51 protein-coding genes and 2 tRNA genes (1 of these 53 only partly in view) are annotated in these 57401 nt (G+C 63.2%); 19 read left to right on the top strand and 34 right to left on the bottom strand.

Going from position 1 to position 57401, the window contains the following annotated elements; all coding sequences use genetic code 11:
• Positions 1-1491 carry the 3' portion of a polyphosphate kinase 1 gene (gene ppk1, locus ACTJK6_RS00540; protein WP_232040326.1) on the top strand. The gene continues 681 nt to the left of window position 1, outside the view, so 1491 of the gene's 2172 nt are visible here — the last part of the coding sequence; its start codon lies off the left edge, out of view; the stop codon is at positions 1489-1491.
• Positions 1492-1575: 84 nt separating this feature from the next.
• On the opposite strand, the gene phoR is transcribed toward ppk1, so the two are convergent.
• The 11 genes from phoR to ACTJK6_RS00485 all read right to left on the bottom strand — a co-directional run bounded on the left by phoR (position 1576) and on the right by ACTJK6_RS00485 (position 13642).
• On the bottom strand, positions 1576-2904 hold the full coding sequence (gene phoR / locus ACTJK6_RS00535) for a phosphate regulon sensor histidine kinase PhoR (RefSeq protein WP_260802313.1): 1329 nt from the start codon (positions 2902-2904) through the stop codon (positions 1576-1578).
• An 82-nt stretch (positions 2905-2986) separates the two neighbouring features.
• Entirely contained in the window at positions 2987-3700 is a 714-nt protein-coding gene (gene phoB / locus ACTJK6_RS00530; protein ID WP_004634238.1) for a phosphate regulon transcriptional regulator PhoB, read from the bottom strand.
• A gap of 24 nt (positions 3701-3724) precedes the next feature.
• Positions 3725-4432 (bottom strand): phosphate signaling complex protein PhoU, encoded by a 708-nt coding sequence (gene phoU, locus ACTJK6_RS00525; RefSeq protein WP_232040328.1) that lies wholly within the window; start codon positions 4430-4432, stop codon positions 3725-3727.
• Between the two features lie 40 nt (positions 4433-4472).
• On the bottom strand, positions 4473-5264 hold the full coding sequence (gene pstB / locus ACTJK6_RS00520; protein ID WP_004634243.1) for a phosphate ABC transporter ATP-binding protein PstB: 792 nt from the start codon (positions 5262-5264) through the stop codon (positions 4473-4475).
• Positions 5261-6145 (bottom strand): phosphate ABC transporter permease PstA, encoded by an 885-nt coding sequence (gene pstA, locus ACTJK6_RS00515; protein ID WP_232040329.1) that lies wholly within the window; start codon positions 6143-6145, stop codon positions 5261-5263. The genes pstB and pstA overlap by 4 nt, the downstream gene beginning before the upstream one ends.
• Positions 6146-6183: 38 nt before the next feature.
• Positions 6184-7158: a phosphate ABC transporter permease PstC gene (gene pstC / locus ACTJK6_RS00510; protein ID WP_414560750.1), complete on the bottom strand. Its 975-nt coding sequence runs from the start codon at positions 7156-7158 to the stop codon at positions 6184-6186.
• 117 nt (positions 7159-7275) lie between these two features.
• A complete protein-coding gene (gene pstS / locus ACTJK6_RS00505; protein WP_440838111.1) occupies positions 7276-8310 on the bottom strand; it encodes a phosphate ABC transporter substrate-binding protein PstS in 1035 nt (344 codons plus the stop codon).
• A 190-nt stretch (positions 8311-8500) separates the two neighbouring features.
• Positions 8501-9844, bottom strand: a complete 1344-nt coding sequence (gene glmM / locus ACTJK6_RS00500) for a phosphoglucosamine mutase (RefSeq protein ID WP_260802311.1) — start codon at positions 9842-9844, stop codon at positions 8501-8503.
• Between the two features lie 108 nt (positions 9845-9952).
• Positions 9953-10750: a dihydropteroate synthase gene (gene folP / locus ACTJK6_RS00495; protein WP_322016842.1), complete on the bottom strand. Its 798-nt coding sequence runs from the start codon at positions 10748-10750 to the stop codon at positions 9953-9955.
• A gap of 211 nt (positions 10751-10961) precedes the next feature.
• Positions 10962-12848: an ATP-dependent zinc metalloprotease FtsH gene (ftsH, locus tag ACTJK6_RS00490; RefSeq protein ID WP_232040334.1), complete on the bottom strand. Its 1887-nt coding sequence runs from the start codon at positions 12846-12848 to the stop codon at positions 10962-10964.
• A gap of 128 nt (positions 12849-12976) precedes the next feature.
• Positions 12977-13642 carry an RlmE family RNA methyltransferase gene (locus ACTJK6_RS00485; RefSeq protein ID WP_232040335.1) on the bottom strand — a complete coding sequence of 222 codons (666 nt, stop codon included), beginning with the start codon at positions 13640-13642 and terminating at the stop codon, positions 12977-12979.
• A 108-nt stretch (positions 13643-13750) separates the two neighbouring features.
• Between ACTJK6_RS00485 and ACTJK6_RS00480 the strand changes: the two genes are divergently transcribed.
• Positions 13751-14251 (top strand): YhbY family RNA-binding protein, encoded by a 501-nt coding sequence (locus tag ACTJK6_RS00480; protein ID WP_004634261.1) that lies wholly within the window; start codon positions 13751-13753, stop codon positions 14249-14251.
• 66 nt (positions 14252-14317) lie between these two features.
• Here the strand turns inward: ACTJK6_RS00480 and ACTJK6_RS00475 are convergent, their stop codons facing one another.
• From ACTJK6_RS00475 to gloB, 8 genes are all read right to left on the bottom strand, one after another.
• Positions 14318-14776, bottom strand: coding sequence for a DUF4149 domain-containing protein (locus ACTJK6_RS00475; RefSeq protein WP_232040336.1), 459 nt, complete (start codon positions 14774-14776; stop codon positions 14318-14320).
• A gap of 20 nt (positions 14777-14796) precedes the next feature.
• Positions 14797-15273, bottom strand: a complete 477-nt coding sequence (gene greA, locus ACTJK6_RS00470; RefSeq protein WP_027681156.1) for a transcription elongation factor GreA — start codon at positions 15271-15273, stop codon at positions 14797-14799.
• Positions 15274-15468: 195 nt separating this feature from the next.
• Positions 15469-18714: a carbamoyl-phosphate synthase large subunit gene (gene carB / locus ACTJK6_RS00465; RefSeq protein ID WP_232040337.1), complete on the bottom strand. Its 3246-nt coding sequence runs from the start codon at positions 18712-18714 to the stop codon at positions 15469-15471.
• Between the two features lie 16 nt (positions 18715-18730).
• Complete coding sequence (leuE, locus tag ACTJK6_RS00460; RefSeq protein ID WP_232040338.1) at positions 18731-19405, bottom strand: leucine efflux protein LeuE; 675 nt, start codon at positions 19403-19405, stop codon at positions 18731-18733.
• A gap of 21 nt (positions 19406-19426) precedes the next feature.
• Entirely contained in the window at positions 19427-20563 is a 1137-nt protein-coding gene (gene carA / locus ACTJK6_RS00455) for a glutamine-hydrolyzing carbamoyl-phosphate synthase small subunit (protein ID WP_252691290.1), read from the bottom strand.
• A gap of 345 nt (positions 20564-20908) precedes the next feature.
• A complete protein-coding gene (gene prpE, locus ACTJK6_RS00450; RefSeq protein WP_440838110.1) occupies positions 20909-22810 on the bottom strand; it encodes a propionate--CoA ligase in 1902 nt (633 codons plus the stop codon).
• A gap of 145 nt (positions 22811-22955) precedes the next feature.
• On the bottom strand, positions 22956-24506 hold the full coding sequence (locus tag ACTJK6_RS00445; RefSeq protein ID WP_260802307.1) for a transglycosylase SLT domain-containing protein: 1551 nt from the start codon (positions 24504-24506) through the stop codon (positions 22956-22958).
• Between the two features lie 137 nt (positions 24507-24643).
• Positions 24644-25483, bottom strand: coding sequence for a hydroxyacylglutathione hydrolase (gene gloB / locus ACTJK6_RS00440; RefSeq protein ID WP_433864586.1), 840 nt, complete (start codon positions 25481-25483; stop codon positions 24644-24646).
• Here gloB and ACTJK6_RS00435 point away from each other — a divergent pair.
• Together ACTJK6_RS00435 and rnhA are read left to right on the top strand one after the other, a co-directional pair.
• Positions 25482-26387, top strand: coding sequence for a class I SAM-dependent methyltransferase (locus tag ACTJK6_RS00435; protein ID WP_232040343.1), 906 nt, complete (start codon positions 25482-25484; stop codon positions 26385-26387). The two genes, gloB and ACTJK6_RS00435, sit on opposite strands and share 2 nt — an antisense overlap.
• Positions 26388-26427: 40 nt before the next feature.
• Entirely contained in the window at positions 26428-26874 is a 447-nt protein-coding gene (gene rnhA, locus ACTJK6_RS00430) for a ribonuclease HI (protein ID WP_232040344.1), read from the top strand.
• Positions 26875-26891: 17 nt separating this feature from the next.
• On the opposite strand, the gene ACTJK6_RS00425 is transcribed toward rnhA, so the two are convergent.
• The 4 genes from ACTJK6_RS00425 to ACTJK6_RS00410 form a co-directional block, all read right to left on the bottom strand.
• The gene (locus ACTJK6_RS00425; RefSeq protein WP_440838109.1) at positions 26892-27401 is read right to left on the bottom strand and encodes a hypothetical protein; all 510 of its coding nucleotides are present in this window, start codon (positions 27399-27401) and stop codon (positions 26892-26894) included.
• Between the two features lie 34 nt (positions 27402-27435).
• The gene (locus ACTJK6_RS00420) at positions 27436-27888 is read right to left on the bottom strand and encodes a lysozyme (RefSeq protein WP_012762196.1); all 453 of its coding nucleotides are present in this window, start codon (positions 27886-27888) and stop codon (positions 27436-27438) included.
• Positions 27878-28549: a DUF2589 domain-containing protein gene (locus ACTJK6_RS00415; RefSeq protein ID WP_440838108.1), complete on the bottom strand. Its 672-nt coding sequence runs from the start codon at positions 28547-28549 to the stop codon at positions 27878-27880. Before ACTJK6_RS00415 ends, ACTJK6_RS00420 begins: the two co-directional genes overlap by 11 nt.
• Positions 28550-28760: 211 nt before the next feature.
• On the bottom strand, positions 28761-29429 hold the full coding sequence (locus tag ACTJK6_RS00410) for a DUF2589 domain-containing protein (RefSeq protein WP_232040347.1): 669 nt from the start codon (positions 29427-29429) through the stop codon (positions 28761-28763).
• 248 nt (positions 29430-29677) lie between these two features.
• Between ACTJK6_RS00410 and ACTJK6_RS00405 the strand changes: the two genes are divergently transcribed.
• Positions 29678-30337 (top strand): LuxR C-terminal-related transcriptional regulator, encoded by a 660-nt coding sequence (locus tag ACTJK6_RS00405; RefSeq protein ID WP_232040348.1) that lies wholly within the window; start codon positions 29678-29680, stop codon positions 30335-30337.
• A gap of 173 nt (positions 30338-30510) precedes the next feature.
• Positions 30511-30789 carry a DUF1488 domain-containing protein gene (locus ACTJK6_RS00400; protein WP_232040349.1) on the top strand — a complete coding sequence of 93 codons (279 nt, stop codon included), beginning with the start codon at positions 30511-30513 and terminating at the stop codon, positions 30787-30789.
• A gap of 90 nt (positions 30790-30879) precedes the next feature.
• Here the strand turns inward: ACTJK6_RS00400 and ACTJK6_RS00395 are convergent, their stop codons facing one another.
• From ACTJK6_RS00395 to ACTJK6_RS00365, 7 genes are all read right to left on the bottom strand, one after another.
• Entirely contained in the window at positions 30880-32388 is a 1509-nt protein-coding gene (locus ACTJK6_RS00395; RefSeq protein ID WP_232040350.1) for a SpoVR family protein, read from the bottom strand.
• A 118-nt stretch (positions 32389-32506) separates the two neighbouring features.
• Positions 32507-33769, bottom strand: a complete 1263-nt coding sequence (locus ACTJK6_RS00390) for a YeaH/YhbH family protein (protein WP_440838107.1) — start codon at positions 33767-33769, stop codon at positions 32507-32509.
• 54 nt (positions 33770-33823) lie between these two features.
• Entirely contained in the window at positions 33824-35746 is a 1923-nt protein-coding gene (locus tag ACTJK6_RS00385) for a PrkA family serine protein kinase (RefSeq protein WP_440838106.1), read from the bottom strand.
• Between the two features lie 661 nt (positions 35747-36407).
• A tRNA-Val gene (locus tag ACTJK6_RS00380) sits at positions 36408-36482 on the bottom strand.
• Positions 36483-36553: 71 nt separating this feature from the next.
• Positions 36554-37282, bottom strand: a complete 729-nt coding sequence (dnaQ, locus tag ACTJK6_RS00375) for a DNA polymerase III subunit epsilon (RefSeq protein WP_260802300.1) — start codon at positions 37280-37282, stop codon at positions 36554-36556.
• Between the two features lie 25 nt (positions 37283-37307).
• The gene (purU, locus tag ACTJK6_RS00370) at positions 37308-38174 is read right to left on the bottom strand and encodes a formyltetrahydrofolate deformylase (RefSeq protein WP_232040353.1); all 867 of its coding nucleotides are present in this window, start codon (positions 38172-38174) and stop codon (positions 37308-37310) included.
• Positions 38175-38182: 8 nt separating this feature from the next.
• The gene (locus ACTJK6_RS00365) at positions 38183-39037 is read right to left on the bottom strand and encodes a DUF4743 domain-containing protein (RefSeq protein ID WP_440838105.1); all 855 of its coding nucleotides are present in this window, start codon (positions 39035-39037) and stop codon (positions 38183-38185) included.
• Positions 39038-39141: 104 nt separating this feature from the next.
• Here ACTJK6_RS00365 and ACTJK6_RS00360 point away from each other — a divergent pair, with 104 nt between their 5' ends.
• A complete protein-coding gene (locus ACTJK6_RS00360; RefSeq protein WP_024975412.1) occupies positions 39142-39534 on the top strand; it encodes a hypothetical protein in 393 nt (130 codons plus the stop codon).
• 12 nt (positions 39535-39546) lie between these two features.
• On the opposite strand, the gene ACTJK6_RS00355 is transcribed toward ACTJK6_RS00360, so the two are convergent.
• Positions 39547-40107 carry a hypothetical protein gene (locus tag ACTJK6_RS00355; protein WP_440838104.1) on the bottom strand — a complete coding sequence of 187 codons (561 nt, stop codon included), beginning with the start codon at positions 40105-40107 and terminating at the stop codon, positions 39547-39549.
• A gap of 260 nt (positions 40108-40367) precedes the next feature.
• On the opposite strand from ACTJK6_RS00355, the gene lpxO reads away from it, so the two are divergent.
• The 12 genes from lpxO to ACTJK6_RS00295 all read left to right on the top strand — a co-directional run bounded on the left by lpxO (position 40368) and on the right by ACTJK6_RS00295 (position 54215).
• Entirely contained in the window at positions 40368-41270 is a 903-nt protein-coding gene (gene lpxO, locus ACTJK6_RS00350) for a lipid A hydroxylase LpxO (RefSeq protein ID WP_232040357.1), read from the top strand.
• Between the two features lie 314 nt (positions 41271-41584).
• A complete protein-coding gene (locus ACTJK6_RS00345; RefSeq protein WP_316871404.1) occupies positions 41585-42202 on the top strand; it encodes a BPSL1445 family SYLF domain-containing lipoprotein in 618 nt (205 codons plus the stop codon).
• Positions 42203-42414: 212 nt separating this feature from the next.
• Positions 42415-43566, top strand: coding sequence for an ABC transporter substrate-binding protein (locus tag ACTJK6_RS00340; protein ID WP_440838103.1), 1152 nt, complete (start codon positions 42415-42417; stop codon positions 43564-43566).
• A gap of 166 nt (positions 43567-43732) precedes the next feature.
• Positions 43733-44707, top strand: coding sequence for a LysR family transcriptional regulator (locus tag ACTJK6_RS00335; RefSeq protein ID WP_440818009.1), 975 nt, complete (start codon positions 43733-43735; stop codon positions 44705-44707).
• Positions 44704-46203, top strand: coding sequence for an FAD-dependent oxidoreductase (locus ACTJK6_RS00330; RefSeq protein WP_440838102.1), 1500 nt, complete (start codon positions 44704-44706; stop codon positions 46201-46203). Before ACTJK6_RS00335 ends, ACTJK6_RS00330 begins: the two co-directional genes overlap by 4 nt.
• On the top strand, positions 46200-47183 hold the full coding sequence (locus tag ACTJK6_RS00325) for an ABC transporter permease (protein ID WP_232040360.1): 984 nt from the start codon (positions 46200-46202) through the stop codon (positions 47181-47183). The genes ACTJK6_RS00330 and ACTJK6_RS00325 overlap by 4 nt, the downstream gene beginning before the upstream one ends.
• Positions 47180-48109, top strand: coding sequence for an ABC transporter permease (locus ACTJK6_RS00320; protein ID WP_232040361.1), 930 nt, complete (start codon positions 47180-47182; stop codon positions 48107-48109). Before ACTJK6_RS00325 ends, ACTJK6_RS00320 begins: the two co-directional genes overlap by 4 nt.
• Positions 48106-49110, top strand: a complete 1005-nt coding sequence (locus ACTJK6_RS00315) for an ABC transporter ATP-binding protein (RefSeq protein WP_440838101.1) — start codon at positions 48106-48108, stop codon at positions 49108-49110. Before ACTJK6_RS00320 ends, ACTJK6_RS00315 begins: the two co-directional genes overlap by 4 nt.
• Positions 49107-50108 carry an ABC transporter ATP-binding protein gene (locus ACTJK6_RS00310; RefSeq protein WP_440838100.1) on the top strand — a complete coding sequence of 334 codons (1002 nt, stop codon included), beginning with the start codon at positions 49107-49109 and terminating at the stop codon, positions 50106-50108. Before ACTJK6_RS00315 ends, ACTJK6_RS00310 begins: the two co-directional genes overlap by 4 nt.
• Before the next feature lie 53 nt (positions 50109-50161).
• The gene (locus ACTJK6_RS00305; protein ID WP_440838099.1) at positions 50162-51730 is read left to right on the top strand and encodes an ABC transporter substrate-binding protein; all 1569 of its coding nucleotides are present in this window, start codon (positions 50162-50164) and stop codon (positions 51728-51730) included.
• A 5-nt stretch (positions 51731-51735) separates the two neighbouring features.
• Positions 51736-53628 (top strand): CMD domain protein, encoded by a 1893-nt coding sequence (locus ACTJK6_RS00300; RefSeq protein WP_440838098.1) that lies wholly within the window; start codon positions 51736-51738, stop codon positions 53626-53628.
• Positions 53625-54215: a peroxidase-related enzyme gene (locus ACTJK6_RS00295; RefSeq protein ID WP_316880244.1), complete on the top strand. Its 591-nt coding sequence runs from the start codon at positions 53625-53627 to the stop codon at positions 54213-54215. Before ACTJK6_RS00300 ends, ACTJK6_RS00295 begins: the two co-directional genes overlap by 4 nt.
• A gap of 73 nt (positions 54216-54288) precedes the next feature.
• On the opposite strand, the gene ACTJK6_RS00290 is transcribed toward ACTJK6_RS00295, so the two are convergent.
• From ACTJK6_RS00290 to ACTJK6_RS00280, 3 genes are all read right to left on the bottom strand, one after another.
• Positions 54289-56586 (bottom strand): molybdopterin cofactor-binding domain-containing protein, encoded by a 2298-nt coding sequence (locus tag ACTJK6_RS00290; RefSeq protein ID WP_440838097.1) that lies wholly within the window; start codon positions 56584-56586, stop codon positions 54289-54291.
• Complete coding sequence (locus ACTJK6_RS00285; RefSeq protein WP_322016863.1) at positions 56583-57050, bottom strand: (2Fe-2S)-binding protein; 468 nt, start codon at positions 57048-57050, stop codon at positions 56583-56585. Before ACTJK6_RS00285 ends, ACTJK6_RS00290 begins: the two co-directional genes overlap by 4 nt.
• Before the next feature lie 150 nt (positions 57051-57200).
• Positions 57201-57291 (bottom strand) — tRNA-Ser (locus ACTJK6_RS00280).
• Positions 57292-57401 lie beyond the last annotated feature (110 nt).

Genomic DNA, 57401 nt, shown 5'->3' with positions numbered 1-57401 from the left:
CAATTCCGCGTGACGCGCAACTCCGACTTGTTCGTGTCGGAAGATGAAATCACGGACTTGCGCGAAGCGCTTCAGGGCGAACTGTCCACGCGCCATTTTGGCGACGCGGTGCGTCTGGAACTCGCGCACGACACATCGCCGGCACTGGTGGTGCGGCTGCTTCAGGAGTTCGGCCTGACCGATGCGGACTGCTACCGCGTCAAGGGCCCTGTGAATCTGGTGCGCCTGCTGCAGGTGCCTGACATGGTCGACAAACCGGTGCTGAAGTACCCGCCGCACGTGCCGGCCACGGTGCGGCAGATCGCCAACAGCTCGAACGTGTTCGACGCCATCCGCCAGGGTGACATCCTGCTGCACCATCCGTACGAAAGCTTCACGCCCGTGCTGGAATTGCTGCAGCAAGCTGCGCGCGACCCAGACGTAGTCGCCATCAAGCAGACTGTCTACCGTACCGGCAACGAATCCACGGTGATGGAAGCGCTCATCAAAGCGGCGCGCAACGGCAAGGAGGTGACCGTTGTCGTCGAACTGCTCGCGCGCTTTGACGAAGAGACGAACATCAACTGGGCGGACCAGCTTGAATCGGCCGGCGCCCATGTCGTGTATGGCGTGGTGGGCCACAAGTGTCACGCAAAGATGTTGCTGGTGGTGCGTCGTGAGGTGTCCGGCAAGGGCAAGGCGGTCAAGCTGCGCCGCTACGCGCACCTGGGCACGGGAAACTACCACCCCAAGACCGCCCGCCTCTACACCGACTTCGGCCTGATGACGGCAAACGAGCAGATCTGCGAAGACGTGCATCACGTGTTCCAGTTGCTCACGGGCACGGGCGCGCAGATCAAGCTGCATCATCTGTGGCACTCGCCGTTCACGATGCACGACAACCTGATCGAGCACATCCGAGCCGAAGCGCGTGCCGCTCGCGCAGGCAAACGTGCGCGCATCATCGGCAAGATGAACGCGCTGCTGGAGCCGGCCATCATCGACGAGCTGTACAAGGCCTCGCGCGCAGGCGTGAAGGTCGACCTGATCGTGCGCGGAGTATGTGGCCTCAAGCCGGGCGTGCCAGGGCTGTCGGAAAACATCAGCGTGCGCTCCATCGTCGGGCGCTTCCTTGAGCACCACCGCGTCTATTACTTCCATGCTGGCGGCGAGGAAGTCGTCTATCTCTCAAGCGCGGACTGGATGGACCGCAACCTGTTCCGCCGCGTGGAAGTGGCGTTCCCCGTGCTCGACCGCAAGCTCAAGGCGCGCGTCATCAGGGAAAGCCTGCAGGTGCATCTGCGCGACAACGCGTCGGCGTGGGTCATGCAGCAGGATGGCAGCTACGTGCAGCGCCAGACGCGTGGCAAGCACGTGCGCATCAGCCAGCTGGAACTGCTGAACCACTTCTCGCCGCAGGCTGCCGCGGCGGCGGAGACGGCTGCCGCAGTGGCGGCGGCAACGGCTGCGGAACCGACTGTGCGCGCGCCGGTGGAGATCTCCGCGGGCTGATCCGCCAGCCCGTGCCTGCAAACAAAAACGCACGCTCAACAGCGTGCGTTTTTTTAGCGTTCAATGGATGGAAAGAACCAGCGTTCAGGCCACGCGCTCATCGGTAACGCTGGCACTGCGCACCACCGTGCGTTCCGGCGGGAACACGGCGCGGAAGGTGCTGCCCTTGCCGTGCTCGCTGGTCACCTGCAGTTCCCCACCGTGGCGTGACAGCACGTGCTTCACAATGGCCAACCCCAGCCCGGTGCCGCCGGTGTCGCGTGAACGGCTGCGGTCCACGCGATAGAAACGCTCGGTCAAGCGCGGAATATGTTCGGGCGCAATGCCGATCCCCGTGTCGGTGACGGAGTACACCGCGTGCCCATCACGCACGCCCCAATCCAGGCGGATCGTGCCGCCATCCGGCGTATAGCGCACCGCGTTGGATGCCAGATTGCTGAACGCGGAAAGCAATTCAAGCTCGGCGCCGCACACGCTCACGGCTGGGTCGCATGTCATGCTGACGGTGTGCCGGCCCGCAGACAGCGCTTCGATATCGTGCTGGAGCTGCAGCATCATGCGTTGCATCGGCACGGGCGCCAATGACGGCGGCTCGGAATTGCCTTCCAGCGTGGCGAGCGCCAGCAAGTCTTCCACCAGATGCTGCATGCGCATGGCCTGCGTATGCATCATGTCCAGGTAGCGCCTCTTGTCTTCTTCCGGCAGCGGTAGGTCGCGCACCGTCTCCAGAAAACCCGAGAGCACAGTCAGCGGCGTCTTCAGCTCGTGCGAGACGTTGGCCACGAAATCGCGGCGCATCGCTTCGGTGTTCTCCAACTTGGTGATGTCCTGCGACACCAACAACTTGCGGTCTTCGCCATACGGCAAAATCTGGGCAGAAATGATGCTTTGCTTGTGCGGGCCCACGTCATGCATGGTGAGCGGCTCCTCGAACTCGCCGCGCGCCAGGTAGCGCACGAACTCCGGTCGGCGAATCAGGTGGGTAATGCGTTGACGCAAATCACGCTTGGCAGACAGGCCGAAGTGCTCTTCCGCCACCGCGTTGCACCATTCGATCTGGTCTTCGCCGTCAAGCATGAGCACGCCGTTGGGCGAGGCCTGGATGGCCTGGATGAAGCGGCTGTGCTGTTGCTCAACCTGCAGCACCTGGGTGCGCCAGGCCTTCATCAACCGGTGCAGGCGGTAGTAGACCTCGCCCCACAGACCCAGCGCGCTGGGGATCTCGCCATAGGCGGGCGAGTCCAGCACGCGCCACAGGCGTTGGATCTGATAGATGTAATAGAGGAGCATCGCCAGCAGCATGGCACTGAGCACGGCCAGCGCAACCACGTGGTCGACGAAGAGATAGAGGCATGCCGTGACAATGCCCATAAGGGCGGCAAAGACGGCAAAGCGGGTCCAGAAGACGTTCATGAAGGCATTCTAAGCGCTGGACCGCGGCGGACGTGTGAACGCGCGATGGATCCCCCGCTCGCGCGCTCGTCTGACTGCTACGTTATTGCCCCGGATTGCGCGCCAGGCGATAGCCGCTGCCGCGCACGGTTTCGATCATGTTGCTGTAGCCACCCGGAGCGAGCGCCGCGCGCAGACGCTTGATGTGCACATCCACCGTGCGCTCTTCCACAAACACATGGTCGCCCCATACCTGATCAAGCAACTGCGAGCGGCTGTGCACGCGCTCCGGATGCGTCATCAGGAAATGCAGCAATCGGAACTCCGTCGGACCGAGATCCAGCTTGATCGGGTTTTCTGCCTCGACGTTCGTGGCCGTCACACGGTGCGTGGCCGGGTCCAGCTTCAGACCGTTGATGGCCACCACGTCGTCGGTCAGCTGCGGCGCCCGGCGGCGCAGCACCGCCTTGATGCGGGCCAACAATTCCTTGGGCGAGAACGGCTTCGTGACGTAATCGTCGGCGCCACTGTCGAGGCCCATGATCTTGTCCTGCTCTTCGCTGCGGGCCGTCAGCATGATGATCGGGATCTGGCGTGTGCGCTCGTTGGCGCGCAGCTCCTTGGCGAACATCACGCCTGACTTGCCCGGCAGCATCCAATCGAGCAGGACGAGGTCGGGCAGTACATCGCTCATCAGCGACAGCGCCTGCTCGGCGTTGTATGCGCGGATCGGGTAGTGCCCTGCGTGCTGCAGGTTGACGGCGATCAGTTCAGCGATCGCCGGTTCGTCTTCTACGACGAGAATACTGCTCGGCATGCTCACGTCTCCAGTCCTGCCCTTTTACTCACCCAGGATCTCGCGTTCCAGCGCTTCACGCGAAGCATGCCGGACGTCCGTTCCCTTGACGATGTAGATAATAAACTCGGCGATGTTCTTGGCGTGATCGCCAATACGCTCGATAGCCTTGGCAATGAACAGCAGATCCAGCGCCACCGAAATCGTGCGCGGGTTCTCCATCATGTACGTGATGAGTTCGCGCATGAAGCCGCGGAATTCCTCATCGATGGCCTTGTCTTCCTGCAGGATCGACACAGCAGCAGCGGTATCCAGGCGCGCGAAGGCGTCCAGCGCATGACGCAGGATGGTCGCGGCCATCTCACCCGAGCGCTCCACACCGGCGTAGTTCAGTGCATGTGCCGACGGGTCTTGCATGATGCGCTTGGTGCGCTTGGCGATCTTCTCGGCTTCGTCGCCGGCACGCTCGAGGTTGGTGATGGTCTTGGAGATGGCCATCACCAAACGCAGGTCACGTGCGGTCGGTTGGCGGCGCGCGATGATGTTGTTGCAATCGCTGTCGATCTCGATCTCGAGCGCGTTGATTTCCAGCTCCACGGCCATGACTTGATCGCACATGGCGATGTCGAAATTGGCCAGTGCACGCATGGCGCGTGCAATCTGTGCTTCCACCAGACCGCCCATCTGCAGCACCTTGGTGCTGATGGAGGTCAGGTCGGTGTCAAACTGCGATGACAGATGCTTCTCAGACATCGGTTTCTCCTTGTCGCTTCAGCTTCAGCGTTGTTGCAGGTCAGCCGAAGCGGCCGGTAATGTAGTCTTCTGTTTCTTTGCGCTGCGGCTTGATGAAGATCTTTTCGGTATCGCCGAATTCGATCAACTCACCCAGGTACATGTACGCCGTGTAGTCGGAGCAACGCGCCGCCTGTTGCATGTTGTGCGTGACGATGACGACCGTGTAGTCGTCTTTCAGTTCGGCGATCAGCTCTTCGATCTTGCCCGTGGAAATCGGGTCCAGCGCCGAGCACGGCTCGTCCAGCAGCAGCACTTCAGGGCGGATGGCAATGCCGCGCGCGATACACAGACGCTGCTGCTGACCACCCGACAAGCCGTAGCCCGACTGGTTAAGCTTGTCCTTCACTTCATTCCACAACGCGGCCTTGGTGAGCGCCCATTCCACGCGGTCGTCCATTTCGGAACGCGACAGGCGCTCGAACAGCTTCACACCGAACGCGATGTTGTCGTAGATCGACATCGGGAACGGCGTCGGCTTCTGAAACACCATGCCGACCTTGGCACGCAACAGGGCGATGTCCATGCGCGAGGTCAGCAGGTTCTCGCCGTCCATGTTGATCTGGCCTTCGGCACGCTGCTCCGGATACAGCGCGTACATCTTGTTGAACGTACGCAGCAGTGTCGACTTGCCGCAGCCCGACGGACCGATGAACGCCGTCACCTGCTTCTCGGGAATCTGCAGCGAGATGTTCTTCAACGCGTGGAACTTGCCGTAGTAGAAGTTCAGGTCGCGAACATCGATCTTCGGGCTTTGCGTGCGCACTTCGAGGGACGTAGCAGTCATGGTCATTTCTTGGTGAACAAGGCACGCGCAAGGACGTTCAGCCCCAGCACACCCAGCGTAATCAGGAACACCCCGGCCCAGGCCAATTGCTGCCACTCGGGGAACGGGCTCATCGCAAACTTGAAGATCACGGTCGGCAGCGTGGCCACCGGCTGATTCAGATCCAGGCTCCAGAACTGGTTGTTCAACGCGGTAAAGAGCAGCGGCGCGGTTTCACCGGCAATGCGCGCGATGGCCAGCAGCACACCGGTAATCACGCCGGCATACGACGCCTTGAGCGTAATCGACAGGATCATCTTCCACTTGGGCGTGCCAAGCGCCATGGCAGCTTCACGCATCGCGTTGGGCACCAGGTTCAGCATGTTTTCGGTGGTCCGTACCACGATCGGAATCTGCAGCAGCGCGAGTGCAAGCACGCCGGCAATGCCCGAGAAGTGCTGCACGCGCGCCACCACGACGGCATACACGAACAGGCCGATCACGATGGACGGCGCCGACAGCAGAATGTCATTGATGAAGCGGGTGGCGCTCGCAAGCATTGAAGTCTTGCCGTATTCGGCAAGATAAATGCCCGCCAGGATGCCCAGCGGCGTACCGACCAGCGTGGCCATGCCCACCAGCAGGAACGACCCTGCGATGGCGTTGGCAAGGCCGCCTCCCGGGGTGTTGGGCGCTGGCGTCATCTCGGTGAAGAGCGACATCGACAGGCCGCCCACACCCAGCGACAGCGTGGTCCACAGAATCCATGCCAGCCACACCAGGCCGAAAGCCATGGCGGCAAGCGACAGCGCCAGCGCAATCCCGTTGACGTTGCGGCGGCGGGCCTGCAGGCGTGCCTTGACCTTTTCAGAGTCGGCGCGGACGGCAGGAATGGAAGACGTACGCATGGTGTTGGGTCTCATAGCGTCAGGCAGATCGCGTTGGTTCACTTTTGCCCCTCGCTCTTCTGCAGGCGCAGAAGCAGCAACTTGGAGGCCGCCAGCACGATGAACGTGATGACGAACAGGATCAAGCCCAGCTCCATGAGCGCCGCGGTATGCAGGCCCTGCCCCGCTTCCGCAAATTCATTGGCCAGCGCCGACGTAATGCTGTTGCCCGGCGAGAACAACGATGGATCGGACAGCAGGTTGGTGTTGCCGATTACGAACGTCACAGCCATGGTCTCGCCCAGCGCGCGGCCCAGGCCCAACATCACACCGCCGATCACCCCCGCCTTGGTGTACGGCAGCACCACGTTCCACATGACTTCCCACGTCGTGCAGCCCACGCCGTAGGCAGATTCCTTGAGCAGCGTCGGCGTAATTTCGAACACGTCGCGCATCACCGCCGAAATGTACGGGATGATCATGATCGCCAGGATCACCCCAGCGCACAGCAGGCCGATGCCGATCGGCGCTCCTTGGAACAGCACCCCGATGACCGGGATCTTGCCGACGGTCGCGGCCAGCGGTTTTTGAAAGTATTCGCCGAAGATCGGAGCAAACACGAGCAGACCCCACATGCCGTAGACGATGGACGGCACTGCAGCGAGCAGCTCGATGGCGGTACCCAGCGGTCGGCGCAGCCACGCCGGCGACAGCTCGGTCAGAAACAGGGCAATGCCGAAGCTCACGGGCACGGCAATGATGAGCGCGATCAGCGACGTAACCAGCGTGCCGTAGACGGGCACCAACGCGCCATAAATATCGGAGGGCGGATCCCACTCCGAATTCCACAGGAACGACAGGCCGAATTTCTGAATCGTGGGCCAGGAGCTGATGATGAGCGAGATGATGATGCCGCCCAGCAGTAACAGCGTAACGATTGCGGCAAGGCGGGTCAGACCGCCGAACACCAGGTCGCCAAGGCGGCTGGGTGCTCGCATACGGGAAGCGCCAGAGGAATCAGAGAGCGTGGCCATGAGGGAAACCGGTCAGCCGAGAAAGAAGCTTTTGAAATGGTGCGGGCGGCCGATTCGTACCGCCCTCCCGCACCTTGTGCTGCACCTACTTACGAACCCTGATGCAGCAGGCAACCATCATTGGTTGTAGACAACCTTACCCGATGCATCCTTCACGCTCGACTTCCACGTTGCGCGGATCTGGTTCTTCACAGCGTCCGGCAGCGGCACGTAGTCCAGGCCCTTGGCAGCCTCATCGCCACCCTTGTAGGCCCAGTCGAAGAACTTCATGACTTCAGCGCCCTGCGCCGGCTTGGCTTGCGTCTTGTGCAGCAGGATGAACGTCGCACCAGCGATCGGCCATGCGTCCTTGCCCGGTTCGTCCGTCAGGATCTGGTAGTACGACTTGCTCCACTCGGCGCCAGCGGCGGCAGCCTTGAAGGCTTCAGCGGTCGGTTGCACCACGGCGCCCGACTTGTTCTGCAGGTTCACGTACGTCATCTTGTTCTGCTTGGCGTAGGCGTACTCAACGTAGCCCACTGCACCACCCAGACGCTGCACGAACGCGGCCACGCCTTCGTTGCCCTTACCGCCCGTACCGGTGGGCCAGTTCACGGTCGTGCCTTCACCGACCTTGCTCTTCCACTCAGCATTCACCTTCGACAGGTAGTTCGTGAAGATGAACGAGGTGCCCGAACCGTCAGCACGGCGCACCACCAGGATGTCCTGGTCCGGCAGCTTGGCCTTCGGATTCAGCTTGGCGATGGCCGGATCATTCCACTTCTTGATCTTGCCCAGGTAGATGTCACCCAGCAATTGGCCATTCAGCGTCAGCTCGCCCGGCTTCACGCCCGGCAGATTGATCACAGGCACCACGCCGCCGATCACGGTCGGGAACTGGATCAGGCCATCCTTGTTCAACTCCTCGTCCTTCAGCGGCATGTCCGATGCGCCGAAGTCGACGGTCTTGGCGGTGATCTGCTTGATGCCGCCCGACGAGCCGATACCTTGGTAGTTCACCTTGGTTTGGGTCGCCTTGTTGTAGTCGGCCGCCCACTTGTTGTAGACGGGTGCCGGGAACGTTGCGCCTGCGCCAGTAATGTCAACAGCAAATGCGGCACCAGCGAAAGCGAGTGCAGCCACGCCAGCGATTGCGGTTTGGACCAGTTTCATGAGTTCTCCAGAGGAGCGGTTGAGCGATGACAGATTTTTGACATCCGAACTTTAGGCGGCTTGGATGACAGTTCTGTGACAACACGAAAACTTCTCATAACTGACCTGCAGAGCATGAAAGTCGGCCCACGCGCATAAAAAAAGCGGCCCGAAGACCGCTTTCTTGCTCGCTGACTTGACGGGCAGGAACTTACTGCAACGTCGCGGCAAGACGCTCCGCATGTTGGTTGGCCAACTCTGCGTCCTGCGCTTCCACCATCACGCGGACGACCGGCTCCGTACCCGACGGACGAATCAGTACCCGCCCCTTGCCGTCAAGCTCTGCCTCGCTGGTCTTCAGCGCCGCTTGCAGGCCAGCGTGCGATTTCCAGTCGAAACCCTTTTCGACCCGCACATTGATGAGTTTTTGCGGGAACAGGCGCACGCCGTCCAGCATCTGGTCCAGCGTCTGGCCGCTGCGACGCAATGCCGCAAGCACCTGCAGCGCCGAGATGATGCCGTCGCCCGTGCTGTGCTTATCCAGGCAGAGCAAGTGGCCCGACCCTTCGCCGCCCAGGAGCCAACCATTCTTCTTCAGCTCTTCAAGCACGTAGCGGTCGCCCACCTTGGCGCGCACGAATTCAACGCCCTGCGCCTTGAGCGCCAGCTCCACAGCAAGATTGGTCATGAGCGTGCCGACCGCACCCGGCACCGTCTGGCCCGCCGCCCGGCGCGCCTGCACCATGACGTAGAGCAGTTCGTCTCCGTTGTAGAGCCGGCCATTGCGGTCCACCACCTGCAGGCGGTCGGCATCGCCGTCGAAGGCCAGGCCGATGTCGGCCCCATGCTCGCGCGTGGCCTCGACCAACTTGCCTGGCGCCGTCGCGCCATAGCCGTCGTTGATGTTGCGACCATTCGGCTGGTTGCCGATCGACACGACGTCCGCACCCAACTCATGGAAGACGTGCGGTGCGATGTGATAGGCCGCGCCATGCGCGCTGTCCAGCACGACCTTCATGCCGAACAGGTTCAGGTCGCTGGGGAACGTGCTCTTGCAGAACTCAATGTAGCGGCCAGCGGCATCCTCGATACGACGGGCACGGCCCAACGCGTCTGAGGCTGCGTACTCCATCGGCCTTTCCAGCTCGGCCTCAATCTGCAGTTCGGTTTCGTCCGGCAGCTTGTCGCCGGTGGCTGAGAAAAACTTGATGCCGTTGTCGTAATACGGGTTATGTGACGCAGAAATCACCACCCCCGCCGACAGCCGCAGTGCGCGCGTGAGATACGCCACGCCCGGCGTGGGCAGCGGCCCGCTCATCAGGACGTCAACTCCGGCTGCGGTAAAGCCCGCTTCCAACGCGGCTTCCAGCATGTAGCCCGACAGGCGCGTGTCCTTCCCGATCAGCACGGTAGGACGGCCATGGCCGTGCGCCTCTCCGCCATGAGCCAGCACTCGGCCTGCTGCATACCCAAGGCGCAACACGAAATCCGGCGTGATCGGGCTTTCACCGACACGCCCACGGATGCCGTCGGTGCCGAAATACTTCCTGGACATTGGGTGTCTCTCCTGGAGAATGTTTCTTTCTTTGTTTGTAAGGCGCCGGCCATCGCCGGGCAATCCTCTATTTGCTTGACCCCCAGCCGCGTGAGGCCGGGGCGGCTCTCAGGCGACTGGCGGATCGACGCGTTCATGACGCATCGCCCACCACAATTGAATCGCTTCCACCGTTGGCCGCACGTCGTGCACACGCACGATGAACGCGCCTCGCTCTGCGGCCAGCAATGCGGCCGCTACACTGGCCGTCACGCGCTCGGCCGGCGGCTTGCCACCCAGCACAGCGCCGAGCGTCGATTTGCGCGATAAACCAACGAGCAGCGGCAAACCGATCCGATTGAACTCCGCCAAGCGATTGAGCATGGTGAGATTGTGATCCGGCGTTTTGCCAAAACCAAATCCCGGATCGAGCGAAATACGCTCAACCGCCACGCCAGCGGCCATCAGCGCCTCCGTTTGCGCACGCAGGAAGGTCTCAACCTCGCCCATCAGGTCGGCGTAGCTGGGCGATTCCTGCATCGTTTCAGGGTCACGCTGCATGTGCATGACGCACAGGCCCGCGTCGCCCTTGGCCACTGCTTCAATCGCGCCAGGCCGGCGAAAGCCCCAGATATCGTTGATCAGATCGGCGCCTGCATCCAGCGTGGCGCGCATCACCTCGGGCTTGTAAGTATCGATGGACAACGGTTTGCCGCATTCGCGGAGCGCCTCGACGATGGGCATCACGCGATCCAACTCGGCTTGCAGGCTCAACGGTTCGGCACCAGGCCGGCTCGATTCGCCGCCGATGTCGATCATGTCGACGCCTTCTGCGATCAGCTTTTCAGCATGGCGCAAGGCGGCATCGCGCGTGGCGTGCTGCCCTCCATCGGAGAATGAATCGGGCGTGACGTTGAGAATGCCCATAACCAGCGGACGCCGATCACGTGCGTAACGGAAACGTCCGCACTGGAAGTGCGTTGTGGTGGGATTGAAAGCGGACAAGATAGATCGATGGAAATGCTGCGCAGGACCGGAATGCTACGCCAGGCGTACCGGAAAACGCCAACAAAAAAGCCGGTGCGTTTGCACCGGCTCTTCTGTGTCACCGCCGGGGCGACAAACTAACGGGTCATCATCAGGCCGTGGCAGGCACATTGCCCGGGTTCACACCAGCCGGCGTACCACCACCCGGCGGGGTGCTGCCACCGCCGGTCGAGCCGTAGCGCGGCGGGCGCGGCGGCTTGCCGTCCATGATGTCGTTGACCTGATCGGCGTCGATGGTTTCCCACTCGAGCAGCGCCGCAGTCATGGCTTCAACCTTTTCGCGATTCGCTTCCAGCAGCCCCTTGGCCAGGGCGTATTGCTCGTCGACGATGCGGCGGATTTCCGAATCCACCTTCTGCTGCGTGGCCTCAGACACCGTCTTGGATGCCATACGGCCGAAGAAACCGTCCTGCTCCGTATCGACGTAGACCATGGTGCCAAGCGCATCGCTCATGCCATAGCGCGTCACCATGTCGCGGGCCATCTTGGTGGCACGTTCGAAGTCGTTGGAAGCACCGGTGCTCATCGCACCCAGGAACACCTCTTCTGCAGCACGGCCACCGAACAGAATCGCGACCTCTTCGAGCATCGTGTCCTTATAGGCATAGTGCTTGTCGTGCTCCGGCAGTTGCCATGTCAGACCGCCAGCCCAGCCGCGCGGCATGATCGTGACCTTGTGCACTGGATCAGCCTTCGGCAGCAGCTTGGCCACCACCGCATGGCCCGATTCGTGGTACGCCGTGGCGCGGCGTTCCTCTTCGCGGATCACAGCCGACTTGCGCTCCGGACCCATGAAGATCTTGTCCTTTGCATCTTCGAAGTCCTGCATGTCGACCACGCGCTTGTTACGGCGTGCAGCAAACAACGCAGCTTCGTTGACCAAGTTGGCCAGATCGGCACCCGAAAAGCCCGGGGTACCGCGCGCCAGCACCGATGCATCAACGTCGTTGCCGATAGGCACCTTGCGCATGTGCACCTTGAGAATCTGCTCGCGGCCGCGAATGTCAGGCAGCCCAACGTAGACCTGACGGTCGAAGCGGCCCGGACGCAGCAGCGCCTTGTCGAGCACATCTGCACGGTTGGTTGCCGCGATCACGATGACGCCCGAGTTGGCCTCGAAGCCGTCCATCTCGACCAGCATCTGGTTCAGGGTCTGCTCGCGCTCGTCGTTGCCGCCGCCCATGCCCGCGCCACGATGACGGCCAACCGCATCGATTTCATCGATGAACACGATGCAGGGGGCCTGCTTCTTGGCGTTTTCGAACATGTCGCGCACGCGGGCTGCGCCCACGCCAACGAACATTTCAACGAAGTCCGAACCGGAAATGCTGAAGAAAGGTACCTTGGCTTCGCCGGCAATGGCGCGAGCCAGCAGCGTCTTACCGGTACCCGGAGGGCCCACCAGCAATACGCCGCGGGGGATACGCCCGCCCAGCTTCTGGAATTTCTGCGGATCCTTCAGGAAATCAACCAGCTCGACGACTTCCTCCTTGGACTCGTCACAGCCTGCCACGTCAGCAAACGTGACGCTGTTGTTGTTCTCATCGATCAACCGCGCCCGCGATTTGCCGAACGAGAAGGCGCCGCCTTTCCCGCCGCCCTGCATCTGCCGCATCATGTAGAACCAGAACACGATGATCAGCAACGTGGGGCCGAGGTAGTAAAGCGCGGTGAGAAGCACACCTTGCTCTTCTTCTGCCTTGCCGGTCACCTGCACGCCGTACTTCATCAGGTCGCCCACCATCCAGATGTCGCCGGGCGAGATGATGGAATATTTGTTGCCCTCGTTGGGCGTGACCAACAGCGTGCGGCCCTGGACTTCGACACGTTTGACCTTGCCGGCCTTCGCGTCATCCATGAATTGCGAGTACGTCACACCCTCTTGGGTGCGCGGCTTGTCGAACTGCTTGAAGACGGTGAACAGCACCAAGGCAATCACCAGCCAGATGGCCGCCTTCTGAAACCAGTTGTTATTCAAGGCGAGACTCCTTTAGAAATGCCTTGACGGGATGCTTGCATTGTAATGCACGGACACCGCCGCGGGTTGATTGCCCGCAAGACCGAGGCACCACCGTGCTAGCAGGGGCCCTCTGTGAGTATCGTCCGTCAGCCCGGTTGCTTGAGCTGCCGGCCCAACAGGAATGTTTCGGACGATTTGTCGCGGGAGGCTTTAGGCTTGCGCGGCGCAACGATCTTGAAATGGCGCTTGAACATCTCGACGATCTGACTATAGCCACTGCCGTGAAAACATTTGATCAGCAGTGCGCCCTCAGGTTTCAGGTGCGCCATGGCAAATTCCACAGCCAGTTCAGCGATGTGCTCCATACGCGCGGCGTCTGCCGACGCCACACCTGAGAGATTGGGGGCCATATCGGACAAAACAAGGTCCACTTTGCCGCCGCCACTAGCTTCCAGCACGATTTCTTCCAACTGCCGGAAAACGTCGTCCTCGCGAAAGTCACCCTGGATGAAAGTGACGTCGGCAATGGCTTCCATTGGGAGGATGTCGATGGCGACGATTGCCCCATCGATACGGCCATCCTTGGCGCGCGGCGATGCGGCCAGCTTGTTGCGCACGTATTGGCTCCAGCTGCCCGGCGCGGCGCCCAGATCAACGATGACCTGGCCCGGCTTGATCAGCTTGTCCTGCTCGTCGATCTCTTTGAGCTTGTAGGCGGCTCGCGCGCGATAGCCTTCGCGCTGCGCGAGCTTTACGTACGGATCGTTGATATGGTCGTGCAGCCACGACTGGTTGAACTTGTTCTTTGCCATCGAATTGGTTGCAATTTCGCCCGGATGTCGCGCCAAACATGGCAGCCAGGACTGGTTTTGGCGGATAATACGCGCCGTTTGTCTTTTTGCGCGATTCCGCCCTTATTTATGCCCGCCCTTATCCTCACCCCTGCCCAACGATCGGAACTGCGCTCCGAAGCGCACGCGTTGAACCCGGTCGTCATCATCGGTGCGGAGGGCCTGACCAAGGCCGTTCTGGCCGAAATCGACCGCTCGCTGGCGGCCCACGGGCTGATCAAGATCCGCGTCTTCGGCGATGACCGCGAAGCTCGGATCGAACTCTATGACACCATCTGCGCCCGGCTGCAGGCGGCCCCGGTACAGCACATCGGTAAGCTGCTGGTGATCTGGCGCGAAGGCCCGGCGTACCTGAAGGAAAACCAGCCGCGAGACCTCAAGCCGCCGCGCAAGACGACCGTTGGTGCCGGCCCGCGCTCGGTCACCGTGCGCAAGCCGAACCCGAACAGCGCGCGCCGTCCGAAGCCGGTCCGCCTGAGCGTGCTCGGCAACGAGCGCGTCACGGCCGGCGGCAACGTCAAGCGCGCGAAACCGCGTCAAACCAGCCAGAAAAAGAAAGCGCTGTCCTGATTCAATTCGGCACCGTACAGAAAACGACCGGCTTTCCAGCCGGTCTTTTTTTTGGCAGCAGGCGGCTTACCGAATACCGGCCGCCTTCCAGATCAGCGCCAACCCCAGCAGGCTCTGCACCAGATAGAACACACTCGATACGCCGTGCAGCATGCCAAACTGTGCGCGATAAGGCGAATCCCCCACCGCCACGCCGAGCGCATCGGCCTGTTCGCGCAGCGACGCCATGAAGGGCTGCAGGCCGAAATATCCCACCAGCACGCAAAGCAGCATCGCCAGGACAAGCCAGCGCAGCCGCCGGTATCCGGCCTGACCGCGACGCACCAGCGCCGTGGCAGCCAGCAGCAGCAAGCACCCTGTCGCCAAACCGATCCACGCTTGCGCATGAAACAACCGGCCGGCAATCGAGCCGGCCAACTGGCGATCATTCAGCATCGCAAACAGCGTCGGAGCGACGATGTAACCGATGGTCCAGAGCGAACCGCACCACACCGTGGCAAGCAACTGGAAGAAGCGCTGCGGCATGGCGGTTGCCTCGGATCGGGTTAGAGGTACTTGACGGCCAGGACTTCGTACTCGCGTTCGCCGCCGGGGGCAACCACGGTGGCGACATCGCCTTCGAACTTGCCGATCAACGCACGGGCGATCGGCGAGCTGATCGAAATCTTGCCGGTTTCCAGATCGGCCTCGTCATCGCCGACGATCTGGTACGTGACGGGCTTACCCGAATCCAAGTCTTCGAGGTCGATGGTGGCGCCAAACACTACGCGGCCATCGGCATCCAGCGAAGCCGGATCGATGATCTGCGCAGCGGACAGCTTGCCTTCGATTTCCTGGATACGGCCTTCGATGAAGCCCTGGCGCTCCTTGGCGGCATCATAGTCGGCGTTTTCGGACAGATCGCCCTGGGCGCGTGCCTCGGCGATGGCGTTGACAACGGCCGGACGCTCCTTGGTCTTCAGACGTTGAAGCTCTTCTTTCAGCATCTCGGCACCGCGCTTGGTAATCGGAATGGTGCTCATCGTAAGTAATTCGGAATCACAAAAAAATCAGCCGCTGCGAAGCGGGAGGGCGCGTAGCGCACACCCGCCCGACGGCGGCTGTCGTTGTTTTGACACGGACGCTCTAGTTTAGGCGAACCGTCCGGAGGCGGCAACTGCTCCTCTCCGGCCGGCTCGCCGCGACGCTATGCCGCGTCGCGGGCCCTGAGGATGGGCTTACAGGGTGGCGTGCAGACCCTGCAGGTCATACACATCCAGGTGCTGCATGTGCTTCAGACCTTCCACCGCGGCGCGCGCACCGGCGATGGTCGTGTAGTACGTGACACGCTGCGCCAATGCAGCCTGGCGGATGGAACGCGAGTCGGCAATCGCGGCACGCGTCTCGTCGACGGTCGTGAAGACGAGCGCGATCTCGCTGTTCTTGATCATGTCGACAATGTGCGGACGGCCGTCCTTCACCTTGTTGACCACGCGCACCGGAATGCCGGCGGCTTCAATGGCGGAAGCCGTACCGCGCGTCGCCACGATCGGGTAGCCCAGCGTATGCAGCGCGCGGGCCACTTCCACGGCTTGCGGCTTGTCGCTGTCCTTGACCGTCATGAGCACGGTGCCCTTCTCGGGCAGGCGCGAACCGGCGGCGAGCTGGCTCTTGAAGAGCGCCTCGCCAAAGGTCTTGCCCACACCCATCACCTCGCCGGTGGAGCGCATTTCCGGTCCAAGCACCGGGTCGACACCCGGGAACTTGTTGAACGGGAACACCGCTTCCTTCACGCTGTAGTACGCCGGCACGACTTCCTTTTCGATGCCTTGCGAATCGAGCGACTGACCGGCCATACAGCGCGCCGCGACCTTGGCCAACGAGACACCGGTCGCCTTCGAAACGTACGGCACGGTACGTGAAGCACGCGGGTTCACTTCCAGCACGTAGACGATGTCCTCACCGCCCTTCTGCTGGATCGCGAACTGCACGTTCATCAGACCAACCACGTTCAGCGCCTTGGCCATCGCAGCGGTCTGGCGCTTGAGCTCATCAACGGTAGCTTGCGACAGCGAGTACGGCGGCAGCGAGCAAGCCGAGTCGCCCGAGTGCACGCCAGCCTGCTCGATGTGCTCCATCACGCCGCCGATGAAGACGCGCTTGCCGTCAGACAGGCAATCCACGTCGCACTCGATGGCGTCATTCAGGAAGCGGTCGAGCAGCACGGGGCTGTCGTTCGACACCTTCACGGCCTCGCGCATGTAGCGCTCGAGGTCGCGCGGCTCATGCACGATTTCCATCGCGCGGCCACCCAGCACGTACGACGGACGCACCACCAGCGGGTAGCCGATTTCTTCGGCCAGCTTGAGCGCTTCGTCTTCGGCACGCGCGGTGCGGTTGGGCGGCTGGCGCAGGCCCAGCTCGTGCAGCAGCTTCTGGAAGCGCTCACGGTCTTCGGCCGCGTCGATCATGTCCGGCGACGTGCCGATGATAGGCACGCCATTGGCTTCCAGGTCGAGCGCGAGCTTCAGCGGCGTCTGGCCACCGTATTGCACGATCACGCCGACCGGCTTTTCCTTGTCGACGATCTCGAGCACGTCTTCCAGCGTCACCGGCTCGAAGTACAGGCGGTCGGACGTGTCGTAGTCGGTCGAGACGGTTTCCGGGTTGCAGTTGACCATGATGGTCTCGTACCCGTCTTCGCGCAGTGCCAGCGCGGCGTGCACGCAGCAGTAGTCGAACTCGATGCCTTGGCCGATCCGGTTCGGGCCACCGCCCAGCACCATGATCTTCTTGTTGCTGGTCGGCTCGGCTTCGCACTCGCCGTGCTCGGCCTCATAGGTCGAGTACAGATACGCGGTGTTGGTGGCGAATTCGGCCGCGCAGGTGTCCACGCGCTTGTAGACCGGGCGGACCTTTTCGGCGATACGCTTCTCACGCACGGCCTTGGAAGTCGTCTTCATCAGCTTGGCCAAGCGGCGGTCGGAGAAGCCCTTCTGCTTGAGCAGACGCAGCTCGGCAGCCGACAGGCTATCCAGCGTGCGCGCCTTGACCAGCGCTTCGGTCTTGACGATGTCTTCGATCTGCGCGAGGAACCACGGGTCGATGGACGTCTCTGCGTAGACCTCGTCGATCGACAGGCCCAGGCGGAATGCGTCACCCAGGTACCAGATGCGGTCCGGACCGGCTTCGCCGATCTCTTCGATGATTTCGTCGCGATCGGTGGACTTTTCGTCCAGGCCATCCACACCGACTTCCAGGCCGCGCAGCGCCTTCTGGAACGATTCCTGGAAGGTCCGCCCCATGGCCATCACCTCGCCCACGGACTTCATCTGCGTGGTCAGGTGGCTGTCGGCCTGCGGGAATTTTTCGAACGCGAAACGCGGCACCTTGGTGACCACGTAGTCGATCGACGGCTCGAACGACGCCGGGGTCGCACCACCGGTGATCTCGTTCTTCAGCTCGTCCAGCGTGTAACCCACAGCCAGCTTGGCAGCAACCTTGGCGATCGGGAAACCGGTGGCCTTGGAAGCCAGCGCGGAGGAGCGCGACACACGCGGGTTCATCTCGATCACGATCATCCGGCCATCCTTCGGATTGATCGAGAACTGTACGTTCGAGCCGCCGGTATCCACGCCGATCTCGCGCAGCACGGCCAGCGAGGCGTTACGCAGGATCTGGTATTCCTTGTCGGTCAGCGTCTGTGCCGGGGCCACGGTGATGGAGTCACCGGTGTGGATGCCCATCGGGTCCAGGTTTTCGATCGAGCAGACGATGATGCAGTTGTCGGCCTTGTCGCGCACGACTTCCATCTCATATTCCTTCCAGCCCAGCAGCGATTCTTCGATCAGCAGCTCGTTGGTCGGCGAGAGGTCGAGACCGCGCTTGCAGATCTCTTCGAATTCTTCGCGGTTGTATGCAATGCCGCCGCCCGTGCCGCCCAGCGTGAACGACGGACGGATGACGATCGGGTAGCCGCTCGTGCCGGTTTCCTTGGCGATCTGCGACTGCACGGCCACGGCTTCGTCCATCGAATGCGCAATGCCGGACTTGGCCGAACCCAGGCCGATCTTGGTCATCGCGTCCTTGAACTTCTGCCGGTCTTCGGCCTTGTCGATGGCCTCGGGCGATGCGCCGATCAGCTCGACGTTGTACTTCTTCAGCACGCCGTGGCGGTGCAAGTCCAGCGCGCAGTTCAGCGCGGTCTGGCCGCCCATGGTCGGTAGGATCGCGTCGGGGCGTTCCTTGGCGATGATGCGCTCGACGACTTCCCAGGTGATCGGCTCGATGTAGGTCACGTCGGCCGTGTTGGGGTCGGTCATGATCGTGGCCGGGTTGCTGTTGACCAGGACCACCTTGAAGCCTTCTTCACGGAGCGCCTTGCAAGCCTGCGCGCCGGAGTAATCGAATTCACACGCCTGGCCGATGATGATCGGACCCGCGCCGATGATCAGGATGGTTTTGATATCTGTACGTTTTGGCATAACCCGCTCGATTCGATTAATTCAGTGTGGCCGTCGCCAGCTTGGCGGAAAAGCCGATAAACATGGCGCCGACGCCGCTGCTCATACCAGCAGACAAACGTCGTCGCGCGCGGAACGCCGCGGCCAGCCGCGCGCCCACGAAGATGATGGTGGTCAGGTACAGGAAGCTGCAGATCTGGCAGACCAGCCCCAGCACGACGAACGACACCACCGGCAGCGCGTAGTGCGGGTCGACGAACTGGATGAAGAACGAGATGAAGAACAGGATCGCCTTCGGGTTCAGCAGGCTGATGATCAGCGCCTTCTTGAAGGGATGCGATTCATCGGCCGGGACCGCGTTTTGTTCGACGGACCCGCTGGCCTTGCGCGCGCGCCAATTGCGCACCGCGCCACGCAGCATCTGCAGACCGATCCACGCAAGGTACGCCGCACCGATGTACTTCACGACGTAGAACAGCGCCGGACTCGCCTTCAACAGCGAAGCCACGCCCGCTGCCGACAACACCATCAGGATGGCATCGCCCAGAAACACACCGCATGCGCCCTGGTAGCCCGCGCGCACACCGCGTCGGGCCGCCACCGACAGCACGTACATCGAGTTCGGCCCCGGCAGCAGCACGATGAAGATCGTGCCGAGCAGGAAGGTCCAGAACTCGGTGATGCCGAAGTGGGCGAGCATGAAGGCGTTCATGACGATGCGATCTCGTAGGCTTTACTGCTTGGCTGCGTCCATCGCCGCGGTGAAGCGGTCGAACAGATACGCGATGTCGTGCGGACCGGGCGACGCCTCCGGGTGACCCTGGAAACAGAACGCCGGGCGGTCGGTCAGCTCGAAGCCCTGCAGCGTGCCGTCAAACAGCGAAACGTGCGTCACGCGCGCATTGGCCGGCAGCGATTCCGGGTCCACTGCAAAGCCGTGGTTCTGCGAGGTGATGACCACGCGGCCATCCTGCAGATCCTTGACCGGGTGGTTGGCGCCGTGGTGGCCGGTCTTCATCTTGAGCGTCTTGGCGCCCACAGCCAGGCCCATGATCTGATGACCCAGGCAGATACCGAAAGTCGGCAGGCGGCGCTCGAGGAATTCCTTGGCAGCGGCGATCGCGTAGTCGCACGGCTCCGGATCGCCGGGGCCGTTGGACAGGAAGACGCCATCCGGGTTATGCGCCAGGACATCGGCTGCACTGGTTTGCGCCGGCACCACCGTTACGCGGCAGCCACGCTCGGCCAGCATGCGCAGGATGTTGAACTTGACGCCGAAGTCGTACGCGACCACGTGGTACTTCGGGGCTTCCTGCTTGCCGTAGCCGCGACCCAGCTCCCATTCGGTCTGGGTCCACTCGTACGGCTCGGTCACAGATACGACCTTGGCCAGATCCATGCCCGACAGGCCCGGGAACGAACGCGCGAGGTCGATGGCCTTCTGCACGTTGTCTTCGCCGGCGAGAATGCAACCATTCTGGGCGCCCTTCTCACGCAGAATCCGAGTCAGCTTGCGGGTATCGATTCCGGCAATGGCGACCACCTTCTCACCCTTCAGGTAATGCGAGAGCGAGTGTTCCTTGCGGAAATTGGACGCGAGGATCGGCAGATCCTTGATGATGAGGCCGGCGGCATGGACTTTCGTAGCTTCGACGTCCTCACGGTTCACGCCAACGTTACCGATATGCGGATACGTGAGCGTGACGATCTGGCGCGAGTAGCTCGGATCGGTAAGGATTTCCTGATAGCCGGTGATGGCAGTGTTGAACACCACTTCGCCGATCGTATGACCGGCCGCACCGATGGAATAGCCACGAAAGACCGTGCCGTCTGCAAGCGCGAGGATGGCGGGCGGGAAAGACGGCAACACGGGTAGCTCCTGCTGGATTCACCCTGTGCCGACCTGATCACCTTGTCGCCGAAGCGGAATTCCGGCTGCGCGGAATCCGGGCCGTTCGCGCGTCGCGAGTCGGGCTGGGACAGAACTCACCAGAAATCACCGAGAAACGAGGCAGACGGGGCGGTAGGCGGGAGGTAGGAAGCGGTTGGCGCTAGGGTGATGGGTTTCTGAACTCAAACCCAACAAGTATACCCGGACACCGCAAAAAACTCAATAAAAGGAAGGACTTAACGGCGAGCGCCACCCGCATGGCGCCCTCCCGTCATGCCCTGACGCCCAGCTCCAAGCGGGCGAGAACGTCACGTTTGCAGTGCCCTACTCGCCTCGCATGGCAGCCTGCACCTGAGCCAATGCCGTGGGGTCCTCGATGGTGGTCAGATCGCCCGGGTCACGGCCCTCTGCTACGGCCTGCATTGCGCGGCGCAGCAGTTTTCCGGAGCGCGTCTTGGGCAAGGCCCCGACGAAGAATACGCGCGAGGGCCGCGCCACTGCGCCGAGTTGCGCCTCGACCGTGCGCATCAGTTCTCCCTCCAGGGCCAAGCGCCCCGCCGCCTCAGAAATGCGCGAGGCGTCACGCACGATGGCAAACCCCATCGCCACCTGCCCTTTGAGTTGATCTGCTACGCCGACCACCGCCACCTCGGCGATGGCCGGATGTGACGACAGACTCTCTTCGATCTCGCGGGTGCCGAGGCGGTGGCCTGCAACGTTGATCACATCGTCGGTGCGGCCGAGGATGGTCACGTAGCCCTCCTCATCACGCACACCCCAGTCGAAGCTCGAATAGATGTGCCGACCGGGAAACGCCGACCAGTATGTCTGCAGGAAGCGGGCGTCGTCGCCCCAGACGGTGGTCATGCAGCCTGGCGGCAGGGGCGCGGCAACGGCGAGGAGCCCCTTCTCGCCTGGGGCGCACGGCTCCCCGGTGGCCTCATCCAGGATGTCGAGCTTGTAGCCGTAGACCGGGAAGCCCGGCGAGCCGAGCTTTTGCTCGGAAGGCTCGACCCCTTGCGGAATGGCCAACATCGGCCAGCCGGTCTCGGTCTGCCAGTAGTTGTCAACGATGGGCTTGTGCAGAGCCTCGCCAATCCAACTGGCGGTGGGCTCGTCCAGCGGCTCGCCGGCAAGGAACAGGCGCCGCAGACTCGACAGATCATGTCGCTGCAGCAGCGCAGGATCCTGCTTCTTGAGCACGCGAATGGCGGTCGGCGCGGTGAACATCACATTCACGCGGTATTGCTCAACGATGCGCCACCAGACGGCGCCGTCGGGGCGGATCGGCGTGCCTTCGTACATGACCGTCGTCAGGCCAGCGAGCAGCGGCGCATAGACGATGTAGCTGTGGCCGACCACCCAGCCAACATCCGACGCAGTGAACATCGTGTCGCCGGGCTGCGCACCGAAAATGAGCGGCATCGACGCAGCCAGTGCCACCGCATAGCCGCCGGTGTCGCGCTGCACGCCCTTCGGTTTGCCGGTCGTACCCGAGGTGTAGAGGATGTACGAGGGCTCGCTCGACTCCATCCATTCGCACGGCACATCGGCATTCGCATGCTCTGCCGCAAGCGTTGCGTAATCAACATCGCGCGGGTTGTGCTGCATGGGCGCCAGTTTGCGATCGACGAGCAACACGCGTTCAGGCTTGTGCGCCGCCAAGTCAATCGCGGTGCCCAGCAACGGCTTGTATTCGACTACCTTGCCTGCGCGCGAGCCCGCATCCGCACTGACGATCACACGCGGCGTAGCGTCGTCGATGCGCGTGGCGAGGCTGTTGGATGCGAAACCGCCGAACACCACCGAATGGATCGCACCGATGCGCGCACAGGCCAGCATGGCAAACGCGGCTTCAGGAATCATCGGCAGATAAATCAGCACGCGATCGCCGCGTTTGACGCCCAGCGCCTGCAGGCTCGCTGCCATGCGGTTGACCTCGCGATGGAGCTGGCGATAGGTGTACGTGGTCTCCAGGCCGGTCTCAGTGGAGACGTACACCAGCGCTGCTTGCTCGCCGCGCGTGGCGAGATGCCGGTCGATGGCGTTGTGGCAAAGGTTGGTGCGACCGCCCACGAACCACTTGGCGAACGGCAAGCGCGAATCGTCGAGGACTGCCGAATACGGCGTTTGCCACTCAATGCGCTGAGCCTGTTCGCCCCAAAAGCCTGCGGGGTCGTCAATGGAGCGCTGATACAGCGCGCGATACGCGGCGGACATGGGCATGACGTTGTCTCCTGGCCATCGTGTGCGATGGCTCGATCTTGATTGTGCTTGGATACACCTACTTTGCGGTCGCCAACTTACGCAGGTCTTACCGCCGCCCCAAAACAAAACGGCGCCCCGCAGGACGCCGTTTCTCTTGCCAGCCTCAGCGCTTCTTGCGCTTGGCCGAACTCGATGAGCTTGCCACCGGTTTGGCCTTGACCACCGGCTTGCCGGCCACCTTGGCAGTCGGCACGCGCGTAGTCGCGGCAGTGGAGCGCGCCGTCTTGGCCGACACGCGCATCACGCGCACATGCCCGCCACGACTGCCACCGCGCGCTTGCGGCAGCATCAGCACGACGCTATGCCCCTTGGGGATGGCATCGCCGGGGAGTTGGTTCCACGCACGAATCTGGGCGACGGACACGCCGTAGCGTCGCGACAAACCCGCAATCGTGTCGCGCTTGCCAGCACGCACGACCACCTTTCTGAGATCCGGCATGTCGGGTTCGACCGCCATGGTAGCGTTCTCAGCCAATTCGGGGCTGATGTCGGGTGCGTTTTCCTGGGCGCCATCGGCACGCGGCACGACCACGGTGGAGCCAGCCTTCAAACGCATGCCCTTCGGAATGCGGTTGATCTCGCGAATGGTGTCGGGATCAACCTTCAGCCGCGCCGCCAACGCTTCCACACGCTCGCGGTTGCCGACCGTTACGGCCGTCCAGCTCGAAAGACCGCCATGATACGTATTCAGGTTGTACTGGAACGTTTCGGCGTTGTCGTAGGGCAGCAGGATCTGCGGGTTGGACGCGCCCAGGATCACCGGCCGGTTGAACGATGGGTTGAGCGCCTTGAACTCATCCATCGGCAAATTGGCCAGCTTGGCGGCCAGCGTCACATCAATATCGCGTGAAGTCGTGACGGTGACGAAGTACGGATGGTTCGGTATCTCGGGCAGAGTGACGCCGTAGCGCTCCGGGTTGGCGATGATGTTCTTCACCGCCTGGAGCTTGGGCACGTACATGCGCGTCTCGGCGGGCATGTTCAGGTTGACGTAATCGGTCGACAGCCCGGCTGCCTGGTTGCGCGCAATCGCCCGCGCCACCGCACCTTCGCCCCAGTTGTAAGCGGCGAGCGCGAGTTGCCAGTCGCCAAACTGGTCGTGCAGCTTGGATAGATAGTCCAGCGCAGCATCGGTCGAGGCAAGCACATCGCGGCGCTCATCCTGGAAGACGTTCTGCTTGAGGTTGTAGGTCTTGCCGGTGCTCGGAATGAACTGCCACATTCCAGCAGCTTTGGCGCTCGATACAGCCTGCGGGTTGAACGCACTTTCCACGAACGGCAGCAGGGCGAGCTCGGTGGGCATATTGCGCCGCTCCAGCTCTTCGACGATGTGATACAGGTACCGGTTGGAGCGGTCCACCATGCGCCGGAAGGCGTCCGGGCGCTGCGCATACCAGTCGGTACGATCGTCCACGGCCGAGCTTTGCAGGTCGGGCATGGAGAAACCTTGGCGAATGCGGGCCCAGAGATCCTTGGCCGGCCCTTTCAGGGACGCCACGGGCTGCTGATCGACATTGACGACCGGCGCTGGGGTCTGGCCGGTGGCAGTGGAGGCGCTGGTGCTGGCTGTGTCGGCGTTCGGCCCGGGGGCCGTTGCACAGGCCGCAAGGAGCAGACTGAGCACAGTTGCCGCAAGAAGTCGCACGGATCGCATCAAGTTCTGTGGGGTTAGGGCTAAAAATTGCCCCAGATAGTAAGAAACGCATCCGACCGCGTCAACCCGCGTTCACCCGGCGTGGCGCCTGCTGGATGCATCACATTGGCCGCGTCGTCGCCGCGCGCCGAGGTTTCTCAACGGAAATCGTTCTTCCACTGGCGCAACGCAGCGAATACCGCAACCGGATCATTCGCGTCGATACCCGCATGGCGTACCACGGCCTGCGTCACATTGGCGTCATCCGATCGCATGAAGGGATTGGTCGCGCGCTCGTGGCCAACGGTAGTGGGTACAGTCGAGCGGCCCTCGGCCCGCAACGCCGTTACCTCATCCTCCCAGGCCGCCAAGTCGGCGTTGCCAGGTTCGACTGCACGCGCAAAGCGCACATTCGATGCCGTGTATTCATGCGCGCAGTAGACACGCGTATCGGGCGCCAGCGCCGCCAGCTTGGCCAGCGACGCGCGCATCTGCGCAGGCGTACCCTCAAAAAGCCGGCCGCAACCGGTGGCGAAGAGTGTATCGCCACAAAACAGGCTCGCCGATGCGGCATTACCCTGAAGGTGGCCCACATAGGCAACATGACCACTGGTATGGCCGGGCACATCGAGCACCCGGAATATGGCAGCCGGCTGCGCGAGCGTGACGACGTCGCCTTCGCGCACGGCCTGCGTGCGGCATGGAATCGATTCACCCGCGGGGCCGATGACCGGAAGCGGCGCACCCTCGGGATTCTCCGGATACGCCGCGAGCAGGTCGCGCACGCCGCCAACGTGATCGCCATGATGATGTGTGATTACAATGGCACCGAGCGCGAGCCCGCGTTCCTTCAGGAAACGCAGCACCGGTTGCGGGTCGCCCGGATCGACGACAGCCGCCACCCGACCATCGTGTAGTGCCCAAATATAATTGTCGGCAAACGCAGCGATCGCCTCGACCTCAAGCGCTACACCACGCGGCACACCACCCTGGACCATGTCCGACTCCTCTAACGATCGTCGCATTATAGATTGGCACCACTGGCTCGCCTCGCCGCCCGGGCAATACGTCCTGCGTTGGGAACAGGCCCAGTTCGATCGCACGGTGGCCGACATGTTCGGCTATCACGCGCTGCAACTCGGCCACCCTGGCTTTGGGGCCCTGCGCGAGAACCGCATCCCGCTGATCGCGCGTGTGGTGGATGACATCGACCCGACCGCCCCCACCGAAACGCTCGACCCGATGGACGGCGACCCCGCCGAATCCGCCGATGCGGCCGACGGAGAGCCGGACGCCACCACGCCCCAGCGCCAGGCCACACCGCGCGTCATCTGCCGCTATGACGAACTGCCCTTCGCGTCGCAGAGCATCGACCTCGTCGCCCTGCCCCACGTGCTGGAGTTCACGGACGACCCGCACGAAGTGCTGCGCGAAGTGGCGCGCGTGCTGATGCCCGAGGGGCGCCTGGTCATCACGGGCTTCAACCCGCTCAGCCTGTGGGGCATGCGACAGGGCATGCGGCGCCTGGGCACGGAATCGTTCCTGCCTGCGCAGAGCCAGATGATTGCGTTCACGCGCCTGAAGGACTGGCTCAAGCTGCTCGGATTTGATATCGTGCGCGGCCGTTTCGGCTGCTACTGCCCGCCCAATCGCTCGGACAAATGGCTGCAGCGCACCGCGTTCATGGAAAAGGCCGGCGACCGCTGGTGGCCGATCTTCGGCGCGGTTTATATGCTGCAGGCTGTCAAGCGCGTGCGCACCATGCGCCTGGTTGGTCCGGCTTGGAAGACGCGCAAATCGCCGGCGCTGGTGCCAGCCGGTACGCCGGTCGCGACACCTTCGGGCTCGCATTCGACGAAGGCGCCATCGGCTACCGCGCGTGACGGCAAATCGGGCGCCTGAGCGCGCCCGCTCCACTCACTGATCACCCATCGTTTTCTCAATGCAGGAAGTCACCGTCTATTCCGATGGCGCATGCAAGGGCAACCCCGGCCTTGGCGGCTGGGGCACCGTGCTCGTCTCGGGCAGCCACGAAAAAGAACTCTTTGGCGGCGAAACGCTGACCACCAACAACCGCATGGAACTGATGGCCGTGATCGAGGCGTTTCGCGCGCTGAAGCGGCCATGCCGGGTGCAGGTGTATACCGATTCGCAGTACGTGCAGAAAGGCATCAGCGAATGGTTGGCCGGCTGGAAGGCGCGCGGCTGGAAAACAGCCGACAAGAAGCCGGTCAAGAACGACGACCTCTGGCGCACGCTCGACGAACTCGTCGCCGGACATGACGTGAGCTGGCATTGGGTCAAGGGCCATGCCGGCCATCCCGGCAACGAGCGCGCCGATGCGCTGGCCAACAAGGGCGTCGAGATGGCGCGCCAAGCCAGCGCCTGACGCGGCCGCGCAGTCGCCTACCTGCCCGCACAGCGCTGCGTCGGGATCTGCGGCGCATTCGCGGCGGTCGTCGTGATGTACTGGGGCTTGCCATCCTGCGCGTAGATCAATCGCAGCGGGCCGCGCTTGGAAAGGCCATCGTCAATATCCGCCTGCAACAGGCTGGTCTGCGCCCATAAATCTCCACCGATGCTGCGCTTCTGCATCATGACGGGGCGATTTGTACCCGGTTCCCAGTTGGCCTGGCGCTCGGGCACGTAGCGGTTGGGCAACGTGCCATAGGCGTAGAGCTGACTCAGCGTGTCGGCGAGGTAACGTCCTGCTTGATCGTTGAACGTCGGCAGATCCTGGTTTCCGAGTTCAGCGCGGATGCGCTGCGCCTCCGCCATGCACGTTGGCGCGGCGTTGTCGGCCGCGCGGGCGTAGGACATGCCGATCGCAATGGCTGCGGCGGCAAACCACGTCAATGCGCGATACAGGCGGCGCGGGCGGGTGGTGGGAATCAAGGACATCGGTTCGGTATGCATGCGAGCTTCTCCGGTGAAGTAACGTGGTTGTGAATCAGGACAGGAACAACTTGCGTTCGGCCTGACGACGCTTCGTCAGCCCCTTGAGCGGCTTGCCGCCTGCCTTGTCCCACAGCAGGAACTGGTTGGCCGCGCCGGCGTAGTCGCCGGCGTTGAGCTTGCGCAGCAGCGTTGACGAGCGCAGCCGCCCCGCGCCCAGGTTGAAGACGAACGACGCCAGCGCGTCGAACTGCCCTTGCGTGATCGACACGCGCACGGCCTTGGCAATGCCCTGCTCGGTGTCGGCCAGGTCCTTGCGCAGCAGTGCCTCCGCCTGTTGCTGCGAGATCGGCCCGTTGAAGGTCTCGCCGGGCCGAATCAGGTGGCCGTAGCCGATGGTCGGCTTGCCGACCGCATCCAGATACGTCGACAGACGCAGTCCTTCCGATTCCTTGATCAGCGCGAGGCCTCGCTCGCCGGTGGTACGCGGGTTGTGCTCAGTGCTCATCGCTTTTCTCCTGGGCCGTGCTAGGTGTGCCAGGGCCGTCGGAACCCGCAGCATTGGGCTGCGTGGGCCGTGGCACCAGTCGATTCGTGTATTCGTCGATCACGCGCATCACAGCTTCCGGCGGCTGCAGCGTGGTGAACTTCATCTCGATGTCGATGTGCTCGCTGTCGCGGCCCGTATCCCGCTTGGAATGCGGCGCAAGCGAGACGTAGAACCGGCCAACACCGCCCGTGGCTGCGCCGTGTAAGGGCAAGGCTTCGGCGAGGTCGCTGCGCACGGTCATGTTCACCGTCATCTCATCGAGCGCGAGGCCACGCGGCATTGCCAGCGACACCAGCGGCAGCGCCAGGCGGTGCTGACTGTCGAGTGCAAGCTCTACTTCGCGGGCGACCAGCGTGCCGCTCTCGTCGGCATCGAAAAACTGGTCGAGCAACGCGGTGTACTGCTGCGCGAGCATCTGGTTGGCCGACGCGGCGGCGTGCTGCATGCCACGCGTGATGTCGTCGAGCGTCAGGCCATTCAAGCCCGGATGACCGTGGCTGTTGCTGCCACCACGGGCCCCGCCGCCCGGCGGCGACGAACCTGGCGGCGGCGCAGACGCATCGGACGCAGTCTCTGGAAACGGTGCGGCATCGGAATGCCCAGCGGGCTGCGTTGACACGGGTGGCACTGGTGGAGCGCTGGCAGGCGGCGCTGGCGGTGTGGCGGGCGCTGACGACGCACGGTTATCGTCACGCCTGCGGCGGCTGAAGAGTTTGAACATGGTGTCGGGTCGGTCGGATCGATCAGATCAATAGGCGGCGCGCGGCGGGCGCGCACCGATCAGGACACCGGCCGTGGGGAGGCCGGCCGGCGTCCGTTGCCGTAGCGGCTTAGGGATTGGCCGGAGCCGGGGCCGGCGCGTTGCCGCCAGCGGGCACCTTTTCGCCGATCATCGTGCCGTCGGTCGGCGTGGCCGGCAGCGGCTTGACGTCGTTCTCCTTGCCCTTGACGACCACGGGCTTGGTTGCCGCGTCAGTCAAAAATTCCATCACGCGCATCAGCGCTTCCGGCGGGTTCTGACGCTTGACCTGGGTGTGGAAGGAGTACTTGGCACGCGTGTCGGTACTGCGGGTCTGCTCCGACTTGTGCGAGGCGCGGCCCGACACCGACACACTGAACGGGCCCCAGCCGAGCTTCGCCTGGAACGACCCTTCCGCCTCTGTGCTGGACGACGATTTCTCCGACTGCGAAATCTCCAGCTCGAAGTCGATCGTGCCTTCTTCGATGGCGATCACCGGATGCACGACCGCGCACAGCAGCGGAATGCGCATCGTCTTCTGGATCGTGCCCTGCGACACGCCCTTCTCGTCGACGATGGTTTCGTCATAGTCAAATTGCACCGCAACGGCTTTGCCGTTCTGAATACACACCTGCAGCAGAAAATCCGCATAGGATTTTGCCGCCGAGGTTTGCGCTGCGATCATTGCCTGCAGCGGCGCAGAGATCATCTTGTCGATCGGCAGCGCATTGATAACCGACCCGATAAGTCCGTTGTCCATTTAAAACTCCTCACATTGAATTATTTGGACGCACAGGTTTGTGTGCCCGAATCCAAAGTAAGAGTTTTTCCTGCGGGGTTCGATGCCTCGAAAGTCCCAGCCAAGGCCACGGAACAGCGGCCCAGTACGTGGCGATAGGCTGCCCGTGACTTTCGGCACTGAACTTCCGTTTCAATGCATCCGGATCGATCCCGCTCTACAAAATAATCGGTTTCACCGAAAACAATTAACTGAAGTACGAGGGGTCGATGAATATTCTGGTAATCGATAGCTTGCCGCTTTTTGCGGCAGGTGTGTCCAATGTATTGAATGCACTCGACGCGCAGGGTGTGTTTATCGATACTCACTACGCCGAGCAAATCGGACCGGCTTGCAGGCAAGCCGAACCCAGCGCTGTCGTGATGGAATGGAGCGCACAGGATGACGACGCACGGCAGCGCCTGTCGGAGTTGAAAGCGGTGTTGCCGGAAGTGCCTGTGCTGTTGACGGTGCAAGCGGTCGGCCGGCACGTGGTGGGCGATGCGCTGCGCTTTGGCGCGGCCGGCGTGGTCGACCGGCAGGCCACGGCCGACGTTCTGCTCGAAGCCCTGCAACGCATTACCTCGGGCGCGGTCTACTTGCCGCCCATCAGCAATCTCTCACCCGACGATCCGCGCCAAAGCCTGGGAGAAAGTCCGGTCGAACTCTGGCGCCGGCTCACGCCGCGGCAGCATGAGGTGCTGCAACTGCTTGCAGAGGGTAAATCCAACAAGCAAATCTGTCGCGTGCTGAACGTGGCCGAGGGCACCATCAAGAACCATCTGTACGCGCTGTTCCGGCAGATTGGCGTCAACAACCGGACTGAGGCCGCGCTCTGGCTCTCGCGCTGCAAAGCGAGCCTCGTCCGCGTGCAGATGTGCGCGATGTAGCGGCGCCCGCCTCCACTCGCCCGTGGCAGCCGGCCGCCTCGTCGGAGGCTACGGGCCCCAGGCTTCGCCCCAGTGAAAACACCGAGCAGACTCCATTGCATTCACGCAACCACGCCATACACTGCTTGGAAGGCAGCGCACGGTGCATCGCCGTTTTTTCATGGAGGCCGCCCATGGAGATCATCGAATTCCACACCAGCCCACCACGCTACTGCGCCGCGGATCTCACCCTCACCTGCACCGCCAGCGTCGACGGCGCCCCCGCGTGCTATGCAGTGACGGCTGAAGCGCTCGAAGAGCATTTCGGCGCACGGTCGTGGCGGCGGGAAGATCTGCTGCAAGCGATGGAAACCCACCGTGGCACGATTGAAGACATGGCGCGCTCGCTGTTCAAGCTGACCGACTCGCACAACATCGTGCTGCGCAGCGGCCATTTCCGCTTCGGGATGTAGCTGCGCAGTGAGCAGCATGGCCGACATCTATGTCTGCCGCGAACAAAAAGAAGGCCAGCGCAAAGCTGGCCTTGTGGAAGCAGGCGCGAGCTAGTCAGGCTTGCACTCGTGCTTCATCTCGCGTCGCCCGTCTTCGTAGACCACCTCCAGCCGGCATGTGAAGCCCCATAGGCGTACGACGTGCCGCAGCATCTCTTCGTAGTTCGGCCCAAGCGGGCGTCGGTTGCTCTGCAGGTGACGCAGCGTCAATGAGCGATCGCCGCCCACGTCCACGTTGGTCACTTGTATGTTGGGCTCGATGTTGGACAAGTCGTACTGCCCTGCCAACAACTCGCGGATCTTGCGATAACCATCGTCGTCATGGATGGCGGTGACGCGCAGCCTCGCGTCGCGGTCGTCGTCGAGCACGGAGAACAGCTTCAGCTCACGGATCACGCGCGGCGACAGGAACTGCAGCAGGAAGCTCTCGTCCTTGAAGTTACGCATGGCGAAGTCGAGCGTCTTCTGCCAATCACTGCCGGCAATCTCGGGCGCCCAGCGGTAGTCCTCTTCGTCAGGGGATTCGCAAATGCGCCGGATGTCCTGGAACATCAGGAAACCCAGCGTGTACGGGTTCAGGCCGCTGTAGTACGGGCTGTTGAACGGCGGCTGGTAGATCACGTTGGTATGCGCCTGCAGCAGCTCGAGCATGAACGCATCGTTGACGAGTTTCTCGTCGTAGAGCTTGTGCAGGATGGTGTAGTGCCAGAACGTGGCCCAGCCTTCGTTCATCACCTTGGTCTGGCGTTGCGGATAGAAGTACTGCGCGATCTTGCGTACGATGCGCACGATTTCTCGTTGCCACGGCTGCAACTTGGGCGCGTTCTTCTCGATGAAATACAGCAGGTTCTCTTCCGGCTCCGGCGGGAACTGCGGATCGGGCTCCGGGGCATCGTCGGCAGTTGCCAGCGCGCGTGCGCGGTGCGTGGGCAGCGTACGCCACAGGTCGTTCACCTGTGCTTCAAGATATTTCTCGCGCTCCGCCTGGCGTGCCTGCTCCTCGTTGATCGACAGCTTCTTGGGCCGCCGATAACGATCGACCCCGTAGTTCTGTAACGCATGGCAGGAGTCGAGCAGCAGTTCCACCTCCTGCTCGCCGTAGCGCTGCTCGCATTCGGCCACGTAGTTCTTGGCGAAAAGCAGGTAATCGACGATGGCGTCAGCGTTCGTCCACGTGCGGAACAGGTAGTTTCCCTTGAAGAAGGAGTTGTGGCCGTAGCAGGCATGCGCGATGGTCAGCGCCTGCATCGGCATCGTGTTCTCCTCCATCAGATAGGCAATGCAGGGGTTCGAGTTGATGACAATCTCGTAGGCCAGCCCCATGAGGCCGCGCTGGTAGCCGCGCTCCGATGCAAGGAAGTGCTTGCCGTAAGACCAATGGTTGTAGCCCAGCGGCAGGCCGGACGACGCATAGGCATCCAGCATCTGCTCGGCGGTGATGATCTCGATCTGGTTCGGATAGGTGTCCAGGCCGAAATCTGCGGCAATCTGGGCGATGCTTTGGTCGTAGCGCCTGATCAGCTCGAAGGTCCATTCCGAGCCCGTAGATAGGTAGGCCATGCTCGTTCCCGTTGGTCCATCACACAGGGTCACAGGTGGCGTGCTCGCCATGGCACACGCTGCCTCTGCACGGCGGCAGTGCCCAGCTGGGAGCAACCTGCTGCAGCCCGATCAGCAATCACGCCGCGCGCTTCTGAAACAGCTCGTGCAACACCGGATAGATTTCGTCCGCCTTGAGAATGCGCTGCATCGCGAAGTTGTCGTGCCCAGCCTTCAACGTAAGATACTCCTCCCACAGGTTCTGCGGCTCCGTGGAGACCACCTCAACATAGGCGTAGTACTGGCTCAGCGGCAGGATCGACTCGCGCAGGATCTTGGCGCACAGCTCCGAGTCCCCAGCCCAGTTATCTCCATCCGAAGCCTGCGCGCAGTAGATGTTCCATTGGCTGGGCGAATAGCGCTCCTGAATCACTTCCGCCATCAGCTTGAGTGCGCTCGACACAACAGTGCCGCCCGACTCGCGGGAGTGGAAAAAATCCTCCTCATCCACCTCCTTGGCCACCGTGTGGTGGCGGATGAAGACGACGTCGATCCGTTCGTAGTTCCTCTTCAGGAACAGATACAGCAGCATGAAGAAACGCTTGGCCAGGTCCTTGCGCGACTCGTCCATCGAGCCGGACACGTCCATCACGCAGAACATCACCGCCTGCGCCTGCGGCCGCTTGCGCAGCACGCGATTGTTGTAGCGCAGGTCGAGCTTTTCAATGAACGGCACGCGATCAAGGCAGGAGCGCAGATGGCGCATCTCCTTCATCAGCTCTTGCGCGCGTACGCTGTAAGGGCCGTCGTTTTCCAGTTCTTCGTTGTACTGGCCTTCCAGCTCATGCAGCCGACGTTGATATGGGCTGGACAACGCAATGCGGCGACCGAGCGAGCTGCGCATCGTCCGCAGAATCGACAGGTTGGACGGCGTGCCATCGAGCGAGAAACCCGCGCGCACTTTGCGCACCTCCGCGATCTTGGCAAGGCTGCGCTTGGCGAGATCGGGCAACGCCATGTCTTCGAAAAAGAAGTTGAGAAAATCCTCGCGCGAGAGCGTGAAGATGAAATCGTCTTCGCCCTCGCCCGAGTCGCCGGCCTGCGAGCCTGAGCCGCCGCTGCCCTGCTGCGGGCGGTCGAAGCTGTCACCGCGAATGAACTCTTTGTTGCCCGGGTGAACGCCTTCTCGGCGCCCGCCCGAGCCGTGGTGGAACATGGGCTCCGAGATGTCCTTGACGGGAATGGACACCTGCCCGCTCTGCTCGATGTCCATGATCTTGCGACCCGTCACCGCCTTGGCCACCGCGCGGCGGATCTGGTCTCGGTAACGCTTGATGAAGCGTTGCTTGTTGACGGTGCTCTTGCCGCCACCGTTCTCCCGCCGATCAATGATCGTGCCCATGTGACTGCCCTCGATTGGAAGTTCGCTGGGTGTCTTTGCCCTTTCCTGATCTCCTTAAGAGGACTTCCTGACGCGCAGGTACCACTCCACTAGCAAGCGCACTTGTTTCTGGGTATAGCCCTTCTCCACCATGCGGTTGACGAAGTTCTCGTGCTTCTCCTTGTCGTCGTGCGACGACTTGGCATTGAACGAGATCACGGGCAGCAGATCCTCCGTGGTCGAGAACATCCGCTTCTCGATCACCGCGCGCAACTTCTCGTAGCTGGTCCAGACCGGGTTCTTGCCTCCGTTCTTGGCCCGCGCCCGCAGCACAAAATTGACGATCTCGTTGCGGAAATCCTTCGGGTTGGAAATGCCCGCCGGTTTTTCCACCTTCTCCAACTCGTCGTTCAATGCGCTGCGATCGAGAATTTCGCCGGTGTTCGGGTCGCGATATTCCTGATCCTGAATCCACAGGTCGGCAAACACCACGTAGCGGTCGAAGATGTTCTGCCCATACTCCGAATACGACTCCAGATACGAAGTCTGAATCTCCTTGCCGATGAACTCCACGTACGGCGACGTGAGGTATTCCTTGATGTAGGACATCAGTTTGGATTCCGTCTCCGGCGGAAACTGCTCGCGTTCGATCTGCTGCTCGAGCACGTACAACAAGTGCACCGGATTGGCCGCCACCTCCGTCCCATCGAAGTTGAAGACCTTCGAGAGCACCTTGAAGGCAAAGCGCGTCGACAAGCCTGTCATGCCCTCGTCGATGCCGGCAAAGTCGCGGTACTCCTGATACGACTTGGCTTTGGGGTCGACATCTTTCAGACTCTCGCCGTCGTACACGCGCATCTTCGAGAAGATGTTGGAATTCTCGGGCTCCTTGATACGCGTGAGCACCGCGAACTGCGCCATCATCTTCAGCGTGTTCGGCGCGCACGGCGCGGCCGCCAGCGAGCTGTTGCGCAGCAGCTTGTCGTAGATCTTCACCTCGTCCGACACGCGCAGGCAGTACGGCACCTTGACGATGTAGATGCGATCCAGGAAGGCCTCGTTGTTGCGATCGGACTTGAAGCTCTGCCACTCCGCCTCGTTCGAGTGCGCCAGGATGACGCCATCGAACGGGATCGCACCAAAGCCTTCCGTGCCCTTGTAGTTGCCTTCCTGCGTGGCCGTCAGCAGCGGGTGCAAGACCTTGATCGGCGCCTTGAACATCTCGACGAACTCGAGCAACCCCCGGTTGGCCAGGCACAGCCCACCCGAATACGAATACGCATCCGGATCGTCCTGCGGATAGTCCTCCAGCTTGCGGATGTCGACCTTGCCGACCAGAGACGAAATGTCCTGATTGTTTTCGTCGCCCGGCTCCGTCTTGGAAATCGCAATCTGCGACAGCACCGAAGGATGCAGCTTCACTACGCGGAAACGCGTGATATCGCCATTGAACTCATGCAGCCGCTTGACCGCCCAAGGCGAGGCAATCGAGTTCAGATAGCGTCTTGGTATGCCGTAGTCCTCCTCCAGAATCTTGCCGTCTTCCTCGGGCGAGAACAGCCCGAGCGGGGACTCGTGAATGGGCGAGTCCTTGAGCGCGTAGATGGGAATCTGCTCCATCAGCGCCTTCAACTTCTCGGCGAGCGACGATTTGCCGCCGCCCGGAGGGCCGAGCAGGTAAAGAATTTGTTTGCGTTCCTCAAGGCCCTGTGCGGCATGCTTGAAGAAGGAGACGATCTGCTCGATCGTGTCCTCCATGCCGTAGAACTCCCGGAAGGCCGGATAGATCTTGATGACCTTATTGAAGAACAATCGCGACAGCCGAGGATCGTGGTGGGTGTCCACCAGTTCGGGCTGACCGATTGCGGTGAGCATGCGCTCGGCGGCGGTCGCATAGGCGGTCGAGTCTTTTTTGCAGATATCCAGATACTCCTGGATGCTGTACTCGTCCTCTTTGCGAGCTTCAAAACGCGTTGCGTAGTGGCGGAAAATATCCATATCTCCCCCGTAGATTTCTTCCCTACTCCACACCAACAAGCGAGAGCCAGGCTAGTTCTTGCGTGCGTTGCTGATTCCACTGTAGACGAATCACCGATGATCACAAGAACGGTTGAGAGCCTGGACCGGTGCACAACCGTTGCAATTGCGTTAGCGCTCGACAGCATGAAGTGCTAAACGGACCTTGCACGATGCATCAACACGCGTGCACCACGACGATCGGCTACCTCGAGCACAGCAGAAAGCGTACCTATGTCGCCTTCTCGGGCTCGCAGGTTGGTACGTAACCGATCCGCGCGAGTTCCCGCGCGCACGCTGAATACAGGAGGGGGATATCCCTGCGTTTTCGTGTTTCGCCAACTGTGGTATCGCGCATGGCGCGCACCAGCGATGCGACGCTTGTAGCGGCAGCTTTTCTCCCTGGGAGACAACGAAGCATTGCGCAACGCGTAAGGTGAACTGCGTTCATCGCCTCGCATGTGCCCACAACTCCGAGCCGCAGGACCGAAACGGATCCGACCGAAGGTGCCTCTTTTTTGCGCCAGAGGGAGTTTTGCCCGATGCGACAAAGACGCGGCCCGGAAAGCCTGCACGCAGAACGGACAAAGAAAAAGGCCCTCGGCATTTGCCTGAGGGCCTTTTAAGCGATTTCTCGCCAGTTTGGTGGGTGGTACAGGGATTGAACCTGTGACCCCTGCCGTGTGAAGGCAGTGCTCTACCGCTGAGCTAACCACCCGAATGCGGTGAAAACGAGATTATGGCGAAAATGTGCGGCCGTGTAAATACCCTGGCCGCACATTTTTTTGATCAGGCAGCCGGCTGCACAGATTCCACAGGTTCACGCGTCCAGACGGTCTTGCCCCCGCTGGCCTTGTCGATCTCCTTGAGCACGCCGGCGTGCGCTTCGGCCTCCGCTTCGGTTGCCAGCAGCACCGGCAGTTGCAACGCGCTCAGGTCGACGGCGACGGCTTCGTCCGACGCGCCCTCGCCCGACTCCAGCATGTCGATCACCAGCGTGTTCTGGCCGCGCGTCATGGCGAGGTAGACCTCGGCCAGCAGTTCGGCATCCAGCAATGCGCCGTGCAGCGTACGGTGCGCATTGCTCACGCCCAGACGGTCGCACAGTGCATCCAGCGAGTTGCGCTTACCGGGGAACATCTGGCGCGCCTCGCGCAGCGTGTCGATATGGCCCGACAGGTGCTCGCGGAAGGCAGGCAGGCCCAGGCGCTGGAATTCCATGTCGAGGAAGCCCAGGTCGAACGCGGCGTTGTGGATGATCGCCTCGGCGCCCTGCACGTAGTCGCGGATTTCGTTGACGATGTCGGCAAACTTCGGCTTGTCGGCCACGAACTCGTTGGTGATGCCATGCACGGCCATCGCGCCCGCGTCGATCTCGCGCTCGGGGTTGATGTAGAAGTGCAGGTTGCGGCCGGTCAGGCGGCGGTTGACCATCTCCACGCAGCCGATTTCGATCACGCGGTCGCCGGTGGCGGCATTCAGGCCGGTGGTTTCGGTATCGAGAATGATCTGTCGCATCGCGCGCTCCCCTACTCTGACTGGATTACTTGAAGACGACGGTCTTGTGGCCGTTGAGCAGGATGCGGTGTTCGGCATGCCACTTCACGGCGCGCGCCAGCGCCACGCATTCCACGTCGCGGCCGACAGCGGTGAGCTGCTCCGGGTCCATGCTGTGGTCCACGCGCTCGATTTCCTGTTCGATGATCGGGCCTTCGTCCAGGTCAGCCGTCACGTAGTGGGCCGTTGCGCCGATCAGCTTCACGCCGCGCTCATGCGCCTGGTAATACGGCTTGGCGCCCTTGAAGCTCGGCAGGAATGAGTGGTGGATGTTGATGGCGCGGCCTTCCAGCTTGCGGCACAGGTCGTCGGAAAGGATCTGCATATAGCGCGCAAGCACAACCAGATCGATCTGCTGCTCCTGCGCGATTTCCCAGATGCGGGCTTCCTGCTGCGCCTTCTGCGCGTCCGTCGCCTGCAGCAACGGCAGGTGCATGAACGGCACGTCGTAAGACGCGGCCAGTTGGTAGAAATCGCGGTGGTTCGAGACGATGGCTGCAATCTCGATCGGCAGTTGGCCGGCGCGGGCACGGAACAGCAGGTCGTTCAGACAATGGCCGATCTTCGAGACCAGGATCATCACGCGCGGCTTGACTGCCGCGTCGAACATGCCCCACTGCATGGTGAAACGTTCGCCGATCGGTGCAAAGCGGTCACGCAGCATGGCGAGGTCCAGCGGCTGGCCCTGCGGAACAAAATGCACGCGCATGAAGAAGCGGCCCGTGAATTCGTCGCCAAACTGGTCCGAATCGAGAATGTTGCAGCCCTGCTCGAAAAGCAGGCCCGACACGGCATGGACGATGCCCGGCTGGTCCGGACACGACAGGGTAAGAATGAAACCGGAGTGACTCATGAAGCGTTTTATGTATTGTTGTCGGACGCAAACCGCTGCGGCGCATGTGCCAAACCCAGGCGCGCCAGGGCGTCAAGGGTAACGAGCGTGGCGTCGACCGTCATAGCGAAGTCCGCCATGATATCAAGCGCCGCGTCGGGGCTGGCGCGCAGGTGGCCGGCGACCTCGCCGTCCTGATTGGCGGGGACGAAGCTGGCCGGCAACGTCAGGTCGAAGGCAAAAAGCGTCTCGCACTGGATACCTTCGGGCACTTCGCGCAGCACATCCTGCGTGCCGCGCGGCACCAGAAGGGCTGCCAGATCGGCGCCGATGCCCGCTTCTTCCCAGCATTCCTTTTCCAGCGCGCCACGCGCATCAAAGCCGTGGCCAATGCCGCCAGCGACGAGGTTGTCCCACATGCCGGGGTCGATCGGCTTGGTTTGGGCGCGGCGGGCCAGCCAGAGCGCCGGCTCGGCAGCCTCACCGCCGTCGATCAGGCCGTTCATGTGCGCCGCATAGGTTCGGATGCCGAAGAAGCGCGCGGCGGCGCGTTCGATCAGCGCCAGCGTGGGCGTGCCCCAGCCGGTGTTGACGGCGAAACGCTCGTCGCGCCAACCGCGCACGTGGCCGGCTTCCGCCAGGCGCATGACGACTTCGGCCAGCGCGGCGGTGCGCTCGGCCTCGCTGGCGAGCGTCTCCCGCAAATCGACCCGCTGCGCCGATACGTCGAACCACTGCGGCCAGCGCCCAAGCAGCGCAGCGCGCTCGCGACTCAGCCAGCCGACGCGTTGTCCGGCAACAATCCACGGAACAAGTGCGTCAGCGTCGAACGCCTGCCGGGCGGCCAGGCCGTCTCGTATGCGTTGTATTCGCGGGTCGGTCATTTCTGCGCCCCATCATGTCGGGCGTGCATTGTGCTTTCCGTGCAGCACGGGTCGCGCGATAATGCGCCGTTAATACAAGCCGTCATCAGACTGGAGAAACAAGGATGGATGAAATCGACGAGCTGTCGGATCTGCCGACCCCGCGCTTTATCTGGGGCTTCGCCATTGCCGTCACACCGTCCGGCGAAGTGTCGCACGATGAATTCGAATATCTGACGCACACCCGCACACCGCGCTTCACCTGCCGCGTGGTCGAACTCGAAGACGCACCGGCCGAGCCGGAAGACGAAGGCGACATCGACGGCCGCATCGTCCACTTCGACAACCCCAAGCGGATGTTCTACATCACGGACTTGGGCCTGGCGCTGATGAACTTCACGCTATTCGACAAGGTGGATAACAAGTCCAAGCTAAAGGATGCCTGCGACCAAGCCATCGCCGACTGGCTCACGCGCCGCGAATTCCTCGACTCCGAACCGGACGACGACGAGGATTGATCGCCTGATCGCCTAGCCCTGACCTGCGGCGCTGCCATCCTCGGCAAAGCGCAGGTCGGTCAGGCGCACATCGGCGTAGGAGCGCCCGGCATCCAGCAATGCCGAAACCTGCGCCTTCACCCGCTCTTTCTGAGCGCGCAGCGCACGCGGCGGCACGGTCGAATCCTGGCCCGTGTGGTGCAGATACAGCATCTTGTAGGTGAGCTGGCTCACCATCCACTGCCGCAGCACGCGGCGCCGGCCGGCATGGTCGGCTTCCAACCCATCGATCTGCCCAAGCAATGCGGAAAACGCCCGCGCCAGGCTTGCGGGCTCCGCTGACTCGCCGGCAATGCAACGTTCGGCCAAGGCGCGCGCTTCTGCGGGGGACATGGTGTCGTCGGTTTCGACGAAGCGATCTGTCGCCGGGTCCGGGCGCGGCGGTGCAGGCCGGTTTGCCAAGCGGGCAGACACCGCGGACAGCGCTTCCTGAGCACGGCGGATGGACGCGTCCAGCGATTCCGCATTGCCCGGCACGATGCCAATGGTGGTCGGCATGTCGCTGGATTCTTCGTCTCGCTTTTTGACGTCCATCGCTCCCTCCGGTAATCGCCCGCGGCTATGGTGCCGGGCTGGCGAAGCTGAATTGTAGAACGCGGCGCACATTTCACGACAAATGAACACAGAGGTTCCTTATTGCAACAGCGGCGCAAACGGTAACGTGGCGTCACAATGCCACGGTGCGCTGTTGCGGCGACCTACGCGGCGCGGCCCCGCCACGGGTAAAATGCTGGATTGCGCTGCCAGCGCATGCAATCAATTGCTGACCGCCTCTGTGCGGCAAGGAAATCGCCTTGATCAAGTGGATTATCGTAGCCCTCTATCTGGGCTCCATTCTGTACGTGCACTTTCGCGGCAAGGTGCGCCTGAAATTCTGGCGCCAGATGTTCGACCACTCGGCCGTAGTCGCGCCGGTCAACTGCTTCATGTACGCGTTTTCGGGCGTGCCGCAGACGCCGTATGTGCCCGTCGAGCGCTTTCCGGATCTGGAAAAGCTGCAGGCCGCGTGGCCGCAGATTCGCGACGAAGGCCTGGCGCTCATCAACCTGCGCAAGATCAAGGCTGCCGAGAAGAACGACGACGCCGGCTTCAACTCGTTCTTCAAGAATGGCTGGAAGCGTTTCTACCTGAAGTGGTACGAAGCCCATCACCCTTCAGCCGAACAGCTCTGCCCCCAGACCGTCGCGCTGCTGCGTGACCTACCCAGCGTGAAGGCAGCGATGTTTGCCGAGCTGCCGCCGGGCGGCAAGCTGAATCCGCACCGTGATCCATTTGCCGGCTCGCTGCGCTATCACCTTGGCCTGTCCACGCCCAACGACGACCGCTGCTTCATCGAAGTCGACGGCGAGCGCCACAGCTGGCGCGACGGCCAGGGCGTGGTCTTTGACGAGACCTATCTGCACTGGGCCGAAAACGCCTCCGACAAGGATCGCCTGATCCTCTTCTGTGATATCGAACGCCCGATGAAATTCGGCTGGGCACAGCGCATCAACAAATGGCTCGGGCGCAAGGTCATGACTGCTGCCAGCTCGCCCAACGATGATGGCGACCAAACCGGCGGCATCAACAAGCTGTTCCGCTACGTGTGGGTGATGGGCCAGTACCGCCGCCGCTTCAAGGCATGGAACCGCAAGGTCTATTACGTGGTGAAGTTCGGCCTGATCATTGGCGTGGCAGCGTTGATCATCTGGATCTGACCGCCAACCCTCCCCCTCTCCTGCTTTGCACAAAGAACCGGCCTGAAGCGCCGGTTTTTTGTTGCGCGTGAAAAAGCTACCTGCATTGCGGTCGGCTTGCGTTTTTACAAAGCAGTGAAGCAAAAGCGCCACATGGGGCACAAATCTCGCCTAATGTCAGGAATTGAGCGCTCCGGCGCTTATGCGATATGGCGGGCACGCCGCTTGCTCCACCTTGGTCGACACCCTTGCTCAATGCATGGGACCGAGTCGGAGCCGGGATGCGCGTGTGCCTGTGTCCCTCGTCAACAACAAAGACAGTGAGATCAATCGCCATGAAAAAGAACCTCATTAGCCGCCAGACCATCTTCACCCGCGCCGCCGCGCTTGCTGCTGTCGCACTGCTCGGTACCCAGATCGCGGCCTGTACCACGACCAGCCCCAATGCACAGGGCTCCGACGTGATGTCGTCCACCAACAAGCACGCCACCACCAACTCGCAGGCCGATTCCGTGCTCTCGCGCCTGTACACCACGGCCAACGGCTCCCGCGAGCTGGTCGGACGCGCCAAGGGCGTGCTCGTGTTCCCGTCGGTGCTGAACGCCGGCTTTGTGGTGGGTGGCCAATACGGCGAAGGCGTGCTGCGCACCGGCGGCGGGCGTCCGCTGGGCTACTACAACATCGCCTCCGCTTCGGTGGGCTTCCAGGCTGGTGCGCAATCGCGTGCGCTCATCATCCTCTTCATGACGGATGAAGCGCTGCAGAAATTCCAGGCTAGCCAAGGCTGGACGGCCGGCGTGGATGCCACCGTGGCGCTGGCAAAGATCGGCGCGAACGGCGCGGTCGACACCAACACCGCACAGCAGCCGATCATCGGCTTCAACCTGACCAACGCGGGCCTGATGGCCGGCGCGTCGATCGAGGGCACGAAGATCACGAAGCAGAACAACTGACCGGCGCTTCGCTGCACGCCAATGCCGCCGTCTCGTACGGCGGTTTTTTTTGCGCGGAACCCGCATGAAGCGTTGCAGCAATGTTGCAGCCCTAGGGAAATCCGGAGGGGCGACGCGGGGCTTCTCAGCTAGCATCGTCCGGCCGATGCTGCGGTGCACGCTGCCGTATCGGCATACGACAAAACAATCACCCAGAAAAAAAAGGGGGAGACATGACAGGTCGCAACGCTGCGTTGCGCAGCGCCATTGCATGCGCGTGGCTGGCGGGATTGTTGCTGGCGTCTGGCCAGGCGATGGCCGAACCGGGCATCACCGACACCAAGATCGTCATCGGCCAGACCGCCGGCTTCACGGGCCCCGCCGGCGAGCAGGTCAAGGAGATGACGCAGGGTGCCAAGCTCTACTTGGATGCCGTGAACCGCGCGGGCGGCGTGAATGGACGCAAGATCGAGCTGATCTCGGAAGACGACGGATTTGATGCGGCTGCCTCCAAGAAGCACGCGCACGCGCTGCTGGTCGATAAACAGGTCTTTGCCCTCTTCCTGCCGCGCGGCACCCCGAATACCGAGGCGATCATGACCGAAGCCCGGCCGGTGGGTGCGCCGGTGGTGGCGCCGTCCACCGGTGCCTCAACGTTCTTTGATCAGCCCGATCCGCTGCTCTTCGTCGTGCGCGCGAAATACCAGGCGGAGATTGCCGAGCTGGTGCATTACTTCGACACGCTAGGCTTGCGACGCCTGGCGCTGGTCAACGTGAACGACACCTTCGGCAAGGACACCGAGATCGGCTTCAACAACGCCACGAAAAAGCTTCCCGCCGACGCGCACAGCATCTTTACCGTCGACCGCCTGAAACCGGACGTCGCCAAGGCGGCCGCAGACGTTGGCAAGTTCGCGCCGCAAGCGGTGATCCTGGCCTGCCCGGGCACGACGGCGCGCGCCATGATCGAGGCACTCAACAAGCAAGGCACGGTGACGCAGATTGCGGCGCTGTCCAACAACGCCGGCTTGGCGTTTGCGAAATCGCTCGGGGCGCTGGGCCGCGGCGTTGTGATCTCACAGGTGATGCCGTCACCGGTGCGCTCGACCTCATTGCTGGGCCGGGAGCTGGAGTCCAGCGCGAAGTCTGCCGGCGTGACGCCGTCGTACGCGATGATGGAAGGCTACGCAGCCGCGCGCGTGCTGGTCGAGGGGCTCAAGCGTGCAGGCAAGTCGCCCACGCGGGCCAGCTTTGTCTCGGGGCTGGAATCGGCCGGCACGATCGACCTGGGCGGCCTGGAAGTCCACTACGGTCCAAACCTGCGTAAGGGATCGAACTATGTCGAGCTGACAGTGATCGGGCCGAACGGCACCTTCGTGAAATAGATATGGTTGCGCTGCGGTGCAGCCTGCCTCGGCAGTTGTTGCACCGCAGGAAATAGCGGTTGCCAGCGAAAAACGCATGAGTACATAAGAAAATACTATTTGGAACTCGCATACTGCCTCTACCAGAATGCACGAACTACATGCATGACTGGGATCAAACAGGCGGATGGAACTCCGACAACTCGAAGCGTTTGCCGCGGTCATGTCGACCGGCAGCGTCACCGCGGCGGGCAAGCTGCTGGGACGCTCGCAGCCCGCCATCAGCCGGCTCATCCAGGATCTGGAAGCTGAAATCGGCTATGCCCTGTTCACCCGCGCGGGGCCGCGCGTCTCGCCGACGGAGCAAGGTTTCCTGCTGTACGAAGACGTTGAGCATACGCTGATCAGCTTACGGCAGATCCGCACGCGTGCCGAAGAAATCGCGCGCGGCGAGGCACGCCCGCTGCGCCTGGCAGCGACGTCCGCGTTGGCGGCCGGCTTGCTGCCCGCGGCCTTGGCCGATGAGCCGGAACTCGCGCAGCGCATCCAGATTCGCAGCGCCTCGCCCGAGCAGGTTGTGCACGCGGTGCTGACCGGTGCCGCCGACCTTGGCCTCAGCAGCCTGCCGCTGGAGCATCGTGGCGTCACCGTGCACTGGATCGGCGAAGCGGCGTGCGTGGCTGCCGTGCAGACACACGACCCGCTCGCCGCCGGCAAGCGCGTCGCATTGGCCGATTGCGCCCGACAGCGCATCATCACCATGCACAACCCCTATCGATTGCGCCGACGCCTGGACCAAGCGCTGGCGAAGGCCGGCGTGGAACCCACCGCGCTCATCGAGACGAACGCCTCGCTGAATGCGCTGACCGCCGTGCGTGCGGGCCTGGGTGTCGCGTTGCTAGAGCCCGTGACGGCGTACGGCGTGCCGATCGACGGCGTGACCGTGCGCCCGATCGACGCCGACATCCCCTTCTTCTTTGGCGTGATCACGCCTGAGGCCAGGCGGCCCTCGGCGGCGGTGACCTCACTGACCGACGCCCTCGCGCGCGCGGCACAGCGCCTGCTGCCGGACTGCAAGCTGCACGATCCGGCACGCCATGCCAGCATGCTGCAGATGGTGTATGGCGAATCCATCAACGAAACCGAAGGCGCGTCCGCATGACCGTTGCACCACAAGACAACGCGCTGCAAGTCACCGGGCTCGCCGCGCTGGAAGCCCGCTTGCACCAAGACCTCTCGTGGCTTGAACTCCCTGCGAAAAATTGGACGCTGCCACACACGTTAGAGGATCAACCCGTGCTGGATGTGGCCGTCATCGGGGGCGGCATGGCCGGACTGGCAGCGGCGGCATCGCTCAAGCATCTTGGCATCGGCGTGGTGGTGTTCGACCGCTCGCCTGCGGGCTTCGAAGGCCCCTGGGCGACGACGGCGCGCATGGAAACGCTGCGCTCGCCCAAGCAACTGACCGGCCCTGCGCTCGGCCTGCCGGCGTTGACGTTCCGCGCATGGTTTGAAGCGCAGTTCGGCACCAATGCGTGGGAGGTGCTCGACAAGATTCCACGCCTGCAATGGATGGACTACCTGCGCTGGTACCGCCGCGTGCTGCAACTGGACGTGCGCAACGATCATTACGTGAAGACGATCCTCCCGCGCGTGGATGGCGCCGTTGAATTGCTGATCGACGCGCCGGGCCAACCGACGCAGCGTGTGTTTGCGCGCCGCGTGGTGCTGGCTACCGGCCGTGATGGGTTGGGCGGCCCATCCGTGCCCGACTTTGCGCATCGGCTGCCGCGCCGCTGGTGGGCGCATTCGTCTGACGAGATGGACTACGGCGCGCTTGCCGGCAAGCGCGTGGGCGTGATCGGCGCTGGCGCGTCTGCCATGGATTCGGCTGCCACGGCGCTTGAGGCTGGCGCTGCCAGCGTCGACATGCTGATCCGCCGCCCCGACCTGCCGCGCGTGAACAAGGGCAAGGGCGCCGGTAGCCCAGGCCTCGTGCATGGCCACCTGCATTTGCCCGACGCATGGAAATGGCGCATCCGCCATTACATCAATGTCGAGCAAGTCCCTCCGCCGCGCGGCAGCACGCTGCGTGTGTCGCGACATCCGAATGCGCGCTTCAACCTCGGGTGCGGCATCCTGGGTGTGGACGAGTATGACGGCGTGCTGCACGTGGCCACCACCAAAGGCGTATTCCAGTTGGACTTCCTGATCTTCTCGACAGGCTTTCGCACCGATTGGGCGGCCCGGCCCGAATTCAGCGCACTGGCACCGCACATTCGCCAATGGCGCGACCGCTATACGCCGCGCCCCGGCGAGGAAGACGCGGAACTCGCCGATTCGCCCGACCTCGGCCACGCGTTCGAATTTCGCGAGAAAACGCCCGGCACGCTGCCCGGCCTGTCGCGCGTGCATTGCTTCTGCTATCCGGCGTCGGTCACGCACGGCAGCGTCTCGGGCGACATCCCGGCCATCAGCGAAGGCGCGAAGCGGCTGGCGCAGGGCATTGCCGGGTTGCTGTACCAGGAAGACATCGACGCCCACTACGCCGCCATCCAGGCGTATGCCGAGCCGGAGATCTTCGGCGATGAATGGACCCCCGCCCCGCCACCCGGCGTGGAAGCAAATGCCACTTCCGGCCAGGAGGCTGCACGATGACAGGTTGGCTAATCCGCCGCATCGGCCAGGCGCTGCTGGTCGTGCTGGTGATGACGGTGATCGTCTTCATCGGTCTGCACGCCATCGGCAACCCGGTCGACATCCTGATCGGCCAGGACGTGGACCAGATCGACCGCGCACGCATCATTGCCGAGCTGGGTCTGGACAAGCCGCTGTGGGAGCAGTACCTCGCCTTCCTGAACGGCGCGCTGCACGGCAATCTGGGCAAGAGCTTCGTCTACAACGAGCCAGCCATCCAGCTGATCCTGCAGCGCCTGCCGGCCACGCTGGAGCTGGCGTTTTCTGCGCTGATCATCGCGGTGGTGATCGGTGTGCCGCTGGGGCTGTTCGCCGGGTTGTATCCGCGCCATCCGGTGTCGCGCCTGCTCATGACGGGCAGTGTGGTGGGCTTTTCGCTGCCGACGTTCTGGGTAGGCCTGATGCTGATCATGGCGTTCAGCGTGAGCCTGGGCTGGCTGCCCGCCAGCGGGCGCGGCGAAACGGCACGCCTCTTCGGCATCGAATGGTCGTGGCTAACGGTGGATGGCCTGCGGCACCTTGTGCTGCCGGCGGTCAACCTGTCGCTGTTCAAGCTCTCGCTGGTGCTGCGGCTGACCTCTGCCGGCGTGCGCGAGGTACTGCCGCAGGACTTCGTGAAATTCGCGCGTGCCAAGGGCCTGTCGCCGCTGCGCGTGGTGCTGGCGCACGTGCTGCGCAATACGCTGATCCCGCTGGTGACGGTGCTCGGCTTGGAGCTGGGCTCGACCATCGCCTTTGCGGTGGTGACGGAGAGCATCTTCGCGTGGCCCGGCGCGGGCAAGCTGATTCTCGATAGCATCAACGCGCTGGACCGGCCAGTCATCGTGTCCTACCTCATCGTGGTGGTGTGCCTGTTCGTGTCGCTCAACCTGATCGTCGACATCCTGTATCGGATGCTGGACCCACGCGTGCGTGCGGCCGATAACGCGGAGGCTGCATGATGAATACGACTTCGCAATCCACGACGGCGACGACGGTGTCAGCCCCGCGCAGGCAATCACCCTGGCGGCGCGTGGCGTCAGATTTCCTCGCCTCCAAGGCCGCCATCTTCGGGCTGGTGGTTGTGGTGGTGCTGATTCTGGCCGCGCTGGCCGCACCCTGGATCACGCCGCAGAATCCGTACGACCTGATGCAGCTCGACGTGCTCGACTCGCGACTGCCACCCGGGTCGCCTTCCGGCACGGGCACGTTCACGTATTGGCTCGGGACGGATGGCCAGGGGCGTGATCTGTATTCCGGCATCCTTTATGGCCTGCGCATCAGCCTGGGTGTGGGGATCGGTTCGGCAGCCGTGGCGGCGGTGATCGGTACGTTGATGGGGCTGATTGCGGCGTATGCCGGCGGCCGCGTCGATAGCCTCATCATGCGCACGGTCGACCTGCTGCTGTCGTTCCCATCCGTGCTGGTGGCGATGATGATCCTCGCCTATCTCGGCAAGAGCATCACGAACGTCGTGCTGACGCTGGTGCTGCTCGAGTGGGCGTATTACGCGCGGACGGTGCGCGGGCAAGCGCTGGTCGAGCGTCGCCGCGAATACGTAGAAGCCGCGCGTTCGCTCGCCCTGCCCGGCTGGCGCATCGCACTCAGGCACATCCTGCCGAACTGCCTGCCGCCGCTGATCGTCGTGGGCACGCTGCAGGTGGCGCGCGCGATCACGCTGGAGGCCACGCTGTCGTTCCTGGGCCTGGGCGTGCCGATTACCGAGCCGTCTCTTGGTCTGCTAATTTCCAACGGATACCAATACATGCTCTCAGGCCAGTACTGGATCAGTTTCTATCCGGGCATCGCGCTGTTGCTGGCGCTGGTGGCCATCAACCTGGTGGGCGACCGCCTGCGTGAAGTGCTGAACCCGAGGACGCAACGATGACGGCGTCCACCAACGCGACCACCCTCGAAGTCCGCAACCTCCGCACGCATTTCTTCACGCGCGAAGGCGTTTTGCCGGCCGTGGACGACGTGTCGTTCTCGCTCGCGCGCGGGCGCATCCTCGGGCTGGTGGGCGAGTCGGGCTCGGGCAAGTCCGTCACCGGCTTCTCGATCATGGGCCTGGTGGACCCGCCGGGCCGCGTCGTCGGCGGCGAGATCCTCTACCAGGGCCGCGACCTCACCAAGCTGCCCCCGCGCGAATTGCGCAAGCTGCAGGGCAACCGCATCGCCATGGTCTTCCAGGACCCGATGATGACGCTCAACCCCGTGCTGCGCATCGATGCCCAGATGATCGAGGCCGTGCGCGCGCACAGCGGCATGAACCACAAGCAGGCGCGGGAACATGCGCGCGACACACTCGGCCTGATGGGCATCCCGAGCCCTGAAGAACGGCTGCGGGCGTATCCGCATCAGCTTTCCGGCGGCATGCGCCAGCGCGTGGCGATTGCCATTGCGATGCTGCATCGGCCCGACCTGATCATTGCCGACGAACCGACCACGGCGCTGGACGTGACCATCCAGGCGCAGATCCTGTCGGAAGTGCAGAAGCTCGCGCGCATGCACGGCACGGCGCTGATCTGGATCACGCACGACCTGTCTGTCGTGGCCGGCCTGGCCGACGAAGTGGCCGTGATGTACGCCGGCCGCATCGTCGAACACGGGCCGGTGGATGCCGTGCTCGATGCCCCGCTGCACCCCTACACCATGGGCCTGATCGACAGCCTGCCCAGCGAGAACTGCCGCGGTCAGCGCCTGCGCCAGATTCCCGGCATGACACCGAACTTGCTGGCGCTGCCGGCGGGCTGCGCGTTTGCGGCACGCTGCCCGCGCGCCACAGATGTCTGCGGCGCCGCTCCGGAAATCACCCAACCGGTACCTGAGCGCCTCGTGCGCTGTTTCCATCCGGGCGCGCAGCACGCGTCCTCGCGGGAGGTCGCATGAGCACACCTCTCGTTGAACTCAAACAGGTCAGCAAACGCTTTGGCGATCGCAAGGTCGGCGCGGCCGATCGCGTTCTGCAGCGCTTTGGCCTGGCGCATCCGCCGGCGATTGTTCGTGCCGTTGATGGCGTCGACCTTGCGATCCAGCCCGGTGAAGTCGTGGGGCTCGTCGGCGAATCGGGCTGCGGCAAGTCCACACTCGGCCGCATTGCTGCGGGCATGATGCCGCCCTCGGCCGGCGAGGTGCGCGTGGACGGCAAGGCTGTCGACACGCTTTCCGCAGAGGAAGCCCGCGCGGCCCGCCTGAAGATCCAGATGATCTTTCAGGACCCGTACGCGAGCCTCAACCCGCGCCTGCGCGTGGAAGAGATCGTTGGCGAGGCGGCACGCGTGCACGGCCTGACCGACCGCGCCAACTTTGCCGATTACGTGGCTGCGCAGATGCAGCGCGCCGGCCTGGACCCCGCCCTGCGCGACCGCTACCCGCATCAGTTCAGCGGCGGCCAGCGGCAGCGCATCGGCATTGCGCGCGCGCTGGCGGTGCAGCCGTCGATGCTCGTCTGCGACGAGGCGGTGGCAGCGCTGGACGTGTCGATCCAGGCGCAGATCCTGAACCTGTTCATGGACCTGCGCGAGCAGCTCAACCTGACCTACCTGTTCATCAGCCACGACCTTGGCGTGGTGGAGCACCTCTCGGACCGCGTGGTGATCATGTATCTCGGCCGCGTGGTGGAATCGGCGACGGCGGAGGAAGTGTTCCGCCGCCCGAACCATCCTTACACGCAGACATTGCTGGCGGAGATCCCGCGCCTGTCGGCCCGGCACAAGACGTTCACAGCCATTCAAGGCGAGATGCCGAGCCCGCTGCACCCGCCCACCGGCTGCCATTTCCACCCGCGCTGCCCGCACGCCATGCCCCGCTGCAAGACCGAAACACCGACGCTGCGCGGCATTGCGGTCAACCACTTCAGCGCCTGCCACTTGAACGACGCGATCTGAACGATCTGCAATAAGCCAACGATTCCAACAAAAAGGGAAAAAGGGAAATCAACGTGAAACGCCTCCTCGCTTCATCGCTTGCCGTTGCCGTGCTGACTGCCGCTGGCGCTGTCAACGCGCAGACGCTGAACATCGCCTTTGCCGATCCGCTGTCGTCGCTGGACCCTCAGCTGAACAACCACGCTGGCGACCGCTCCGTCGACGTGCACTTCTGGGATCTGCTGGTCGAGAACAAGTGGAACAAGCTGCAGCCGGGCCTGGCGCTGTCGTGGAAGACGCTGGACCCGAAGACCTGGGAAATCAAGCTGCGCCCGAACGTGAAATGGCACGACGGCCAGCCGTTTACGGCCGATGACGTCATCTTCTCGTATCAGCGCGCGCGCAGCGTACCGGGCAGCGTGGCAACGTTCGCGGGCTATCTGCGCACGGTGGAGTCCGTCACGGCCAAAGACCCGCTCACGCTGATCATCAAGACGAACATCCCGAACCCGGACTTGCCGCTGAACCTCGCATCCGTGCACATCGTCAGCAAGCACGTGGGGGAGAAATCGTCGACTGAGGACTACAACGCCGGCCGTGCCGTGGTGGGCACCGGCCCGTACAAGTTCGTCTCGTACGTGCCCGGCGATCGCGTGGTGATGGCGCGCAACGACAACTACTGGGGCGGCAAACAACTCTGGGAGAAGGTCAACTACCGCTACATCAACAACGCTGCTGCGCGCACGGCCAACCTGCTCTCAGGCGAAGTGGATGTTATCGACAAGGTGTCGGTGTCTGACCTTGCCCGCCTACGCCAGTCGCCCAACGTGAAGGTGTTCGCCTATCCGGGCCTGCGCGTGATGCTGCTGCAACCGAGCTTCCGCAAGGGGCCGAACGATTACATCACCGGCAACGACGGCAAGCCGCTGCCGAACAATCCGCTGCTGGATGTGCGCGTGCGCCGCGCGCTGTCGCTCGCCATCGACCGCAAGGCCATCGTCGACCGCATCCTGCAAGGCGCCGCCACCGTCGCCAACCAGTGGATGCCGTCGGACACGTACGGCTACAACCCCGACGTGAAGGACATCGCCTACGACCCGGCGCAGGCCAAGAAGCTGCTGGCCGACGCGGGCTTTCCGCAGGGCTTCAACCTCGTGATGCACGTGCCGAACGACCGTTACCCGCAAGGCCCCGAAACAGCGCAGGCGGTGGCGCAGTTCTGGACCCGCATCGGCGTGAAGGCGCGCGTGGAAGTGGTGCCCTGGTCGGTCTACTCCGGCCGCGCCAACAAGAATGAATATGCGATGAGCATGCTGGCGTGGGGCAACGGCACGGGCGAGGCAAGCTACGCGCTGGTCAACGTGCTGGCCACGGTCGACACCAAGAAGGGACTGGGTGCCTCCAACTGGGGGCACTACAGCAACCCCGCCGTGGACAACGCGCTGAACGCCTCCACTGAAGAGTTCAACGTGGAAAAGCGCGCGGCCATCCTGCGCCACTCGGTCAAGCTGGTGTCGGATGACGTGGGCGTGATGCCGCTGTACCACTACCAGAACGTGTGGGCCGCCAAGAAAGGCCTGAAGGTAACGCCGATGACGAGCGATCGCACGGCCGCTCAAATGGTCACCAAGGACGGCAAGTAAGCGCCATGGGAACGCTCGCGCTCAGCGTCACGCCGGCGGATGACCTGATCGACGTATCGCGCAGCATCGTCGTGACTGGGCTTGCGCCCGGCGCCCAGGTCGGCATCGTCGCGCAAACGCGTCGCGGCAACGGCGTGCTGTGGCACAGCCGCGCCGCGTTTGTCGCCGACGCGCAAGGCACCGTGGACCTCACGCGCGACGCTCCCGTCTCGGGCGACTACACCGGCGTCAGCGCGATGGGCATCATCTGGAGCCAGCGCCCGGAGGACGGAACAGCGCGCGAAGTATTTCCGCTAGCCGCGACAGAGCCGCTGACGACCACGCTCACGGCGACTGCCAATGGCGAGTCCGTCCATGCGAGCTTCGTCCAACGGCTGGCCGCCCCGGGTGTGACGCGCCACGATGTGCGCGCGCCGGACAACGAAGAGGGCCTGGTCGGCACGCTGTACCTGCCCGACCCCTACGCGCACCCGGGCCCGCGCCCGGCCGTGCTGATCCTCAACGGGTCGGGCGGCGGCATCAACGAACCGCGCGCGGCGCTGTATGCCTCGCACGGTTATGCGGCATTCGCGCTGGCGTACTTCAAGGCGCCGGGGCTGTCGGACTACATCTCCAATACGCCGCTGGAATATTTCGAGCGCGCGCTCGCCTGGCTGCGCAAGCGCGTGGCGCCGCTGCACGACTTCGTTGCCGTGAGCGGCCAGTCGCGCGGGGGTGAACTCGCATTGCTGCTGGGGGCGACGTTCCCAGAAGCTGTGTCTGCGGTCATCGGCTACGTGCCGGGTGCCGTCGTGCACAGCGGGCAGAACGCTGCGGACCCTGCTGTCGGCCGCGAAGGCCCGACGTGGCTGTATCGCGGTCAGCCGCTGCCGCATCTGTGGGAGGGCAACCGCACCGCGAGCTGGGCACCGTTTGACGAAGGCCCAGCGCCGCATCGGCATGAACGCGCTATCCGCACGGCGCTGCAGGATGCCGACGCCGTGGCGCGCGCGCGTATCCGCATCGAGCGCGCACGCGGGCCGGTGCTGCTGCTCTCGGCCACGGATGACGGCTCCTGGCCCTCAAGCGACTACTCGCGCATGGTGACCACCAAACTGGCCGAGGTACGGCACCCCTACCCCATCCAACACTTCGACTACGAAGGCGCGGGTCACTCCATCGTGTTCCCGTACGTGCCGACCACGCAGCTCGTCTATGCGCATCCGGTGTCGGGCCGCATCAGCACCGGCGGCGGCGAGCCCCGCGCCAACGCCCGCGCGGACGCCCAATCCTGGGCAGCGGTGCGACGCTTCCTCGCCAGCGCGGTGGCTGCGCGCGGCGCCTCCGTACCTGATTCTCGGAGTCTTTCATCGATGGATTTCACGCCCGCACAAGATGTGGTCGACCAGGTTGCCGACCTTGGCGACGGCAGCCCCACGCATGCGCTGCGCCACGCCCGCGAAAAGGTCGCAACGGCCACCCAGGGCAGCTACGACGCATTGTTCGACGCTGCCTTGCCCGGCCTCACGCTGGGCGAACGCTTGCTCGTGGCGCTGTACGCGTGCCGTCTGACGCCCGCGCCGGAACTGGCTGACCACTACCGCGCACGCCTCGCGAACACGCCGGTCGACGCAATTGCGCTGCAAGCGGTGGACCATGGCGATATCGACACGCTGACCGACGCGCGCCTGCACGCCATCCTCACCTTCACGCGCACGCTCGTCGAACGCCCCATCGAGGGCGACCGCGATGCGCTACTGCGCTTGCCCGCAGCGGGCCTCGCCACGGCCGACGTGGTAACGCTCGCGCAGCTCATTGCCTTCCTGTCGTATCAGACGCGGCTCGTCGCCGGCTTGCGTGCACTTAGCGAAGCCGCCGGCACCGGCAGCGCCACTGCCTCCACGGAGACCGCAGCATGACCGAGATCATCCGCGCCCACGGCTTCACCAACGAATCGCTTGAGTGGAAAGCGTGGCTCGATGTGGTCGACCTCGACCGCGCCACGCCCGAGCAGCTCGCCGTGCTGGAAGAAAGCCACCCGAAGGCGAAAACGTCTGACTACTACCGTTTTCTCGTTCACCAGCCAGAGATCCTGCGTCAGCGGTCGGCGGCGTTCAACGCGATCATGTATGCGCCGGGCGGCCTGTCGCGTGCGGAACGCGAACTCGCCAGCGCGGTGGTGTCGCGCGTCAACGGCTGCGTGTATTGCGCGTCTGTCCACGCGCAGCGCTTCGAACAGCTTGCCAAGCGCAACGATGTGATCAAGCAGGTTTTTGAAGACCCGCACATCGCAGGCACGAATGCGCGTGAGCGTGCCATCGTGCTGTTCTCGATCGACCTGACACTGCGCCCGGGCGATGTGCGCGGCGAAGACCTGCAGCCGCTCAAGGCCGCTGGCCTGACGGACGCGGAGATCCTCGACCTGATACACGCGGTGGCCATCTTTGCGTGGGCGAATCGCCTGATGCTGAATCTGGGCGAACCCGTGTTTCCGGACGCGGCCTGAACCCGGCAGAATTGCTCCAAAGAAAAAGCCGCAGGCGCGAACCTGCGGCTTTTTCGTTTTCAATGCAGCAGCGTCACACCATCGGTAGTTGCCGCACCGGCTTGCCGGTCAACTGCGCCACGGCATGGGCCACGGCCGGAGCGATTGGCGGCACACCCACCTCGCCCATGCCGCTAGGCTCCGCGGTGCTCGGCACGATGTGCGTTTCGATGACAGGCGTCTCGGCCATCTTGAGCGCCGGATAGTCCGGAAAATTCGACTGCACGACCTGCCCGTCCTTGATATCGATCCGGCCATACAGCGCCGCCGTCAAGCCAAAAATGACCGCGCTTTCCATCTGCTGCGCAACGATGCCCGGATTGACCACCGTGCCGCAATCGACCGCGCACACAACGCGATGCACGCGCGGCTTGCCGTCCTTCATCGACACCTCCACGACCTGCGCGACCACGGAGCCGAAGCTCGGGTGCAAGGCAATGCCGCGTGCACGGGGTGCGCCGTCGGCGGCTGGTGCCAGCGGCTGTCCCCAACCGGCCGCCTGCGCTGCCGTGTCCAACACCTTCAACTCACGCGGATGGGCCTTCAGCAAGTCACGCCGCATCGCCAACGGGTCAAGCTTGGCTGCCGCCGCCACGTCGTTGAGAAAGCCCTCCATGAAGAACCCGTTGTACGAGTGCCCCACGCTGCGCCAGAACCCCACGGGAACCGGCAGATCGACTGCCAGGTGCGCGATGTGCTCGTGCTCGATTTCGTACGGCAGATCGAACAGGCCTTCGGCGGTGTAGCGGTCGATACCCACAGACGGCGCGCCAAACAGGCGATCCAGCTCGCCCGCCAGAATCGATTGTCCGGCGCTGCGCGACGCAATCGCCGTGACCTTGCCGTTCTCGACACGCGCCTTGAGCCGTGCGATGGCCTGCGGGCGATAAAAGTCGTGGCGAACGTCCTCTTCACGCGACCAGATGACCTGCACGGGCTTGCCTTCGGTCTTTGTGGCGATGGTGACGGTCTGGCCGATGAAATCCGATTCCAGCCGCCGCCCGAAACCGCCGCCGATCAGCGGGATGTCGATACGCACCTTGTCGCCGCTGACACCCGCCGCGCGCGCCGCCACCAGTTGCGCCAGCGTGGCGACCTGCGTGGGCGCCCAAAGATGCACGCCGTCCGCCGTTACCTGCGCGGTGCAGTTGATCGGCTCCATCGTCGTGTGCGCGAGATACGGCGCGGTGTACTCCGCTTCGACGATGGTGGCGCCATCGGCCTTGTCGAAGGCTTTCAGGCCATCGCCCATCGAGCGGTACGTGAAGCCGCCCTTGTCGCTGTCGAGCGCGCTGACAAGCTGCTGCCGGATGCCTTCGGAATCGAGCTTGGCATGCGGGCCGTTGTCCCACACGGGTTCCAGCGCTGCCAGCGCCTGACGCGCCTGCCAGTAATGATCTGCCACCACTGCCACGCCAGGTGCGCCGCCGGCGGTGCCCTCGAACGGCACCACGTAACGCACGCCCGGCATGCCAAGCGCGGCCTTCGATTGGAAGGTCTTGAGCTTGCCGCCAAACACCGGGCACATCACGACGGCGGCATACAGCATGCCGGGCAGGCGCGTGTCGATGGAGAAACGCGCGCTGCCATCTGTCTTGGCCGCGAGATCGTTACGCGGCGCCGGCTTGCCGATCAACTGGTATTGCGAAGCCGGCTTGAGCGTGACAGTGGACGGCGCAGAAATACCGCGCGCCGACTTAGCCATGCCGCCAAACGTGGATTGCTTGCCGCCGGGGCCAATCAACTGGCCTTCGCGGATGCTGACTTGCGCAGCCGACACGTTCCATTCACGCGCTGCCGCCTCCACCAGCGCCGCACGCGCCGTGGCGGCGGCCTCGCGCACGGGCTGCCAGCCATCGGCGGTGCTGCTGCTGCCGCCGGTGATGATGAGGCCGATCTCGCGCGCACTCTTGGCCATGATCCAATGCAGTGCGCGTGCCCAGGTCTTGTCGGCGCTATCGGGGTGCAGCGGCAGCGAGCTGTCGCCCATGGCGACGACGTTGCCGTAGATGCGCTCCACGGGCGAGCTTTCGATGCTCACGCGCGAGAGCGGAATGTCCAGCTCTTCTGCCGCCAGCATCGAGAGCGCGGTGTGGATGCCCTGCCCCATCTCCACACGCGGCATCGCGAGCACGACATTGCCTTCGGGGGTGATCTTGATCCAGCCGTTCAGCGCAATCTCGCCGTTGTGCTCGGGGAAGACGCCCGGATCACCCACGCGGCTGCGCGGCGGCATGACGCCCCAACCCACCACCAGTGCGCCACCAATGCCAAGCGCGCCGAGCAGGAAACGGCGGCGTCCGCTACGCGGTTTCGTTGTCTTCGCGTTCATGCGCGGACCTCCCGCAACGCCTTGGCGGCGCGCTTGATGGCGGCGCGCATGCGCGGATATGTGCCGCAGCGGCAGATGTTGGTCATGGCCGCGTCGATGTCGGCATCGCTCGGATCGGGGTGTTGGGCAAGCAAATCCGCCGCGGCCATCAGCATGCCGGATTGGCAGTAGCCGCACTGGGGCACCTGCTCATCTATCCAGGCTTGTTGCAAGGCGTGGCGTTTGCCCTCGGCGCCGGCAAGTCCCTCAATGGTAGTGATGTGCTTGCCGGCGACAGCCGCGACCGGCAGCACGCAGGACCGCACGGCCGTGCCGTCCACGTGCACCGTGCAGGCGCCGCATGCCGCAACGCCGCAGCCGAACTTCGTACCGGTCAGGTTCAGGTGGTCACGCAGCACCCACAACAGGGGCGTGGCCGGGTCGCAATCAACGCTGACCGGCTTGTGGTTGACGTCCAAATCCATGGGGCGGTGGTCTCCTTGGCTTTTGTGATTTTTTTGCTGGCCAAGCGTACGTTCAAACGGCTGAGGTCAGCAATAGTGGTCCACCTCGACATGGCAACGGCCCGGAATGCAAAAAGGCCCGAGCACTTGCGTGCCCGGGCCTTGAATTCCTGGCGGAGAGAGGGGGATTCGAACCCCCGATAGGTTATTAACCTATACACGCTTTCCAGGCGTGCGACTTAAACCACTCATCCATCTCTCCGAAGCCCGCGATTGTAGCACACCGTGCCGGCTCGCCAAGTTCCCTCACAAACAAAAGGCCCGGTCTCCCGACAAGGCCTTTTGCATCCCACCGCCGACACATCTGGCGCG

The organism is Ralstonia sp. 22086 (genome assembly GCF_052045975.1).
Taxonomy (GTDB): domain Bacteria; phylum Pseudomonadota; class Gammaproteobacteria; order Burkholderiales; family Burkholderiaceae; genus Ralstonia; species Ralstonia wenshanensis.
This window is presented reverse-complemented; position numbering and strand designations above follow the sequence as displayed.

Bases quoted from the DNA above. Each gene is read 5' to 3' on its own strand.
- phoR (WP_260802313.1), bottom strand. From the start codon at position 2,904: ATGAACGTCTTCTGGACCCGCTTTGCCGTCTTTGCCGCCCTTATGGGC.
- phoB (WP_004634238.1), bottom strand. From the start codon at position 3,700: ATGCCGAGCAGTATTCTCGTCGTAGAAGACGAACCGGCGATCGCTGAA.
- phoU (WP_232040328.1), bottom strand. From the start codon at position 4,432: ATGTCTGAGAAGCATCTGTCATCGCAGTTTGACACCGACCTGACCTCC.
- pstB (WP_004634243.1), bottom strand. From the start codon at position 5,264: ATGACCATGACTGCTACGTCCCTCGAAGTGCGCACGCAAAGCCCGAAG.
- pstA (WP_232040329.1), bottom strand. From the start codon at position 6,145: ATGCGTACGTCTTCCATTCCTGCCGTCCGCGCCGACTCTGAAAAGGTC.
- pstC (WP_414560750.1), bottom strand. From the start codon at position 7,158: ATGGCCACGCTCTCTGATTCCTCTGGCGCTTCCCGTATGCGAGCACCC.
- pstS (WP_440838111.1), bottom strand. From the start codon at position 8,310: ATGAAACTGGTCCAAACCGCAATCGCTGGCGTGGCTGCACTCGCTTTC.
- glmM (WP_260802311.1), bottom strand. From the start codon at position 9,844: ATGTCCAGGAAGTATTTCGGCACCGACGGCATCCGTGGGCGTGTCGGT.
- folP (WP_322016842.1), bottom strand. From the start codon at position 10,750: ATGGGCATTCTCAACGTCACGCCCGATTCATTCTCCGATGGAGGGCAG.
- ACTJK6_RS00485 (WP_232040335.1), bottom strand. From the start codon at position 13,642: ATGGCAAAGAACAAGTTCAACCAGTCGTGGCTGCACGACCATATCAAC.
- ACTJK6_RS00480 (WP_004634261.1), top strand. From the start codon at position 13,751: ATGCCCGCCCTTATCCTCACCCCTGCCCAACGATCGGAACTGCGCTCC.
- ACTJK6_RS00475 (WP_232040336.1), bottom strand. From the start codon at position 14,776: ATGCCGCAGCGCTTCTTCCAGTTGCTTGCCACGGTGTGGTGCGGTTCG.
- greA (WP_027681156.1), bottom strand. From the start codon at position 15,273: ATGAGCACCATTCCGATTACCAAGCGCGGTGCCGAGATGCTGAAAGAA.
- carB (WP_232040337.1), bottom strand. From the start codon at position 18,714: ATGCCAAAACGTACAGATATCAAAACCATCCTGATCATCGGCGCGGGT.
- leuE (WP_232040338.1), bottom strand. From the start codon at position 19,405: ATGAACGCCTTCATGCTCGCCCACTTCGGCATCACCGAGTTCTGGACC.
- prpE (WP_440838110.1), bottom strand. From the start codon at position 22,810: ATGCCCATGTCCGCCGCGTATCGCGCGCTGTATCAGCGCTCCATTGAC.
- ACTJK6_RS00445 (WP_260802307.1), bottom strand. From the start codon at position 24,506: ATGCGATCCGTGCGACTTCTTGCGGCAACTGTGCTCAGTCTGCTCCTT.
- ACTJK6_RS00435 (WP_232040343.1), top strand. From the start codon at position 25,482: ATGTCCGACTCCTCTAACGATCGTCGCATTATAGATTGGCACCACTGG.
- gloB (WP_433864586.1), bottom strand. From the start codon at position 25,483: ATGGTCCAGGGTGGTGTGCCGCGTGGTGTAGCGCTTGAGGTCGAGGCG.
- rnhA (WP_232040344.1), top strand. From the start codon at position 26,428: ATGCAGGAAGTCACCGTCTATTCCGATGGCGCATGCAAGGGCAACCCC.
- ACTJK6_RS00425 (WP_440838109.1), bottom strand. From the start codon at position 27,401: ATGCATACCGAACCGATGTCCTTGATTCCCACCACCCGCCCGCGCCGC.
- ACTJK6_RS00420 (WP_012762196.1), bottom strand. From the start codon at position 27,888: ATGAGCACTGAGCACAACCCGCGTACCACCGGCGAGCGAGGCCTCGCG.
- ACTJK6_RS00410 (WP_232040347.1), bottom strand. From the start codon at position 29,429: ATGGACAACGGACTTATCGGGTCGGTTATCAATGCGCTGCCGATCGAC.
- ACTJK6_RS00405 (WP_232040348.1), top strand. From the start codon at position 29,678: ATGAATATTCTGGTAATCGATAGCTTGCCGCTTTTTGCGGCAGGTGTG.
- ACTJK6_RS00400 (WP_232040349.1), top strand. From the start codon at position 30,511: ATGGAGATCATCGAATTCCACACCAGCCCACCACGCTACTGCGCCGCG.
- ACTJK6_RS00395 (WP_232040350.1), bottom strand. From the start codon at position 32,388: ATGGCCTACCTATCTACGGGCTCGGAATGGACCTTCGAGCTGATCAGG.
- ACTJK6_RS00390 (WP_440838107.1), bottom strand. From the start codon at position 33,769: ATGGGCACGATCATTGATCGGCGGGAGAACGGTGGCGGCAAGAGCACC.
- ACTJK6_RS00385 (WP_440838106.1), bottom strand. From the start codon at position 35,746: ATGGATATTTTCCGCCACTACGCAACGCGTTTTGAAGCTCGCAAAGAG.
- dnaQ (WP_260802300.1), bottom strand. From the start codon at position 37,282: ATGCGACAGATCATTCTCGATACCGAAACCACCGGCCTGAATGCCGCC.
- purU (WP_232040353.1), bottom strand. From the start codon at position 38,174: ATGAGTCACTCCGGTTTCATTCTTACCCTGTCGTGTCCGGACCAGCCG.
- ACTJK6_RS00365 (WP_440838105.1), bottom strand. From the start codon at position 39,037: ATGACCGACCCGCGAATACAACGCATACGAGACGGCCTGGCCGCCCGG.
- ACTJK6_RS00360 (WP_024975412.1), top strand. From the start codon at position 39,142: ATGGATGAAATCGACGAGCTGTCGGATCTGCCGACCCCGCGCTTTATC.
- ACTJK6_RS00355 (WP_440838104.1), bottom strand. From the start codon at position 40,107: ATGGACGTCAAAAAGCGAGACGAAGAATCCAGCGACATGCCGACCACC.
- ACTJK6_RS00345 (WP_316871404.1), top strand. From the start codon at position 41,585: ATGAAAAAGAACCTCATTAGCCGCCAGACCATCTTCACCCGCGCCGCC.
- ACTJK6_RS00340 (WP_440838103.1), top strand. From the start codon at position 42,415: ATGACAGGTCGCAACGCTGCGTTGCGCAGCGCCATTGCATGCGCGTGG.
- ACTJK6_RS00335 (WP_440818009.1), top strand. From the start codon at position 43,733: ATGGAACTCCGACAACTCGAAGCGTTTGCCGCGGTCATGTCGACCGGC.
- ACTJK6_RS00330 (WP_440838102.1), top strand. From the start codon at position 44,704: ATGACCGTTGCACCACAAGACAACGCGCTGCAAGTCACCGGGCTCGCC.
- ACTJK6_RS00325 (WP_232040360.1), top strand. From the start codon at position 46,200: ATGACAGGTTGGCTAATCCGCCGCATCGGCCAGGCGCTGCTGGTCGTG.
- ACTJK6_RS00320 (WP_232040361.1), top strand. From the start codon at position 47,180: ATGATGAATACGACTTCGCAATCCACGACGGCGACGACGGTGTCAGCC.
- ACTJK6_RS00315 (WP_440838101.1), top strand. From the start codon at position 48,106: ATGACGGCGTCCACCAACGCGACCACCCTCGAAGTCCGCAACCTCCGC.
- ACTJK6_RS00310 (WP_440838100.1), top strand. From the start codon at position 49,107: ATGAGCACACCTCTCGTTGAACTCAAACAGGTCAGCAAACGCTTTGGC.
- ACTJK6_RS00300 (WP_440838098.1), top strand. From the start codon at position 51,736: ATGGGAACGCTCGCGCTCAGCGTCACGCCGGCGGATGACCTGATCGAC.
- ACTJK6_RS00295 (WP_316880244.1), top strand. From the start codon at position 53,625: ATGACCGAGATCATCCGCGCCCACGGCTTCACCAACGAATCGCTTGAG.
- ACTJK6_RS00290 (WP_440838097.1), bottom strand. From the start codon at position 56,586: ATGAACGCGAAGACAACGAAACCGCGTAGCGGACGCCGCCGTTTCCTG.
- ACTJK6_RS00285 (WP_322016863.1), bottom strand. From the start codon at position 57,050: ATGGATTTGGACGTCAACCACAAGCCGGTCAGCGTTGATTGCGACCCG.